47 protein-coding genes, 1 other RNA gene and 1 pseudogene (2 of these 49 running past the window's edge) are annotated in these 57,671 nt (G+C 44.0%); 15 read left to right on the top strand and 34 right to left on the bottom strand.

Translation table 11 applies throughout. From position 1 onward, the window contains the following. A protein-coding gene (locus MZ182_RS06005) for a DUF3087 domain-containing protein (RefSeq protein WP_248065641.1) crosses the window boundary here: on the bottom strand, positions 1 to 359 show its 5' portion. Its footprint begins 163 nt before the window's first position; the window shows 359 of its 522 coding nt (coding positions 1-359); it begins with the start codon at positions 357 to 359; its stop codon lies off the left edge, out of view. Between the two features lie 363 nt (positions 360 to 722). Between MZ182_RS06005 and MZ182_RS06000 the strand changes: the two genes are divergently transcribed. Further along, the gene (locus tag MZ182_RS06000) at positions 723 to 1,484 is read left to right on the top strand and encodes a substrate-binding periplasmic protein (protein ID WP_011918941.1); all 762 of its coding nucleotides are present in this window, start codon (positions 723 to 725) and stop codon (positions 1,482 to 1,484) included. Between the two features lie 13 nt (positions 1,485 to 1,497). Here the strand turns inward: MZ182_RS06000 and MZ182_RS05995 are convergent, their stop codons facing one another. From MZ182_RS05995 to malQ, 9 genes are all read right to left on the bottom strand, one after another. Then, a complete protein-coding gene (locus tag MZ182_RS05995) occupies positions 1,498 to 2,580 on the bottom strand; it encodes a CobW family GTP-binding protein (protein WP_115015728.1) in 1,083 nt (360 codons plus the stop codon). A 114-nt stretch (positions 2,581 to 2,694) separates the two neighbouring features. Further along, positions 2,695 to 4,140, bottom strand: coding sequence for a DEAD/DEAH box helicase (locus MZ182_RS05990; RefSeq protein ID WP_248065640.1), 1,446 nt, complete (start codon positions 4,138 to 4,140; stop codon positions 2,695 to 2,697). Between the two features lie 120 nt (positions 4,141 to 4,260). Continuing rightward, a complete protein-coding gene (locus MZ182_RS05985; protein ID WP_248065639.1) occupies positions 4,261 to 7,317 on the bottom strand; it encodes an EAL domain-containing protein in 3,057 nt (1,018 codons plus the stop codon). Between the two features lie 108 nt (positions 7,318 to 7,425). Beyond that, a complete protein-coding gene (locus MZ182_RS05980; RefSeq protein ID WP_248065704.1) occupies positions 7,426 to 9,033 on the bottom strand; it encodes a glycogen synthase in 1,608 nt (535 codons plus the stop codon). A 70-nt stretch (positions 9,034 to 9,103) separates the two neighbouring features. Next, positions 9,104 to 10,366, bottom strand: a complete 1,263-nt coding sequence (glgC, locus tag MZ182_RS05975) for a glucose-1-phosphate adenylyltransferase (protein ID WP_248065638.1) — start codon at positions 10,364 to 10,366, stop codon at positions 9,104 to 9,106. A 50-nt stretch (positions 10,367 to 10,416) separates the two neighbouring features. After that, positions 10,417 to 12,945, bottom strand: a complete 2,529-nt coding sequence (locus MZ182_RS05970) for a glycogen/starch/alpha-glucan phosphorylase (RefSeq protein WP_248065637.1) — start codon at positions 12,943 to 12,945, stop codon at positions 10,417 to 10,419. A 2-nt stretch (positions 12,946 to 12,947) separates the two neighbouring features. Next, a complete protein-coding gene (gene glgX / locus MZ182_RS05965; protein ID WP_248065636.1) occupies positions 12,948 to 15,155 on the bottom strand; it encodes a glycogen debranching protein GlgX in 2,208 nt (735 codons plus the stop codon). Beyond that, a complete protein-coding gene (gene glgB / locus MZ182_RS05960; protein WP_248065635.1) occupies positions 15,152 to 17,389 on the bottom strand; it encodes a 1,4-alpha-glucan branching protein GlgB in 2,238 nt (745 codons plus the stop codon). Before glgB ends, glgX begins: the two co-directional genes overlap by 4 nt. A gap of 64 nt (positions 17,390 to 17,453) precedes the next feature. Next, a complete protein-coding gene (malQ, locus tag MZ182_RS05955) occupies positions 17,454 to 19,691 on the bottom strand; it encodes a 4-alpha-glucanotransferase (RefSeq protein ID WP_248065634.1) in 2,238 nt (745 codons plus the stop codon). Positions 19,692 to 20,203: 512 nt separating this feature from the next. On the opposite strand from malQ, the gene MZ182_RS05950 reads away from it, so the two are divergent. After that, a complete protein-coding gene (locus MZ182_RS05950; RefSeq protein WP_248065633.1) occupies positions 20,204 to 20,836 on the top strand; it encodes a peptidylprolyl isomerase in 633 nt (210 codons plus the stop codon). 95 nt (positions 20,837 to 20,931) lie between these two features. Here the strand turns inward: MZ182_RS05950 and MZ182_RS05945 are convergent, their stop codons facing one another. Beyond that, a complete protein-coding gene (locus tag MZ182_RS05945; RefSeq protein WP_011790131.1) occupies positions 20,932 to 21,408 on the bottom strand; it encodes a MarR family winged helix-turn-helix transcriptional regulator in 477 nt (158 codons plus the stop codon). A gap of 337 nt (positions 21,409 to 21,745) precedes the next feature. Between MZ182_RS05945 and yiaY the strand changes: the two genes are divergently transcribed. From yiaY to MZ182_RS05925, 4 genes are all read left to right on the top strand, one after another. Further along, positions 21,746 to 22,894 (top strand): L-threonine dehydrogenase, encoded by a 1,149-nt coding sequence (gene yiaY, locus MZ182_RS05940; RefSeq protein ID WP_011790132.1) that lies wholly within the window; start codon positions 21,746 to 21,748, stop codon positions 22,892 to 22,894. 762 nt (positions 22,895 to 23,656) lie between these two features. Then, positions 23,657 to 24,028 (top strand): hypothetical protein, encoded by a 372-nt coding sequence (locus tag MZ182_RS05935; RefSeq protein ID WP_011790133.1) that lies wholly within the window; start codon positions 23,657 to 23,659, stop codon positions 24,026 to 24,028. Between the two features lie 379 nt (positions 24,029 to 24,407). Further along, on the top strand, positions 24,408 to 25,706 hold the full coding sequence (locus MZ182_RS05930; protein ID WP_248065632.1) for an NAD(P)/FAD-dependent oxidoreductase: 1,299 nt from the start codon (positions 24,408 to 24,410) through the stop codon (positions 25,704 to 25,706). Between the two features lie 102 nt (positions 25,707 to 25,808). Continuing rightward, positions 25,809 to 26,018, top strand: a complete 210-nt coding sequence (locus MZ182_RS05925) for a hypothetical protein (RefSeq protein WP_014610151.1) — start codon at positions 25,809 to 25,811, stop codon at positions 26,016 to 26,018. A gap of 67 nt (positions 26,019 to 26,085) precedes the next feature. Here MZ182_RS05925 and MZ182_RS05920 read toward each other — a convergent pair whose 3' ends face one another. From MZ182_RS05920 to aceB, 3 genes are all read right to left on the bottom strand, one after another. Then, complete coding sequence (locus MZ182_RS05920) at positions 26,086 to 26,454, bottom strand: acyl-CoA thioesterase (protein WP_011790136.1); 369 nt, start codon at positions 26,452 to 26,454, stop codon at positions 26,086 to 26,088. Between the two features lie 392 nt (positions 26,455 to 26,846). Beyond that, positions 26,847 to 28,169 (bottom strand): isocitrate lyase, encoded by a 1,323-nt coding sequence (aceA, locus tag MZ182_RS05915; RefSeq protein ID WP_011790137.1) that lies wholly within the window; start codon positions 28,167 to 28,169, stop codon positions 26,847 to 26,849. A 134-nt stretch (positions 28,170 to 28,303) separates the two neighbouring features. After that, on the bottom strand, positions 28,304 to 29,953 hold the full coding sequence (gene aceB, locus MZ182_RS05910; protein WP_041408431.1) for a malate synthase A: 1,650 nt from the start codon (positions 29,951 to 29,953) through the stop codon (positions 28,304 to 28,306). Positions 29,954 to 30,813: 860 nt separating this feature from the next. On the opposite strand from aceB, the gene MZ182_RS05905 reads away from it, so the two are divergent. Further along, entirely contained in the window at positions 30,814 to 33,258 is a 2,445-nt protein-coding gene (locus tag MZ182_RS05905; protein WP_248065631.1) for a TonB-dependent receptor, read from the top strand. Positions 33,259 to 33,330: 72 nt separating this feature from the next. On the opposite strand, the gene MZ182_RS05900 is transcribed toward MZ182_RS05905, so the two are convergent. The 4 genes from MZ182_RS05900 to MZ182_RS05885 form a co-directional block, all read right to left on the bottom strand. After that, positions 33,331 to 35,100, bottom strand: coding sequence for a monovalent cation:proton antiporter-2 (CPA2) family protein (locus tag MZ182_RS05900; protein ID WP_011790140.1), 1,770 nt, complete (start codon positions 35,098 to 35,100; stop codon positions 33,331 to 33,333). 261 nt (positions 35,101 to 35,361) lie between these two features. Continuing rightward, a complete protein-coding gene (locus MZ182_RS05895; protein ID WP_011790141.1) occupies positions 35,362 to 37,095 on the bottom strand; it encodes a GGDEF domain-containing protein in 1,734 nt (577 codons plus the stop codon). Between the two features lie 63 nt (positions 37,096 to 37,158). Beyond that, positions 37,159 to 37,371: a hypothetical protein gene (locus MZ182_RS05890; protein WP_011918928.1), complete on the bottom strand. Its 213-nt coding sequence runs from the start codon at positions 37,369 to 37,371 to the stop codon at positions 37,159 to 37,161. Positions 37,372 to 37,416: 45 nt separating this feature from the next. Continuing rightward, positions 37,417 to 38,208, bottom strand: a complete 792-nt coding sequence (locus tag MZ182_RS05885) for an SAM-dependent methyltransferase (RefSeq protein ID WP_248065630.1) — start codon at positions 38,206 to 38,208, stop codon at positions 37,417 to 37,419. A gap of 619 nt (positions 38,209 to 38,827) precedes the next feature. Between MZ182_RS05885 and MZ182_RS05880 the strand changes: the two genes are divergently transcribed. Further along, positions 38,828 to 39,319, top strand: coding sequence for an outer membrane protein assembly factor BamE (locus tag MZ182_RS05880; RefSeq protein WP_025007415.1), 492 nt, complete (start codon positions 38,828 to 38,830; stop codon positions 39,317 to 39,319). A gap of 84 nt (positions 39,320 to 39,403) precedes the next feature. Here MZ182_RS05880 and MZ182_RS05875 read toward each other — a convergent pair whose 3' ends face one another. Beyond that, the gene (locus tag MZ182_RS05875; protein WP_011790145.1) at positions 39,404 to 39,736 is read right to left on the bottom strand and encodes an RnfH family protein; all 333 of its coding nucleotides are present in this window, start codon (positions 39,734 to 39,736) and stop codon (positions 39,404 to 39,406) included. Continuing rightward, positions 39,726 to 40,163 carry a type II toxin-antitoxin system RatA family toxin gene (locus MZ182_RS05870; protein ID WP_011790146.1) on the bottom strand — a complete coding sequence of 146 codons (438 nt, stop codon included), beginning with the start codon at positions 40,161 to 40,163 and terminating at the stop codon, positions 39,726 to 39,728. The genes MZ182_RS05875 and MZ182_RS05870 overlap by 11 nt, the downstream gene beginning before the upstream one ends. A 274-nt stretch (positions 40,164 to 40,437) precedes the next feature. Here MZ182_RS05870 and smpB point away from each other — a divergent pair, with 274 nt between their 5' ends. Both smpB and ssrA read left to right on the top strand, forming a co-directional pair. Beyond that, positions 40,438 to 40,929 carry an SsrA-binding protein SmpB gene (gene smpB, locus MZ182_RS05865; RefSeq protein ID WP_011790147.1) on the top strand — a complete coding sequence of 164 codons (492 nt, stop codon included), beginning with the start codon at positions 40,438 to 40,440 and terminating at the stop codon, positions 40,927 to 40,929. 71 nt (positions 40,930 to 41,000) lie between these two features. Next, positions 41,001 to 41,356: a transfer-messenger RNA gene (gene ssrA, locus MZ182_RS05860) on the top strand. 372 nt (positions 41,357 to 41,728) lie between these two features. On the opposite strand, the gene MZ182_RS05855 is transcribed toward ssrA, so the two are convergent. From MZ182_RS05855 to MZ182_RS05810, 10 genes are all read right to left on the bottom strand, one after another. Further along, entirely contained in the window at positions 41,729 to 42,583 is an 855-nt protein-coding gene (locus tag MZ182_RS05855) for a universal stress protein (protein WP_248065629.1), read from the bottom strand. Between the two features lie 33 nt (positions 42,584 to 42,616). Then, positions 42,617 to 44,107 (bottom strand): SulP family inorganic anion transporter, encoded by a 1,491-nt coding sequence (locus tag MZ182_RS05850; protein ID WP_061782665.1) that lies wholly within the window; start codon positions 44,105 to 44,107, stop codon positions 42,617 to 42,619. Between the two features lie 419 nt (positions 44,108 to 44,526). After that, on the bottom strand, positions 44,527 to 44,802 hold the full coding sequence (locus MZ182_RS05845; protein WP_011790192.1) for a hypothetical protein: 276 nt from the start codon (positions 44,800 to 44,802) through the stop codon (positions 44,527 to 44,529). A gap of 131 nt (positions 44,803 to 44,933) precedes the next feature. Beyond that, positions 44,934 to 46,172 carry an organoarsenical effux MFS transporter ArsJ gene (arsJ, locus tag MZ182_RS05840; protein ID WP_248065628.1) on the bottom strand — a complete coding sequence of 413 codons (1,239 nt, stop codon included), beginning with the start codon at positions 46,170 to 46,172 and terminating at the stop codon, positions 44,934 to 44,936. A gap of 5 nt (positions 46,173 to 46,177) precedes the next feature. Continuing rightward, a complete protein-coding gene (locus MZ182_RS05835) occupies positions 46,178 to 47,188 on the bottom strand; it encodes an ArsJ-associated glyceraldehyde-3-phosphate dehydrogenase (protein WP_011918923.1) in 1,011 nt (336 codons plus the stop codon). A gap of 138 nt (positions 47,189 to 47,326) precedes the next feature. Further along, positions 47,327 to 47,563, bottom strand: a complete 237-nt coding sequence (locus tag MZ182_RS05830; RefSeq protein ID WP_248065627.1) for a thioredoxin family protein — start codon at positions 47,561 to 47,563, stop codon at positions 47,327 to 47,329. Between the two features lie 12 nt (positions 47,564 to 47,575). Beyond that, positions 47,576 to 48,574 (bottom strand): permease, encoded by a 999-nt coding sequence (locus MZ182_RS05825; protein ID WP_011918922.1) that lies wholly within the window; start codon positions 48,572 to 48,574, stop codon positions 47,576 to 47,578. A 91-nt stretch (positions 48,575 to 48,665) separates the two neighbouring features. Beyond that, a complete protein-coding gene (locus tag MZ182_RS05820) occupies positions 48,666 to 49,013 on the bottom strand; it encodes a metalloregulator ArsR/SmtB family transcription factor (RefSeq protein WP_011790197.1) in 348 nt (115 codons plus the stop codon). Further along, entirely contained in the window at positions 49,006 to 49,422 is a 417-nt protein-coding gene (locus MZ182_RS05815; RefSeq protein WP_011790198.1) for an arsenate reductase ArsC, read from the bottom strand. The genes MZ182_RS05820 and MZ182_RS05815 overlap by 8 nt, the downstream gene beginning before the upstream one ends. A 97-nt stretch (positions 49,423 to 49,519) precedes the next feature. Further along, the gene (locus tag MZ182_RS05810; RefSeq protein WP_041408438.1) at positions 49,520 to 49,807 is read right to left on the bottom strand and encodes an ArsR/SmtB family transcription factor; all 288 of its coding nucleotides are present in this window, start codon (positions 49,805 to 49,807) and stop codon (positions 49,520 to 49,522) included. Between the two features lie 238 nt (positions 49,808 to 50,045). Between MZ182_RS05810 and MZ182_RS05805 the strand changes: the two are divergent. The 4 genes and pseudogenes from MZ182_RS05805 (at position 50,046) to arsC (ending at position 54,680) form a co-directional block, all read left to right on the top strand. Further along, a pseudogene (locus tag MZ182_RS05805) lies at positions 50,046 to 51,054 on the top strand (permease). A gap of 176 nt (positions 51,055 to 51,230) precedes the next feature. After that, a complete protein-coding gene (locus MZ182_RS05800; protein ID WP_011790215.1) occupies positions 51,231 to 52,658 on the top strand; it encodes a glutathione synthase in 1,428 nt (475 codons plus the stop codon). A gap of 202 nt (positions 52,659 to 52,860) precedes the next feature. Next, on the top strand, positions 52,861 to 54,144 hold the full coding sequence (locus MZ182_RS05795) for an arsenic transporter (RefSeq protein ID WP_248065626.1): 1,284 nt from the start codon (positions 52,861 to 52,863) through the stop codon (positions 54,142 to 54,144). A gap of 80 nt (positions 54,145 to 54,224) precedes the next feature. Then, positions 54,225 to 54,680, top strand: a complete 456-nt coding sequence (gene arsC / locus MZ182_RS05790; RefSeq protein ID WP_011790221.1) for a glutaredoxin-dependent arsenate reductase — start codon at positions 54,225 to 54,227, stop codon at positions 54,678 to 54,680. An 83-nt stretch (positions 54,681 to 54,763) separates the two neighbouring features. On the opposite strand, the gene MZ182_RS05785 is transcribed toward arsC, so the two are convergent. The 4 genes from MZ182_RS05785 to MZ182_RS05770 are packed head-to-tail and all read right to left on the bottom strand — an operon-like array spanning position 54,764 to position 56,579. After that, positions 54,764 to 55,468 carry an aromatic aminobenezylarsenical efflux permease ArsG family transporter gene (locus tag MZ182_RS05785; protein ID WP_011790222.1) on the bottom strand — a complete coding sequence of 235 codons (705 nt, stop codon included), beginning with the start codon at positions 55,466 to 55,468 and terminating at the stop codon, positions 54,764 to 54,766. After that, positions 55,461 to 55,949 carry a nitrophenyl compound nitroreductase subunit ArsF family protein gene (locus MZ182_RS05780; RefSeq protein ID WP_248065625.1) on the bottom strand — a complete coding sequence of 163 codons (489 nt, stop codon included), beginning with the start codon at positions 55,947 to 55,949 and terminating at the stop codon, positions 55,461 to 55,463. The genes MZ182_RS05785 and MZ182_RS05780 overlap by 8 nt, the downstream gene beginning before the upstream one ends. Before the next feature lie 18 nt (positions 55,950 to 55,967). Next, a complete protein-coding gene (locus tag MZ182_RS05775) occupies positions 55,968 to 56,210 on the bottom strand; it encodes a thioredoxin family protein (protein ID WP_248065624.1) in 243 nt (80 codons plus the stop codon). Positions 56,211 to 56,270: 60 nt separating this feature from the next. Continuing rightward, entirely contained in the window at positions 56,271 to 56,579 is a 309-nt protein-coding gene (locus tag MZ182_RS05770; RefSeq protein ID WP_011790225.1) for an ArsR/SmtB family transcription factor, read from the bottom strand. 234 nt (positions 56,580 to 56,813) lie between these two features. Here MZ182_RS05770 and MZ182_RS05765 point away from each other — a divergent pair, with 234 nt between their 5' ends. After that, positions 56,814 to 57,671, top strand: the 5' portion of a protein-coding gene (locus MZ182_RS05765; protein WP_011790226.1) for a serine dehydratase subunit alpha family protein. The gene runs 417 nt beyond the window's last position; the window shows 858 of its 1,275 coding nt (coding positions 1-858); the start codon lies at positions 56,814 to 56,816; its stop codon lies off the right edge, out of view.

Here is a 57,671-nt window from a genome sequence, read left to right as displayed (position 1 = left end):
AGCAGCGTAATCAACGCATTCACATCATTCTGCGCCGCAGCAGCTTTAATCTTTATCAATTTGCGATAGATACGATTATGGAGTTGTTTCAATTGCCACACATAATAAATTTCACTGAAAAAAGTTCGGTCTTTTAAGTTGTAAATCACGGCGCTACACAGACCCAGACTGAAAATCACCCCTAAGAGATTCCAATGAAAATTACCTGTTGGCTCACCAGGGACAGGCGTCGCACCAAAGAGTGCAATTAATCCAGAACCAAAAGCCAGCGACAAAACAACTAGGCTTACAACTAGAATAACAATGAATAAATTCATGTTTTTACGATATAAAGTTTTATCTATTTCCTGCAGCTTCATAACATCCCGCTCAAATAGCCCATCCAGCATTGGCGTATAAATTATTTAGCGTCAAAGCATACCTGAAATACAGCGTGAATACTCACAACCAATGATACAAATTGAAACCAATAGGTTTAAGCAAATAGGCTCATGTAAATAGGGTTAATCAATCTAAAGATCATCTACTTATACACCTTCAAGTTAAGGGTAGAAAACAACCCATTCATTTATCTCAAGATATAAAAATACGCTAGTGCGCCAAAAATAGGCGTAAAATTTGCTAACCTTAACTCTAAAGTTAAAGACGAAATTGTCGCCTTATATACCTGATACACAATACAGTGCTCTTACCTTCCGCATTCAAATCACTCAAGGGATGACATGATATTTAGCAAAGTCAACGCACTCGTTGCTCTTTTGGTACTCCATGGCCTTTGCTTAACGGCGCAGGCTAAAGACCTACTTGCTGTTGGTACTAGCTTTAGCCAAATCTTTGAACAAAAATCGAATGGTGAATACACAGGTTTAGGTGTCGATATTTTGAATCGCTTCGCAGAGCAAGCCAATGTGACCATTCACTATCAAATTACGCCTTGGCGCCGCGCGCAATCTATGGTCGAGCGTGGTCAAGCCGATATCCTTATTGGGCCTTACCACACGAAAGAAAGGGAAGCATTTTTAGCCTTTTCTGAAAAAGCATTCTATCGTGATGAAATCGTGTTTTATGCCCGTAAAGATAAGATAAACCGTTGGAATGGTGAATACGATAGCATTAAAAATCAGCGCATAGGTAAAATGCAAGGCTGGAGTTATGGCGCCACATTTACCGAGCAAACTCAAATGCTCGCTATTAATGAATTTGTCGATCTTAAGAGTGGTATTGAACGTTTATCTAGGGGCGATCTCGATTTACTTGCCACCAATCGCCGCAATACGGATGCTGAACAATTAAAAATCACAATCTCACATACGATTGAACCTATAGTTCCCATCATTGATATACAAGATGGCTTTATGGCTTTCCCTAAACAGGGCGAATTTATCCCATTACGACTGCAATTCGATCATTTTTTTAATGACATGATAAAAACAGGGGAACTCCTACAACTGAGTAAAACCTATGGTGTCGCGATTCCTCCTTAGGTTTGTTATATCATCAGGATATCACTAAGCACTCGATTAACTGCTGTTCAATCTGTTCCCAATCCAGATCTTCCATAGCAATCATTTCTAATCTTGAATCTAACGTATCGTCTAAGGCGATGACATTAAACTCCTTATCTACCCAGTTAAATCCAGCGATACCATCGGTAGTGATCATCACTGCTTTTAACCTCAGTAATGTACTCCCAGTCCCTGACAGTGGTGTCTGGCGCTGAATAAAGGCCATTAACTTGTCAAAATCAAACTCTTGGCTCGGCTCAAAAACCCAGCCACAGCTAAAACAGCCTTCCCCTTGGTTTTGCTTTCTCAACATGCCACGCGGATCAAATGCTAATGTTTGCTCACTTGCTCCTTCCGCAAAAAGACTCGCTTGCGCTAGAGGACGTAACAGCCCTGAGGGTTTTGTGACTGGAGTAGGTTTAACCTTAAGGACTTGATGAGTACGATTCAAATATGTTGATAATGCCGCAGGCAATTCCTGTTCGAAACTGTGGCGAATAATGGGAATATCCGTTTTCGATAACATGTACAGATAAGCTTGAAGTTCTGTCATCACATCTGAAATATGTGGAAGTGCGGGCTTTGGATATAAATCGGCTTTAGTGGCAATAACAACATCAGCGACTTGTAACTGCTGAATAAAATTAGCATGTTCACTGTAGCGTGGATCGCTTACCTTTCGGGCATCAACTAAACATAACGTGCTACGCAATGAAATCACATTCTGATAATGGGGTGCGGACAATACTTTGATAATCTCATTAGGATGACCAAGCCCTGTGGGTTCAATCAATAAACGGTCGGGTTTAACACGGGCAATTAATTGATTTATGGCGACTTGAGTCGGCACCCCTGCCGCACAGCACATACAGCCACCAGCCACTTCACGAATTTGGATCCCTGAGTCACTATTATTGAGTAAGCTTGCATCAATCCCCACTTCACCAAACTCGTTCACCAACACAGCCCAAGTCTCTCCCTCGGGTTTAGTTGCTAGTAATTGCTTGATTAAAGAGGTTTTTCCGACACCTAAAAAACCGGTAATGATATTGGTAGGAATGGCTTTTACTATCATAGATAAGCTCACTTGGCGCTAACGAGGGAGAGTTGAAAGCGTGAGTGTATGGGCATTATCCTTTAAGCTCAACAAAAAGCGCACGGATAAAAGTGCGCTTTGTGGCAAGTGAGGCTAGCCGTTTTTCTTACCGCGAGATACGCCAAACCCAGAACGACTCCCTGAGTGAGGTTTTGGTTTAGTCGTATTAAAAGGTTTGCCCGCAGATCCTTTTCCTTCTGCACCATGCGCCTTATCTTTCGCATACTTTCCCTCACGAGTCGGGCTTTCTCGCATCGCATCGCGCCCGATGTTCTGACGAGAACGAGCTTGGCTTTCGCTGGATTTACCGATAGCACGATCCTTTGGCGCTTTATAACTCCATTTAGCGGGTTTGGTCGGCGATGCGGGAATATCACGATAACGAGCGGGCAGCGGTGTACCTTCCTCATAACCGGGCTGCACTGACACTGGCAGTTTCTGCTCAATTAAAGCTTCAATTTCAGCCAGCATCTCATCATCAGAGGGCGAAACAAACGAAATCGCACGCCCCGCTAATCCCGCACGCCCTGTTCGGCCAATGCGGTGGATATAATCTTCGGCAAAAAATGGCAACTCTAAGTTGATAACCAAAGGTAGTGCTTGAATATCTAAGCCGCGGGCGGCAACATCGGTCGCAACCAATACACGCAACTTACCTAGCTTAAAGTCTTCCAATACCCGATTACGGGCGCCTTGGGTTTTATCACCGTGGAATACACCAGCGGCTATGCCATCAAGCTTTAATTCTTGTAATAAATGCTCGGCGCTTTCCTTAGTGCTTGCAAACACGAGGACTTGGCGCCAATTGTTACGGCCAACGAGTTCTGACAACAACTCGGCTTTACGGCGCTTATCAACCCGATACACTTCTTGAACAACGGTAGATGCGGTCGTCGTGTCGGCAACATTCACCCACTGAGGCTCATTTAGCATCTTTTGTGCAAGCTGTTTGACTGCATCACTGTATGTGGCCGAGAACAGCATGGTTTGGTGCACGGGCGCGATTAAGCGTTTCACTTTTTCAATATCGCGTACAAATCCCATATCTAACATGCGATCGGCTTCATCGATCACTAAGGTTGTCACACTCGACAAATCTAACTGGAATTGGCCGATAATGTCGAAGAGTCGACCCGGTGTCGCCACGAGGATATCAACGCCCTGCTCCACCCCTTTACGCTGGGGATTCATATTGGCGCCGCCGTAAACTGCGATTGTTTTCAGTGGCAGGAATTGGCTGTATTTCTGGATATTGTCACAAACTTGAATAGCCAGTTCGCGGGTGGGGGTCATCACCAAGGCGCGTAAAATCGGTTTGTCGTTGCCATCATTAACTAAAATCTCAGCCGCCAACTTTTCAAGTACGGGCAGAGCAAAGGCTGCCGTCTTCCCCGTACCCGTTTGGGCGCAGGCCATAATATCTTTGCCTTCAAAGGCTAGTGGGATCACTTTCTCTTGTACTTGAGTGAGTTGCTGATAGCCACACTCAGTTATCGCATTCAAAATAGGAGAAGATAGACCGAGTGTTTCAAATTTCATAGGAACTCTTTAGATAAGTGGCAGAACAGTAATTCAAGATGAGACTCAATGTGCCCAATGCGGGGCGCGGAGTCTACCAAAATTCTCGGCGGTTTTATAGGCAATTTTCGAGTTAACGCCTTACGCTGGCGCCAACTCAGAAGATAGATTTTTAGGTGTGGCTAAATACTTTTGTGCAAAATCAATCGCGGCAATGGGTTTAGAAAATAAATAGCCTTGGCCATAATCACACCCCGCAGAGACTAGCACTTGGCGCTGAGCCTCGGTTTCAACCCCTTCGGCAATGACTTTCATCCCCAATTTATGGGCCATGACAATAATGGCCTCACACAGTATCTGATCATTGGTGTCTGTATCTATATGCCGAGTAAAGGATTGATCAATCTTAAGGTAATCAATATCAAACTTTTTTAAATAAGCGAGCGATGAGTAACCTGTGCCAAAATCATCTAACGAGACTTGAACCCCTGCATCACGGTAAGCCAGCAGTTTTTCAGTGACCCCCATACTCGCATCCAACAATAAACCTTCAGTAATTTCGACACAGACCCCTGCCCCAGTAATATTTAAATCCTGAAGTAGCTCCAACCAGTTGTGTAATAATGCACCTTCATCGCGAAATTGGATGGGTGATTTATTCACACTGATTTGAATATCAACACCTAATTCATCACGCCATGCTGCACTTTGCCGTGCAGCTTGCTCAAATACCCAGTTACCAATTTCAACGATCAAACCCGTGTCTTCGGCAACGGAAATAAATTCACCGGGCGATACACTACCGCGTTCAGCATGGGTCCAACGGATTAATGCCTCCGCTTTAGCCACCTCTCCCGTTGTGAGCGAAACAATTGGTTGATAATGGAGTTCAAATTCCTTATTGCTCACCGCTTGACGTAAATCCTGAATAAGTCGCATCCGGTATTTAGCATATTCCTGCATCGACGGCGTGAAATAGTTAAATCGATTACGTCCTTGATCCTTCGCGGCATACATGGCTTGGTCCGCATGTTTAAGCAAACCTTCAATACTTGTAGCATCATCTGGATAGAGCGTAATACCGATACTTGCAGTGATATAAGCCGTTTCCTCCCCCAGAAGATAAGGCTCAGCAATGCGTCTGAGAATATGCTCAGCCACTCGTTCAATGCCCTTATGATCCGCCATAGCACTGAGTACAACAGTGAACTCATCCCCCCCAAGACGGGCCACGACATCAGCGTCACGCACACAGGATTTTAAACGGCTAGCAGTTTCAATCAGCAGTAGATCCCCCATTTCATGCCCTAGGGTATCGTTCACTTCTTTAAAGTAATCTAAGTCTAGAAATAATAATGCAAAATGATCTTGATTTCGGTCTGCGTTTTTAATCTCTGCCCCGAGGTATTCCAGTAACATTCGGCGATTAGGTAAGCCCGTTAATGTATCGTAGTTTGCCTGTTTCCATATCAAATGTTCGTTTTGCTTTTTATCGGTAATATCAGAAAATAAGGCGACTCGGCGATAGGGCATGCCCTCTTTATCTTTGATGGTATTGATGGTTAACCAAATAACATATTCTTCGCCATTTTTACGCCGCTGTAGCATCTCACCTTGCCACTGGCCTTTTTGATTAATGGCATTATTCATCTTGTCATAAAAATCGCGGCCATTAATATCGCAATACAAGAGACGAATATGCTGACCACAGACCTCTTTAGCCTTGTAGCCTGTGATGTCACTAAAAGCGGCATTCACTGTGATGATTACGCCCTTTTCATCAAGCACACTCATGGCCTCGGAACTATTGTCATACACCAGAGCTGAGAGCTTTAATGATTCTTCAATCAGTTTAGCCTCAGTGATATCAGTGTAAGTTCCACACATCCTCAGTGCATTGTTGTTGGCATCTCGACTCACAACTTTACCGGTATCAAGGATCCAACGAACCTGACGATTGAGCGTATTTAAGCGGTATTCCATCTTATGCTGTGGCGTTTCTCCGCGGATATGCGCCTCTATGGAATGCAGCACTTTAGGTCTATCTTCGGCAACAATCGCATCCATCCATTGGCGGCTATTAGCATTAAGCATATCAATATCACAGCCCAGAATATCAGCACTACGAGCGTTGCGTTCGATACGGTCATTGCGAATATCCCAATCCCATACCCCAAGATCGCTACTGCTTAACACCAGTTCAAGTTGCTCGCGACTGGCAAGCACTTCTCTATCGGCCAAAGTTTGTGCAGTCACATCCAAGTAGCCCGCAATCACTAAGAGCACCCTATTATTGGCGCGTTTACAAGCGACCGTCATATGGGTATAAACGATTGAGCCATCCTTAGCGATAAAGCGTTTATCCATTTCATAATTATCAATTTTACCCGCTAGCATTAGCTCAAATTTAACGATATCAGCTTCAATATCATCAGGGTGAGTGAGCTGCTTCCATGTCATATTTAGCAGTTCATTCTCAGTGTATTTGAGCATCTGACATAAATGTGGATTCACTTTCATCCATTTTTGATCGATACCCGTTATCGCAATACCAATATTGCCAACGGTAAATTGACTACGAAATAGGAAGTCATCCTGAAGGCGAATTTGTTCATCACGCTCAAGCTCAAAGCGTCTGGACAACAAGCGGCTCAACAGCCAAGTGGCAAGGGGATAAACCGTCAGTACAGGCAAACTGAGTTTCGCAAGTAAGGGCAATGCAACAGGCAGCGGTAGTGTAAAAAACCACAACAACATGACGATATGCACAGTATAGGCAAAGCAAAGCATTTCCTTCGCCGAAATATTAGCAAGATAAGACTTACGATATTGGCGCCATATCACTCCAATTAAACCAGATGACACTATCACGGCAACACCAATCCACATGGCATCACCACCGATACTAAGACGGTAAAATCCAGTCAGCGCAACTGCAATTAATGTCGGTAAACCACCAAAGAAAAGACCTGAAATACACAGGAGAACGGAACGAGTGTCAAAGATAATGCCGGGTTGATACATCCAAGGGGTACTCATAATAGTGATACCAATACCACCTATAAGAAACCCAATAATGACACGCCACAGCAGAAAATATTGCCGCTGATGTTTTTTAGGGATCGCGTCATACAAAAAAACTAATGCCAGTAACAATGCCGCATTTTGTACTAACGGAAAAAAAATGCTGTTATCCATGGATAAAGGCGCAACTCCAAAAGTGAGGGAACTGGTAACAGGTTAAAAAGTTCCCCCACTAGTGTAGCAGAATTGCTTACAAATCATGCCCTAATTACAGGAGTGATATCACAAATTGTTATAGAGTTGATCCCGATAAACTTGAGCAACAGAATGCCAGTCAAAACGCTGCGCAATTGCTGCGGCGCGAATAATAGGCCAATCACCACGTTCAAAACTGGCCATGGCCTCGGTAAACCGTTGTAAGAACGCCTCCCCTTGCGCTGTTAAGCTATTGCCATTAAACACAAAACCATCAATACCATCCCGCACAGTATCCTTTAAGCCACCAACGCCATGCACAAGACAGGGCTGGCCTGCTCGCATAGCAAGCATTTGGCTAATACCACAAGGTTCAAAAGAACTTGGCATCACAAATAAATCACCGAATTGGTAAAGGCATTCGGATAAAGCCTCATGGTATCCCTGCAGAAAGAGGAAATTCGTATATTTAGCCGCTAAGGTTTGAAAAAACTCAGCAATACTCGCATCACCACTGCCGAGTAATATAAATAATGCATTAGGTTGGGTTTGTTGTAATGCTTGTAATAACGTCTCCAATACTGATAATCCAGAGGGCAATAAATGGCGTAAAATCAGCACTTTTTGATCCGTTAATCGACCAACAGAGGTGAGCAACAAATCTGGTACTCTCCCTAAACTCGCTTGACGCCAATGGGCTTGAATACGCACAAAGGCCATCATATCCACGGCACTCACTTGCGTTTTATTTCCTTGCCATAACACTAATGCGGCTTCGATAGTGATAAGAAGTTTTTTAAAGTCATCCTCTTGTATGCGAGCCAAAGACTGAGCTATCGCTTTAGCCTGTTTAATATCAGGGTAAATACAACCGTTTAAGATCCCAAACACTTTTCCCTGTTCGGCTTTTGTCTGTAGATCCTGTTCTAACCCTTCACCGCCAAAAAAGCCCGCTTTAGGATCCGAAGGCAATAAGACCTCTTTAGCATAAGTGGGCGATACAAGATGCACTTTATCACTGAGCACTATGCCAATGCGCATCGGGTTAATGCAATGGGGATAACGAGGATCGACAATTGCTTGCTTTTGCTCGGGTTGAAGTGATGCAAAAAGCTCGGGAAACCATGCTGCTAAGGAGGAGGAATCATGGCTAAGTGGTCGAGTACCTTGCAGGGCAAGATTATGAATAGAGTACACGCAGGCTATCGATTTAAGGGCGCTAAACTCAGGTACAAAAGCACGAAGCATTGCCAAAAAACCCGCATGCCAATCATGTAAATGCAACACAGTCGGCATAGGAATCCTTGAGGTAACCAAGGCTTGTGCCACGCAGACAGATAAAAATGCAAACTTAGTTGCATCGTCCGCAAAGGGCCGCTCAGCACTACCTTGGCTATAGATTTTACCCAGCGTAGACAACCAAAGCCTATCTTCAAGCAAGTAAATATTTGCACCTTCAACTTTAGGATGGGGTATCACAAACAAACAGACTTTTTCAGTTCGCCCCCCAAAAGAGACCTCAAACTCACCTAAGTCTTGCGCATTGCTTGATTGAGAGGCCAAAAAACCATAACTTGGCATAATCACATCAGTGCAAATATCAACCTCGGCTAAGGCTTCGGGTAAATCACGGATAACATCCGCCATTCCCCCCACTTTAGCGCCCTCAAGGGCGCCGTTTTCCGCTGCCACCATTAATATGCGTTTCACTTAAATAGACACTCCCACTCGTTAACAATGCCATCTAATGATTTAAATTGAGTATCTACTCATAACCCACTGGTAATCCCAACATATCGCGGGTCACTAAAGTGACGCCTTTTTCCGAGACCCTAAATCCCTTCGCTCTATCGTGGTCATGGTTGTAACCTATTACCGTTCCCTCGGGGATAATACAACCTCGGTCAATGATGGCGTTTTTGATCTTACAATGGCGCAGCACAACCACATCGGGCAATACGACCGAATCTTCCACTACGGAATAAGAACAGACGCGCACTTCATTAAAAAGCACGCTCCTACGCACTGTTGCCCCTGAAATAATACAGCCGCTAGAAACAATAGAGTCTAGCGCCATGCCACGCCTATCATCGTCATCAAAAACAAATTTGGCTGGGGGCAATTGCTCTTGAAATGTCCAAATGGGCCACTTAGCATCATATAAATTCAAGGCTGGCGTAGGCGATAGTAATTCCATATTGGCTTGCCAAAACGAGTCTAATGTTCCCACATCCCGCCAATAGGCCTGTTCATTCGGGAATGGACTCTTAAAGGGATAAGCGAACACATTATGTTTTTCGATGATCGAAGGAATAATATCTTTACCAAAGTCACGATCAGAGGTTGCGTTTTGAGAGTCTTTTTTGAGCTGCTCAAATAAAAACTCTGTGTTAAATACATAGTTGCCCATGGATGCTAAACACATTTCTGGGTTATCGGGGGATGGTTTAGGCCGCTGCGGTTTTTCTTCAAAACCTAATATCCGCATATTGTCATCGACCTCTATCACCCCAAAGGCGCCTGCAGCTTCGGCGATGGGCACTTCAAGGCAAGAGACCGTCATATCCGCACCAGATTCAGCATGGGCGGCTAAAATCCCTACGTAATCCATGCGATAAACATGATCACCGGACAGTACCATTACATATTTAGGCAACTCATGGCGGATAATATCGATATTTTGAAAGACAGCGTCCGCAGTGCCTTGATACCAGTTTTCAGAAAAACGTTGTGATGCGGGTAAAATCTCCACCGACTCCCCGAGTTCTTTCTTAAAATGGCCCCAGCCACGCATCACATGGCGGATTAAGGAATGGGACTTATATTGGGTAACGACCCCCACACGACGAACCCCCGAATTGATGCAATTTGATAGGGGAAAATCAATAATGCGAAACTTACCACCAAAATAGAGCGCGGGCTTAGCGCGCCAATCGGTCAATTCATGCAAACGCGAGCCCCGCCCGCCAGCCAGAATCAATGCATAGGTTTCACGAGTTAAATTACTGATATAACGTACATTAGACATAGGCTTTACTCCCCATATGGCACATTACTGCCGATAAATTCATTTGATGCTTACAACTTCCAAATCTCATCGCGATAACCGGCAATCGTGACATCACTTGAAAAACGGCCACTGGCGGCACTATTACGAATACTCATTTGCGTCCACAGCTTGGGATCTTTATAAACGCGAGCAACCGCTTCTTGGGCTGTGCGATAACTATCAAAATCCGCCGCCGTCATCCAAGGATCATCTTCACTCTCGATGGACGCGATAATAGGATCGAAAATCCCAGGTTCGAGTAAATTGAAATGGCCGCTTTTCAGCAGCGCCATGACGTCGGATAATGCCGGAGAATTAGCGATAATTTGCTTAGGTTGGTAATGACTGCGCATCTGTACGACTTGCTCGGCATTGAGTCCAAAGAGGAAAAAATTGTCCTCACCGACTTCTTCAAGCATCTCGATATTCGCACCGTCTAAAGTGCCTATAGTCAGGGCGCCATTCATCATAAATTTCATATTGCCCGTACCGGAAGCCTCTTTACCCGCCGTCGAAATTTGCTCAGACAGATCAGTCCCTGGACAGATTTTTTCCATGGCACTGACGTTATAATTGGGTAAAAATGCAAAACGTAAATAGGGGGCAACCACAGGATCAGAATTGACCATATGCGCCACATTACTGGCGAGTTTGATGACAAGTTTTGCCATAAAGTAACCGGGAGCCGCCTTACCACCGATCAAGACGCAGCGTGGTACCATATTGTCGATGCGACCTTGTTGGATCTGATGATAAAGATGGATCACATGTAAGATATTGAGCAGTTGACGTTTATACTCATGGATACGTTTTACCTGCACATCGAACAACATGCTCGGATCAAACTCGACCGCACATTCCTTCAATATCATATTCGCAAGCTGCACCTTATTAGCTTGCTTAACATCGCGCCATTTTTGAATAAAGCTCGCATCTTGGGTTAAGGCATTCAATGCCGTCAATTGACTTAAATCCGTCACCCATTGATGCCCTAAATGGGCCGTCAATAGCTTTGCAAGTGCAGGGTTACAATGGGCTAACCACCGTCTAGGGGTAACACCATTGGTACGATTATTAAACTTATGGGGCCACAGGGTATAAAAGTCATTAAAGAGACCTGACTTCAACAGTTGCGTATGCAATCCCGCCACACCATTGACAGAAAAACTCGCCACAATCGCGAGATAAGCCATGCGAACGTGAGGATCTGGACCGTCCTGAATTATTGACATACTCGCCAATTTTTCACTGTCCCCTGGCCAATGGTGGGCAACAATATCTAAATAACGAGCATTGATTTCATAAATAATTTCCAAAATGCGCGGCAACATTAATGCCATCATTCGCACAGGCCATCGCTCTAATGCTTCGGGTAACAAAGTGTGGTTTGTATACGCCATAGTGTGTGTCGTAATAGACCAAGCAGCCTCCCACTCCAATCCATAGTCATCCACCAGCAAACGCATTAACTCTGGGACGGCAATGCTTGGATGGGTATCGTTCAACTGGATCACGTTTTTGGCCGCAAAATCACTAAAGTCATTACCATGATGATGAACCCAGCGCTTAAGCAAATCCTGCAAACTGGCGGAGGATAAAAAGTATTGCTGACGTAATCGCAGTTCTTTGCCGTTTTCGCTTGCGTCATTGGGATAGAGCACCATAGTGATCTGTTCTGCCAAGTTTTTACGGGCCACGGCCTCGGTATAATCACCTTGATTAAATTCAGCTAAATCAAAGTCATCGGTCGCTTCGGCCTTCCATAACCTCAGGGTATTAACGCGACCATTACGGTAACCCGGCACGGGCATATCATAGGCAACGGCAAGTACATCTTGGGTGTCGACCCAAATCATATGCCTGCGTCCTTGCTTATCAACATAGGATTCGGTGTGACCAAAAAAAGGCACGATAACATTGTGGTTGGGCACTCGCACCTCCCACGGGTTACCCTCACGTAGCCAGCGATCTGGGCGCTCAACCTGATACCCATCAACAATTTTTTGGGCAAACATGCCATATTCATAACGAATGCCGTAACCCGTTACGGACAAGTCCATGCTGGCACAACTATCAAGAAAACATGCGGCAAGTCGACCTAAGCCACCATTACCTAAACCTGCGTCATGCTCGGCTTCTTCCAACTCCTCAAGTGTGACAGCATACTTGCTAAGCGCATCTCTGCTTTCATCTTGTAAATCAAGGCTTAATAACGCATTCCCTAACGCCCTACCCATTAAAAACTCCAGTGATAGATAAACCACTTGCTTACGCTCAAAACGACTGTCATTCAATCTGGTTTGGCGCCAGTTATCGAGCATTTGCTCCTTAACACTAATCGCTAGTGCTTGAAACAACTCACAACTCACGCCTTGACCACGGCTTAAGCCATAACGGACGTGGCGTTCAAAGGAGGCCGGCAGTGCATCGCAGGGCTCACAGGGCACTGCAGTGGATTTAGTTTTTCCTCCCGATACCTTAGTCGTCATCGCCTTTGTGGCACGCTTTGGCGCTTTGGCTTCGCTGATGTTTTGGCTCAATTCACTGTTATTACTCATAGTTAATTCCTTATAAAATCAGCATAAAACAGCATAAGACTGCGATCTTCTAGCAGGTATCGCATCGATGAGTTCTGAGCATCCAGCGGCTCAGCTTGAAGCGGGGATGGCACCTCTAATTGGGTATGGATAAGACATTGCCACGGACTTAAATGGGCGAGTGTGGGCGGTGTAAAGACCAAGGGATTATCATCGGCATTGACCATTAATAGCAGTGCTTGCTGGATCTCAACGCCATCACGACAGCCCTGTAAATCACCGGACAAGACAACACAGAGGCTACGGCACATGGATTCACTCCACAGACTCTTAGTCATTTGTTCACCTTGACGGCTAAACCAATCTAAACGGGCACCGGATGCTTCCAAAGGTTTAGCGAGTAACTGCTCATGGATAAAGCGTTTAGCACACAAGAGGGGGAAGCGTTTACGCAGGGCAATTAGCTTTTGAGTAAAACTTAACAGTGCTTTATCCATCCCGGCCACCGACCAATCGAACCAATTGAGCGTGTTGTCTTGGCAGTAGGCGTTATTGTTTCCTAACTGGGTGCGGCCAATTTCGTCACCACTAAGCAACATAGGTACACCTTGGGATAAAAATAAGGTCGTCAAAAGATTGCGTTGCTGACGGCTGCGAAGCGCTAAGATGTGCGGATCTGAGGTAGGCCCCTCAACGCCATAGTGATAACTGAAGTTTTCTTGGTGACCATCCCGATTATCTTCCCCATTAGCAAGGTTGTGTCTCTGGGTATAACTCACTAAATCTTTTAGGGTAAATCCATCATGGCTGGTTAAAAAGTTAATGCTGGCAGCAGGCGGACGCCCACTGTGTTCAAAGAAATCCCCCGAGCCATGAAAACGCCGCGCAAATTCAGGCAACATACCGTGATCGCCGCGCCAAAAGCGTCGCATAGTATCCCGATATCTGTCATTCCATTCACTAAAAGCCACGGGGAAATTGCCTAACTGATAACCGCCAGGACCAATATCCCAAGGTTCAGCAATCAGCTTCACATGGCACAAGATAGGATCCTGCAGCAGTGCATCGAAAAAGCCTGAACCGGGGTCAAAGCCATAGGCTTCTCGCCCAAGGCAGGCGGCTAAATCGAATCTAAAACCATCTACTCCCATAACTTCGACCCAGTAACGCAGAGAGTCGAGCACTAACTGCAACATACGTGGATGATTGATATTTAACGTGTTGCCACATCCAGTATCATTGATATAAAAGCGTTTATCATTTGGGTGCAAACGGTAATAGCTAAGGTTATCGATACCACGAAAACTAAAAGTGGGACCGAGTCGACTGCCTTCTGCACTGTGGTTATAGACCACATCCAGGATGACTTCTATGCCTGCGCCATGCAGTGCATCCACCATAACGCGAAACTCGCCTATATCATCGGAAGATAAGTAACTGGTCTCAGGTGCAAAAAAGCCAATGCTGTTATAGCCCCAATAGTTAGTTAACTGTTTTTCAAGCAAAAAGGGTTCGGTAAAAAAGGATTGCACAGGAAGCAGTTCAACGCAGGTCACTCCAAGTTCAACTAAGTAATCAATAGCTGGCTGGGAGGCCAAACCGGCAAAAGTACCCCGCTGCTTTTCATCTATTGTTGGATGCGATGCCGTAAATCCCTTAAGGTGCATCTCATAGATAATGCTTTGCTCTAACGGTTTAGGCTTAAAGTCGCGCGCAAGCGGCTGGATTTCAGCCGTTGCCATCAAGGACCGAATATCCACCACTTTACATTTAGGCACATAGGCTGCGTTGTCTAAGGTGCTGAATGATAAATCTTCATTGATATTATTTAACTCATAACCATAGTTAGCATCATGGTGTTGATATAGGCCAACTAATTGGCGAGCATAGGGATCTTGCAGCAGTTTATAGGGATTAAATCTGTGCCCAAGCTGCGGCTCATAAAGACCATAAACACGATAACCATAGAGTTGCCCCGCCTTTAAACCATGTACATAGCAATGCCATATCTGCTGGGTTTGCTCACTAAAGGCAATACGATAAATTTCACTGTCACCTTTATCGTCAAATAAGCACAGTTCAACCCCTGTTGCATTAGCGGAAAATAAGGCGAAATTAACGCCATGATCATCGACGGTCGCCCCTAATGGAAAAGGTTTTCCTGCCGCAAGTTCAAATGGCAAATGAATACTCGTCGCAGGCAAAGGTGTGACTATTTGCCTTGCCGTCATCTTCTTTTAGCCTCAACCTGATTGGCAGCAGGGCCAAGGACTAAACAGCTAAGGGGTGGTACCGTAATAAGTGCACTCGACTCCATCCCCTGCCATGGTTGGTTTTGGGCAACCACAAGACCTGCATTACCTTGGTTGCTACCACAATAAAGATAGCTATCGCTATTGAGGTACTCACAAAAATCCCCCGCTTGGGGTAAACCGATACGAAATCCATGATGAACACTGGGTGTCATATTGATGACAAAGACGAGGGGTGCATCCCCCGCAAGGCCATAGCGCACAAAGGTAAAAATACTGGCACTGCCATTATCGCAGTCAAGCCAACGAAAGCCTGCGGGTTGATAGTCAAGCACTGATAACGCAGACATGCCTTGGTATAACTGATTCAGATCCTTAAGCCAGCGTTGCACCCCTTGGTGTGGTTCAAACGCTAATAAATGCCAATCCAAGCTGTGGTTATGATCCCACTCATCCCGCTGAGCAAATTCACTGCCCATGAACAGCAACTTCTTACCGGGATGCCCCCACATAAAACCGTAATAAGCGCGCAAAGTAGCAAATTTTTGCCAATCGTCACCGGGAATTTTATGCAATAGTGAGCCCTTGCCATGGACCACCTCATCATGGCTCACCGACAACATAAATTGCTCGGTATAGGCATACATTAAACTGAAGGTCAGTTGATGATGATGGTATTGACGATAAATGGGATCACGGCTTAAGTAACTTAAGCTGTCATTCATCCACCCCATATTCCATTTAAAACCAAAGCCCAAACCATGATGAACTGTCGGTTTTGTGACGCCCGCAAAGGCGGTGGACTCTTCGGCTATCATGCAAATACCGGGAAAGGCTTGATACAAGCGTTGATTCAGCATTTGCAGAAAACTGATGGCTTCGAGGTTTTCTCGACCACCATAGGCATTCGGTAGCCATTGACCCGGCTCACGGCTGTAATCAAGGTACAACATCGACGATACCGCATCGAGCCTCAAGCCATCAAAATGAAACTCACGTAGCCAATAGCATGCATTGCTCAGTAAAAAGCTACGCACTTCGCCACGCCCATAGTTGTAAATTAACGTGTCCCAGTCAGGATGCGTGCCCTTGCGCGGATCTTCATGTTCATACAAACAAGTACCATCAAAACGCACTAGGCCGTGGGGATCCTTAGGGAAATGTGCCGCAACCCAATCGAGAACCACACCGATATCCGCCTGATGGCAGGCATCCACAAATGCCTTAAGGCCGTTAGCATCACCAAATCTATGGGTCGGGGCATATAGACCTACTGGCTGATATCCCCATGAGCCATCAAAGGGATATTCACTGATGGGCATTAATTCAATATGGGTGAAACCTTGGGCTTTGGCATAGGGAATAAGTTGTTCAATTAGATCTTGATAATCAAGATATTGCTCACCATTATCGCCCTTACGTCGCCATGAACCTAAGTGGACTTCATAAATCGCCATGGGGGCTTTATGCCACGCCGTTACTGCTCGCTTGTTCAACCATAATGTATCTTTCCAACTGTGTTTGGATTTTTTAGGAACAATAGACGCATTATGCGGCGCACACTCCATTTGAGTCGCCATTGGATCCGATTTTGCGTGGCGTTCTCCATTTGGGTGGACCAAATCAAATTTGTAGTGCGCACCTTCCGCCACGTTGGGCAGAAAAATCTCCCACAAACCATTGGCCATATGTTGGCGCATCACATGCCGAGTATCATCCCAGTGGTTAAAATCACCGACCACAGAAACCCGTTTAGCATTAGGCGCCCATACACAAAAATGTACTCCTTCAATACCTTCAACATCGCGCCAGTTCGCTCCTAAAAATTCGTATGCTCGCTCTGCACTCCCTTCACCAAACAGATATAAATCATCGGCATTGAGTAAAGGACCAAACTGATAGGGATCGACAATTTCTATTTGGCTAAGCGGATATTGTATTCGCAACAAGTACAGAAATGGCTTAACTCGCCGTCCCATAGTACCTGCAAACAAGCCCGCATCATTGACCTTCTCAAGACCCGCTACCCTACGACCATCTTTAATGCTAATCACATCAACCTTGAGCGCATTGCGTAAAAAACACCTAACAATTAACGATTTTCCATCTTCAGAAGTGTGCATGCCTAAGAGTGAAAATACGTCCGTATATTGACCGTTGAGCAGCGCCACATCGGCACCGTTATAGAAGTAAGCATTGGCTTGAGTCATCATTTTGCTTCCGTTTATCAATCAATGGTTCAATCAGGCAGTCTGTCGGTTTTGCTGCATTACATTGTTAGTGAGGCAACTGCCTAGCAGCGGCGATATGTTGTAGCCGCTGCAGAAGCTCTGGCATCTTTGCCGCCTGCTCAATCCCTTGGGGTAAATGCCTTTGCCAATTAGGGTATTCGAGCCAAGTCCCCGGAATATTGACCGCATAGCTATCGGCTAACAAATCGCACCATTGCACACTGTAAAGCGCACTGTTACCCGAGGCCCCTAAGGTCATCCATGCTGTTAATAAGCTTGGTATGTCTATTTCCTGAATACTTGTTTCACCTAATAGGCCTTGGTGCACTAAAAGAGAAAGTAATTGCTGTTTTTCATGCGCTCGTTCAGCTAAGGCACTGGCTAATTGATCGTCGGTTTCAAACAGAGATAATTGCCGCCTCAGGTGCAAATCACTGCCACTCCACCAAGCGACTAAAGTGGGCACATCATGATTGGCAAGCATCATTAAACTTTGGGGTTTGTACTGACTGGGAGCTTTAAAACCCTGATGGTCGCGGCAAAAATAAAACAACTCATTCCCGTTAATACCTGCGTTATAAAGTCGATGAATAATATCAGGAGGCACTAGCCCTAAATCTTCCCCAATCACGACACAACGGGCTCGTTGGCTTTCAAGGCAAACAATGGCAAGCAAGGTTTCAACGGGGTAATAAACATAGGCACCCTTACCTAAATTTTTATCCAGCGGCCACCACCATAAACGCAGCAATCCCATCACATGATCAATTCGCAGTGCGCCGCAATGTTCCATGTTGGCGCGCATAAGCGCGATAAAATGCCGAAAATTATCTTGTTTGAGTTTGATAGGATCTAATGGCGTTAGTCCCCAATTTTGCCCTTGTGGTGCAAAGGGATCAGGCGGTGCACCTATGCTCACATTCAAACAAAACTGCGCCACATTGGCTTGAACTTCTACGCCATGAAGTGCGGCGCCAACGGCAAGATCGCGAATGAGGCCAATCCCCATTCCCGCTTCTTTCGCTTTTAATTGGCAAAGTGCTAACTGACTTTGTGCGACAAATTGTAAGTACAGATAAAATCCTGCGTCCTGCACAATTGCCCTTGGACTTCTAAGACATTCCGCTTCGGCAAATTCCAGCAGTGCAGCGCCCTGCTCAGCCACAAAGTCATGGAAATGTTTTGCTCTGGGGGTTTGTAGTGCTAAATGCTTTTCACAGAATAGGCAATATAAACGAGCAAAAGCTCGGTATTTCAGATCGGTTATTTTAGGGTAATTAAGCCAATTATCTTGATGTAGTGCATGAATCGCCTCTTGCCAGCTCGATGAAGCAAACTCTGTGGCGAGTAACTCGTACTCGGGTACGCTTTGCATATGAATATAGAGAGGATTGAGTCTACGGCGATCGCAAGGACTGTATGGGCTTGAGTGTTCAGGTGCGGCAATATCAAGGGCATGCAATGGGTTAAGTTGAATAAAATCAGCGCCCTGTGTTGCAACTAAAGTGATAAGCGCTTCAAGATCACCAAAGTCACCTATTCCCCATTGGGTTTCACTACGTAAACTGTAAAGTTGAATACTCACGCCCCATGGTTTATGGCGTTTTCCTTGGATAGCAGTACTTAGCACGCCTTGATATGCCGTACGTGGCGCCACCATTAGCGTGCCATGGAATACCTGAGCCTCTAAAAGATCATGACTGACAAGCGCCGTTGGCGGTAATACAAAAGTAATTGTATGGTAACCTAAACCCAATACTGGGAAATGATTGAGTCCTTCATCGGCCATGTTTGTTTGAGTGTAAAGTGTGTTGTTTTTGACACCATACTCAATGAGATCAAGTCGATATTGTATATACTGACGTTCTCCTTGAGCCTCTGGGATCCGATAATCTCCAATCACTTTCAGTGTAGAAAATGGCACATTTAATAGGATCGACTCGCCATCCTCACAATGGATAGTGATATTGATATCAGTTTTGTAACTATATGGAAGATAAAGGCTTATCCAAGGTTCATCGACAAAACACCATTGAAACTCAGGCAACACTTGGGTCCAAGGAAGCGCATCAAGCTCATAAATTTGTTGTGCGATTGACTCATCACTCAATAACGCCTGCGCAGCAGATGCGAACTGGGGATCACCATCAGTAGAGGCATTATCCAGCAACATGCACGTTAGAATGCCTTGTCTATCGGTTTCAGAAATGCGGATATACTGGCCAAAGCAATCCGTAAACTCTGCTCCAACCCCTCGCAAATACAGCAACTTCTCCAGCCCCATATTTGTCGCCTCCGCGACTGCTCATCCATAGCTTTAGATACGCAGTAACCATGCCAGCATAAAGTAACAACATGACGACAGATTTATTTCAGCCATATGACAGGAAAGATAATTGATAAATCAGTCAGTTGGTCATTTATTCTGCTTAAAAACACAAAATCCACTGACGTTGAAGTAGATGTTAAATACTTTAAGTGCACTAAATTGAAGCGCTAAATGATTAAAAAAGGTGCAATGCGCCGAAAATGCGCGTGGATATAAATGAGGGGAAAAAACCTAGATATTGCGAGAGCGCATCCTAATCCACCTTCGATAGCAAAACCGAATCATCAACCGATAAAAAGCTGCAACACTTTGTATCAAAAGTACTTTCCAACTTGAACTCCGATCATATTCTCTGTCACCATTCGATGTCGATATCAAGAAGAAACATCAAGCCATTCTAGTTCGATCAACGATCTTAGGCTCTAAATCTACCTGTAACGAAAATAACTCAAGATAAGGATATTAGGATGAAAATGTTAACAGGATTCGTTTTAGCTGGCAGTTTGACCATAGCATTAATAGGATGCGGTGGAAGCGATGATGAAACAACGACGACACCCCCTACACCAAATCCAATTCCTCCCTCGTTATCTGCAGATATTTGTTATCTTATGCACACTTCTAAAGGTGAGTTCACTTTGGCCATCGATCTCACAAATATGCCCATCACTGGGAAAAACTTTAAACACTATGTTGATAAGTCTTTCTATAATGGAACTTTATTCCATAGGACCGTCAATAACTTCGTCATTCAAGGCGGCGGATTTACCACTGGATTAAACGCTAAATCTACAGACGCACCGATTAAAAATGAGGCCTCTATTGGGATAAGCAATAAACGCGGCACTGTCGCTATGGCTCGGACCAAGGCATCAAACTCTGCGACCTCTCAGTTTTTTATTAATATTTTGGATAATCCACAACTGGATGCGTCGACTAACAGCTACGGCTATGCGGTATTTGGTAAAGTAGTAAAAGGTATGGATGTGGTCGATCAGATAAGCATAGTGCCAACAAAAACGGTTGACGGTTTTATTGACACCCCTGTACAAGAGATTTTTATTAACACTGTGTCCGAAACCCACTGTCCAACAGATTAAGTGCTATAGGAGTTGTACCTGCTTTTAAGTCAATACAGCACGAAAGTGAAATAGCTTAAAAATGCTTAACTTAACCAATATTGGCGGTATGACTCTCACTCATCCCCTTGGATTTTTCCCACTAAAAGCATAGGTGCGGCATCAATTTTATCGGCATCCATCATCACCGCTATACGCTCAACCGCCGAAAGCAATTGGCTTTGCTCCCATTCTTCAAGATTTTGATAACGCTTGATAAAGTGATCTTGTAACGGTTTCGGTGAATCTTGTAATAAGCTCCGCCCAGCATCACTTAAAGATAAATGCACTTTACGTTTATCTGTATCACTCCGTTTGCGTATCACTAAACCACGCCCCTCGAGACGATCAATAATGGTGGTCACTGTCGCAGGACTTAGCGTAATTTCTTCAGCAACTTGTTTTGCAAGGGGAGCATCTAGTTGAGCAATTTTTTGCATCACCATCAATTGTGGCCCAGTTAAACCTGAATGTTTGTTCAATTGGCGAGAATGAATATCGATAGCGCGGATCACCCGGCGCAGTGAAATCAATAGTTGTTCGTACTTTTCCATATAATCCTACCCTAGTTATCTTCAACACCTTACCAGAAAGTGAGATTGAACTCATCCCAGCACTTTATTTCAGTAAAATGAGGCATGTTAAAGATAAAATGTGGCTTTTTGCCTATTAAACTCAAGCTGTATAAATCTCTTCAAAATCATATCGTATATCTAGCCTAATTCTCGTCATAAAAGACCACAATTTAGTTACCGAGCTCCAACTTTAGTGGGAAATCACTTACAAATAAGCCTTCAATTCGATCTGCGTCACAAATTACCCCCAGTCAAGTTGGTAGTTTAGTAACAAGAAAAGAAAACAACTTTATATCACAAGTAAATAGGTGACTTTATGGCTGCTAAATTTTTTATTCCTTCTGTCAATGTATTAGGCCAAGGCGCAGTAGACGATGCTATCGGAGATATTAAAACCTTAGGGTTTAAACGTGCCTTGATTGTCACTGATAAACCCCTTGTTAAAATAGGTTTAGTGGGTGAAATTGCAGAAAAACTTGGTAAAAATGGCATAACTGCAACCATATTTGATGGTGTTCAACCAAACCCAACTGTCACGAATGTTGAGGCGGGTTTAGCATTGCTGAAAACAAATAACTGCGATTTTGTGATTTCATTAGGTGGTGGCTCACCCCACGATTGCGCAAAGGGTATTGCCCTTGTCGCTACCAATGGTGGCAGTATTAAAGACTATGAAGGTCTAGATAAATCCGCTAAACCACAGTTGCCATTAGTCGCTATTAATACAACCGCAGGCACTGCCAGTGAGATGACCCGCTTCTGTATCATTACCGATGAAGCACGCCATATAAAAATGGCAATTGTCGATAAGCACACCACCCCCTTACTATCCGTTAACGATCCTGAGTTAATGCTGAAAAAGCCCGCCAGTCTAACGGCAGCAACAGGAATGGATGCATTGACTCACGCGGTCGAAGCGTATGTATCTACGGCAGCCAACCCAATTACCGATGCCTGCGCGATCAAGGCCATTGAATTAATTCAGGCAAACTTAATCAACGCAGTTGAAAACGGTCAAGACATCAACGCCCGCGAACAAATGGCCTATGCTCAGTTTCTTGCAGGAATGGCCTTTAACAACGCCAGTTTAGGTTATGTACATGCCATGGCACACCAATTAGGTGGTTTTTATGATTTGCCCCACGGTGTCTGTAATGCGCTACTGCTGCCCCATGTGCAAGAGTATAATGCGCAGGTTGTACCCGCCCGTTTAAAAGATATTGCTAAAGCGATGGGGGTTGATGTCTCTGCGATGACAGATGAACAAGGTGCCAATGCTGCGATTAGCGCAATTAAAAAGCTATCCGTTTCAGTTAAGATCCCAGAAAATCTGACCTTATTAGGTGTAAAAGCAGAAGATATTCCAACACTTGCAGATAACGCGTTGAAAGACGCCTGTGGCTTTACTAACCCAAAACAAGCGACACACGCAGAGATCTGCCAGATCTTCACTAACGCGCTGTAATTTGCGTGAGAAACGATTCGCTGTCATGCGCATAAGTCAATGCGACATCATTCTTCAATGAATTCGTTTTAGGCCTCAATAGTGCACGGATGATCGGCGCGCTATTGAGGCCTTTCTATCACAATTTCTATAAGACAATTAGATATTAAAAATTGGGCAACAAAAAATAACATAAAAGTCAGTATCTATGCGCTTTTACACTGACAAAACACTCACAAATCAGCATATTTAAGAAGAAAGGATCTGAGACTCAAATATTCATAGCGAAATGATATAAAAAACGTGATCTCGGTAGGTTACAGACTGTAACAGATCCGATAGACTTGCCCCAGTTCGCTTTTTCCCTGCAAAAGATGAAGCCAGCTGAGGGGCCCATTCTAAGGAATGGGCCCCTGTCCATTATTAAGTGCCATTTCTTAGCTATCTTATCCAATTTTCTCTAACCTCCATCAAGCTAATCATGTGTTGCCTATCAATATGCAACGGCAGCTACCATCACAACATTCCAATATTGTTGCTTTATTCATCAGTAATTCAGTAAATGCGAAACTTACCTTAAAACTGAGATCTAGCACAAAGTTATTGGTAAAAAACTCATGCTAAATAGCACCATAACCAATCTAAGTAACAGGTTAATTTCCATACAAAAACAAACCTTACCACTGTAAAAAAGCCAACAAAAAATAGCCATAATTAATGATTGACCGAATTCAAAAACGATGCCTATGATGGCAACAATATCCTCGAACAGGTAGGTACGCTATGACAGCAATCACTCACGTATATAACTACACCGTTAGATGTCCACATTACAAAGATCCTGAACATCCCGTTACTTGGTTAAATCATATTGAAATGAACCAATCCTGTGAAATTGCATTAAATCGTATTACCAAATGGCATGAACTATCGGGCAATAAATCCTTCGAAACCAGCAAATTTGTGGTTCGTAAAGCTGAAAATGAAGACGCCTACTTTTCAATGCAGAGTGACAGACTTAAAAATGATGGTCATGCCCTTGTCACTTTTAAAATATTTTTAGATGAATGCTGTGATGACGCCGCGCCAGAAGAAATTATGCAGCACCTTATTGAAGATTATCAGCAACGATTAGCTAAGTTAGAACAAGCCTAGCGAACTCTCTGCCTGCCGTTATACCAACGCCAGCCCTAAATCGCTGGCGTTTTGCTAAGTTGATTTCAATAAAACAGCCTTGTCGCCAAAATCCAACAAAACAACAAGGTGAGCTAGTGCACATTTACAAACCTACCACCAAGCGCCAGATCACATTTCCTTATCAAGCCAATCGTTAGCAATCATAACTATTGCAAACCTATAAATATAAAAACCTTTAAAATCATAAATAAATAATACAAAAATTCAGATTTCACACTATTAACCCCAAATTTCAGCTCAATTGCCGAACCTGATGACCACTGTTACTATTTTGTGACGCAAAATTCTTTAGATCACTCACCCGATAACTTTACCCCACATAAATAGGAGCTTTACCATGACCATCACAAACATAGTCATTGTCGGGGGCGGTGCTGGTGGGATGGAGATTGCGACGAAATTAGGCCATAAACTAGGTCGTAAAGAAAAAGCCAGAATCACTTTAATTGATTGTGCTGAAAGTCATATTTGGAAACCCCTATTACATGAAGTCGCAACAGGCGCACTTGATGTCGGCATTGATGCACTAAGTTATCGTAGCCATGCCGCTGCACATGGCTACCATTTCCAGCAAGGGGCAATGACTGACATTGATAGGCAAAACAAACAAGTTATCCTCTCCGCCATTTGTGACGATAACGGCGAGATCTTATTACCCGCTCGCCGCATTGACTATGATTACTTAGTGATTGCGATTGGGAGTATCGCGAATGATTTCAATATCCCTGGCGTACGAGAGCATTGTCAATTCCTCGATAATACCGAACAAGCGATGGCTATCCGTAAAATTTTACTCAATAAGTTTCTTCGCTATGCCAGCCACAGCCTACTCGCCGACAAGATTAAAATTGCAGTGGTTGGCGCGGGAGCGACTGGGGTAGAAATGTCCGCAGAAATGCATCATGCGGTGGTTCAATTACGAGGATTTGGTTACAACATAGATGCACATCTACTCGAAGTGACGTTAATCGAAGCGGATAAACGTATTCTGCCTAAAGTTGAAAAAGTAGAAATATCAGATTCTGTTGCGAAGGAACTCTCAACGCTTGGTGTAAAAGTGATGACCAATACACGGATCAATCAAGTCACCGCAGATGGACTCACAACAACGGATGATGTTTTTATCCCTGCTGATATGGTGATTTGGTCTACGGGTGTAAAAGCCCCGGATTTTTTAAAAGAAATTGTAGGATTAGAAACCAACCACATCAACCAGATTTTGGTAAAACAAAATATGCAAACCAGCCGAGATCCCCATATTTTTGCCATTGGCGATTGTGCGGCATGCCCTCAGCCCAATGGCACTTGGGTACCTCCCCGCGGACAATCGGCAAGACAAATGGCACTGATGACGGCGGACAATATTGTGCTTATGCTTGAGGGTAAACAAGCAATACATCAATATATTTACAAAGACTTAGGCTCACTGGTCAATCTTTCTAAATTCCACACTGTTGGAAACTTGATGTCTTTTATCGGAGGTGGTGTGATGGTCGAGGGCAAAATTGCACGTTTTGTTTATACCTCTCTGTATCGTAGACACTTAATTGAGCTACACGGCATCGTTAAGGGAACCCTACTCATGTTTGCTAAAGGCATAAGCCGTATTATTCATCCGCACCTAAAATTACACTAAAAGCGACACAAGCATCCTGATCAGGACGTTAAACAAATTGAAACTATCTGTTATATTGGCTTCAGTTAACGTTAGGGACTCACTTTAAGGATGGATATCAAGATGAATAAAGCGACTCTCATTATAATCCCGCTATTGCTTGCCACAACGGCCTGTGCGGATTTAAAAGACGCGGGACGTGCCATCGGCACAACGACTAAAGAGGTCACCACAGAGATAGGCCACGCTACTCGTGACACCACTAGGGCGATTGGACACGCATCAAGAGATGCGGTGAAATCGGTAAAAGAAGATTTAACAAAAGAAGACTAATCACAGTGACGCCTTGGCGTCACTGTGTATTTCAAAACTGTAGATGTTCAAATATACCCAAGGCTGATTAAGCTGCATTAGCACGAATACCGTGTGGCACAGGTAAACCTTGAGCATTGACATTTACAAACACCATCTTATCGATGCTCACCACTGGAGCCTGTGTCATCTTATTACGTACCTGACAGCTCACTGTGATAGAACTGTGTCCAAGACTGACTAACTCTAAACCAAATTCAAGTACATCCCCTTGGCGCGCTGGTGTCATAAAATTGATTTCAGAGATCAACTTAGTGACATGGCTAGTCGTCTTCATCTGGCAAGCCGCAAAGATGGCTGCCTCTTCATCAATCCAACTTAGTAACTGACCACCAAACAACGTATTTGCAGGATTTAAATGCTCGGGTTTAACTAAACGGCGGCTGTAATATTTCATAGCGGTGACCTCAATGTGAATGCCAACAAATCGCTTTGTCGCGCAATAAACTTCAGTATTCACACCAGCATTATTTAGGCCAGAATTGATAGCCTTTTAATAACAACACGATAGCAATAAGTCACTGTAAAATAGTCTAAATACTGCACTAAGTTAGATCAGAATTGCACCATAATAATCACAGTAATGAAGATGAAAAAAAATAGCGACTCATAGAGTCGCCAAGCTCAGGCAAGCAAAAACTTACTGGGTAGGAAGTTAAGTCACAAGTGTTGACTTAAAAACCCGTGCAGCTCATGTAGGCGAACTACACGGGGGTACAACAGCTGCAATGCAGCTAAACAGGGTTTACATTGACAACATCTTACGGGTAAATCGACCTTAGCAATCGCTTAAAACTGCTCTTCTTCGGTAGAGCCAGTCAGCGCGGTAACCGATGAATGACCACCTTGAATAACCGTCGTCACTTGGTCGAAATAACCAGTACCGACCTCCTGCTGGTGGGCAACGAAGGTATAACCCTTCTTGGCCGCAGCAAACTCAACTTCTTGAACTTTCTCAACATAGTGCTTCATGCCTTCGCCACGAGCATAGTCGTAAGCTAAATCAAACATGTTGTACCACATGTTATGAATACCAGCTAACGTGATGAACTGGTACTTATACCCCATGTCTGACAACGCCTGTTGGAAGCGCGCGATAGTGGCATCATCTAAGTTTTTCTTCCAATTGAAAGACGGTGAACAGTTATAGGCGAGCAGTTGATCTGGGTACTTAGCATGAATCGCTTCGGCGAAAATTCGCGCCTCTTCTAAATCTGGCTTGGCGGTTTCACACCAAATCAAATCGGCGTACGGCGCATAGGCTAATCCGCGAGAAATCGCTTGGTCAAGGCCGGCTCTAACCCGATAGAAACCTTCAGTAGTACGCTCTCCAGTGACGAAATCACGATCGTATGGGTCACAATCTGAAGTCAGCAAATCGGCTGCGTTCGCATCCGTACGGGCAATAACCAAGGTTTCTACACCGCTCACATCTGCCGCTAAACGGGCGGCGACTAACTTCTGTACCGCTTCTTGGGTTGGTACTAATACTTTGCCGCCCATGTGACCACATTTCTTCACTGACGCTAACTGATCTTCAAAATGAACACCGGCAGCGCCTGCATCGATCATCGATTTCATCAGTTCAAATGCATTTAATACACCACCAAAGCCGGCTTCGGCATCGGCAATGATCGGCAGGAAATAATCTACAAATGCTTCATCTTCTGGATTGACGCCATTACCCCATTGGATTTGATCTGCACGGCGGAAAGAATTATTAATCCGTGATACCACAGCCGGAACTGAGTTAGCTGGGTATAAAGATTGATCTGGATACATAGTACCGGCTAAGTTAGCATCCGCTGCCACTTGCCAACCTGAAAGGTAAATCGCTTCGATACCCGCCTTGGCTTGTTGCACCGCTTGACCACCGGTTAATGCACCAAGTGAATTCACATAGCCTTTTTTTGCCCCGCCATTGACTAATTCCCATAACTTAGCCGCACCACGCTTTGCGATAGTATTTTCTGGCACAATAGAACCGCGCAGTTTCACTACTTCTTCCGCCGTATAAGGACGACGCACATTTTTCCAACGTGGGTTTTCTGCCCAGTCTTTTTTGATTGCATCAATCTGCTCTTGACGTGAATTCTGCGTTGCCTTAGTCATTGTCTCACTCCTTTATCTTTCAGGTTGTAGCTATCATGAAACTGCCCCACAGTTTCACTCTGCTCATAGGTTTAGATGGCTTTTATCCCACCACTGCACATTTCGTATTACATAAACAGTACAAAATTTTTATCTTAAGCCGTTAGCATCTCGTAACCGGGTAAAGTTAAGAAATCGACCAACTCATCAGAGGTAGTAATATCTTCCAGTAACACCGCCGCTTGGGTGAATTTGCCACTGGTAAATCTGTCACTTCCCACTTCTTCCTTCACATTCGCGAGTTCTTCCACCAACATGTCCTTGAAGAGTTGCTTAGTCACAAGCTTGCCATTAGAGAGTGACTTACCATGTTGGATCCATTGCCAAATTGAGGCTCTAGAAATTTCGGCGGTAGCCGCGTCCTCCATCAAACCATAAATAGGTACACAGCCATTGCCACTAATCCACGCCTCTAAATACTGCAACGCAATACGAATATTAAGACGCATACCTTGCTCAGTACGCTCACCATCGCAGGTTTTAAGTAACTCAGCCGCTAGAATGGGAGCATCTACATCACGGGTAATATGTAATTGATTACAATGATCTTGACCTATATATTCGTTAAAAATCCCCATCGCGGTATCAGCAAGACCGGGATGGGCGACCCAAGTACCATCGTGGCCATTACGCGCCTCAAGCTCTTTGTCCCGACGAACCCGCTGCAATACTGCTTCGTTCTGAGCGGGATCTTTTGCTGGAATAAAGGCTGCCATACCACCCATCGCTAAAGCACCGCGTTTGTGGCAGGTCTTAATCAGGAGTCTTGAATAAGCACTTAAGAAGGGTGTATCCATAGTGACAGCTTGACGATCGGGTAACACTCGGTCGCTATGGCGTTTTAATGTTTTGATATAGCTGAAAATGTAATCCCAACGGCCACAATTAAGCGCCACAATATTAGACCGCAATTCATAGAGAATTTCGTCCATCTCGAATACGGCAGGCAAAGTCTCAATTAGGCAAGTACATTTGATTGTGCCTGCTTGAAGACAAAATCTTTCCTCAACAAAAGCAAACACCTTTGCCCACCAGCGAGCTTCAATATGGCTTTCTAACTTAGGAATATAGAAGTATGGACCACTGCCCTTTGCTAAGAGTTGGCGATAGTTGTGATAGAAATACAGTGCGAAATCGAACAGTGAACCAGGAATAGACTCACCGTTAAATTGCACATGCTTTTCTTTCAAATGTAAGCCGCGAACACGGCAAATAAGTACTGCCGGATGAGGGCCAAGTTTGTAATGTTTACCTGTTTCTGGCGCGGTATATTCGATATCACCACGAACAGCATCACGCAGGTTAATCTGGCCTTCTACCACTTTTTGCCAACTTGGCGCTAAAGAGTCCTCGAAATCGGCCATAAATACTTTTGCGTTAGCATTAAGCGCATTGATCACCATTTTACGTTCAACGGGGCCAGTAATTTCGACTCTACGGTCGAGAAGATCTGTTGGGATCCCGCGGATTTGCCACGCACCATCCCGAATAGCACGGGTTTCAGGTAAGAAGTCTGGTAATCCCCCTTTATCGATGCGAGCTTGCTTTTCTTTACGTTTAGCAAGTAGCACAGGAACCTCGCCAGCAAACTCGCGGCAAAGAGATTCGAGTAAGGCTACAGCCCCGTCGGTAAAAATCACCTCTTGTCCAGGAATATCAGGCCCCACAATATCAAGTGTCGCGTTTGGTGCGGCTTTACCCAGTGTCGAATTCAATTGCTGCTCACTCAAAGTGTGTTCCGTCATCTTGATGCCCTCCCAAGAGGCTCCACTATTCACAGGCTTAACGCTGACTTCTAAAGCAGTAGCATCCCCAATCACCACGGCTTATAAACTCACCAAAAAACCATCAAATGTTTGTTTAAGACTAAAACCTACCGACAAATGATTGTATTTGCAACAGTCAAAGATTAGCAAAAATGCGCATTAACCTAAGTAAACCTTATGCTAAAATTGGTCAGACCAAACAGAAAAAACAAACATAAGCCAATGATATAATTTAAATTAAACATTTTAACAACTGAGGTTAATTTCAGTTAAATGAAAGTTGTCAGACAACTTTACCAACCGACACTCAAAGTAATTATTTACGTAATTAAAAAACATTACGTAAATTTATAATTACACACATATCACCCTATTAGACCTAAGTAGAAAATACTCAATGTTTTGAACTAACCTAGAGGGAAGTGAGCTAAATCCATATAAATCATACTGATAACCACCATTGCCATCACCACAAATTTAAACGACCGTTTAATTTTTACGTTTACGTAAACGAGATGCATATCCTATATGATTCAAGCTAAGTACCTGGTTGCGTTTCCCGATCAACAAGGTGGGATGTGATGGTTAACTCAAAAAATAAATCACTTTTTTATAAAAAAAATGAAACAAATTCGCCATAACAACGGGAGGGAGCTTAGACGCAATTTTTTATAAGGCTTTTCTTCTGCGAGACCCCATCTTTTACTTCCTCAAATATACGCCTTTCGTAACACTTATTCGCAGCACTGCATATTTCAACCACGACATCTGAAACATATGTTGCCAACTTAAATACAAATCATTACTATTCGCGACCTATTTATTTGGGGGAACCATTAATGAAATCATTCCGTTTGTCACTAACTGCACTCGCCTGCCTTTCCGCTTTATCGCAAACGTCATACGCTGAAGCTAACTCGGTATCAGCCAATTCTGAAGCCAACATTGAGCGCATCACAGTTTATGGCAGACAGAACTCAGTGGTGAAAAATTCGGGGTTAGCGACTAAATCCGACATGTCTCTCATGGAAACCCCTGCTGCGGTTGTGATTGTTGACCAAGATCTGATCGAAACCCAAGGTACAGATAATCTGCAGGATTTGATCCGTAATATTAGTGGCGTAACTCAAGCGGGTAATAACTACGGTATTGGTGACAACATAGTCATCCGTGGCTTAGGGGCCAATTACACCTATGATGGTATGTATGGTGGCGCAGGCCTTGGAAATACTTTTAATCCAACACGTTCATTAACAAATGTCGAATCTGTTGAGGTACTAAAAGGACCTGCTACAGGGCTTTATGGTATGGGCAGTGCTGGCGGCGTTATCAATCTTATTGAAAAGAAACCGCAATTCGAGTCAAAAAACAAATTTATCGCCGAAGTTGGTCAATGGGATACCTACTCACTCGCACTCGATAGCACTGGGGGATTAACAAATGATGTCGCTTACCGTTTAGTCGCTAAAACCGCTCGCAGTGACGGTTACCGTGATATAGGCACAGATAGAGATGAAATGTATGGCGCCTTGAAGTGGGTATTAACTGATAGCCAAGATCTCATGCTTTCAGGTGCTTACATTAAAGACGCTATTGCAGTTGATTCTATTGGCCATCCAATTCGAATTTATAATGCTGACTCGGTTGGTGGAAAAACGGCGGGAGAAGTCACTTGGCAAGACTTAATTAACGATCCTAGCGGTAAAGGTTTACAACTCACCGATGAACAACGCCAACAACTGGCCGCCTCTCTCTCGAGTGGTGATGGTCTAACGCCTTATTCTTTTGGTGATGCAGGACTGATTTCACCAATGGCAAAAGATAATGAAGGTGAAGAATTAAGATTTAAGCTCACCCATAACATCTACTTCAACGACAATCTCTTTTTGAATCAGCAAGTGCAGTATCGTGATTATACTTCAGGCTTTGCTCGCCAAACGGGTGCTTATAACTATGTTTATTGGAAGCAAGGAAAAAACCCAATAAACACTGAGCCCCGCGCACCTTTGGTTGAGAATGGCGTACTTTACCCCTTTGCCGCCAGACGACAGGAATACCGCAAAGTTGATGCCGATGAAACTTCGTGGCAGTACTTTGCCGACCTACGTTATGACTTCCAAATTGGCCATATAGACAACGAACTATTGATCAATGCCAACTATGAAGATCGCAATATTCGCTTTAAGCAATATTCAATCTACGATGCAGATCAAGTCTTTAAAGACAAAGATGGAAAAATCACTTATCAAGGCTCTCTGCCTTATATTTATGACATCCGTCATCCGAATTGGGGCACTGGTAAATTTGAGGACTATGACCCACTAAAAACCGCTAACTATAATAAGACTGTCAGTGCTTGGGGTCTAGGTGTACAACACGTGGGATATTTGGGCTACGGTTTTACAACCCGGATTGGCATTGCCTTTAATGAGATAAAACAAAGTTATGAACACTTAGGCCTTGACCCTCGCTATAGCATTAGCCAATCCCAAGCGACTCCAGAGGCCGATACCACAGATAACGGCATGACCTATAACTTAGGCTTGACCTACATGCCGATAGAGGATCTATCATTCTTTATCAATCACTCAAAGGGACGCACTGCCTACAGTGTGCTCGATGCAGTAAAAGATAATGCTACCAACCGAGATGATTCTGAATCAATTAGCAATGATTTAGGTATGCGCTTTAAGGCATTTGAGGATCAATTACTGGGCTCACTAGTATTGTTTAAAAGCTCGCGCACTAATGTCGCCTATAACAATCCTGATTATACCAATGGCATATTAACCCCTAATATTCCCGTGTATTTTTACGACGGAAGTGAAGATACTCAAGGAGTCGAACTCGATCTCAATGCCCACCTGAATGATCAATGGCGCGTTAACCTGAATGGAATGTACCAAGATGCAAGGGATAAGCAAAACCCGAATGACATCGCAAATTACGACAGCCGTCAAAAAGGTGTTCCCTATGTCACCGCCAGTGCATGGGTAACTTATGGCGCAAACTGGTTTGCATTATCAAGCCCGATTGAACTGAGTTTAGGTGCTAAATATGTGGATGATAGAAGTACACACTCAAGTTCATTCGGAATTCCTGATGGTTATGTCCCTAGCTATACCGTGATGGATTCAGCAATAAGTTACACTGCTGACTCATGGAAAATCCAATTTAATATCAATAATCTATTCAATAAAGACTATTACAATAAAGCGATGTTCTTAGGAGGAATGCCGGGTGAAGAGCGCAATGTGAAACTGCAATATAGCTATAGTTTCTAATCTTTTCATTTAAGCCCATAAGCGACAAGAGAGCCGTGAAGCTCTCTTGTCGCTTTTTATTGCTATAAACACTTAGCTCACGTTTTCCCTATCGCCACGCATTAATGATTCCAACTCAGCCTTGCCTTTGTTCGATAGATCAATCAAGGTGGCCAGATCATTTTGGTGAGCGGCACTGGCAATCACCAGCTTTTTATCGTGCTCAGCAAAAATTTTAACTCGTTCATTAGCTTGCACCTGTGATAAACCAAGACCTTGAAGAATCTTTTCACTGGCTGATAAAGCCGAGCCAAAGGTTTCGCGAAACACATCTGTTACCCCAAGACTCATCAAACGATAAGCATGGTTACGATCCCGAGCTCGCGCAACAATATTAACGTGAGGAAAGTGAGTTTTGACTTGTTGAGCTATTTCAATGGAATCCTCAACATTATCAACAGCAAGCAATAATAACCTTGAGCGAGCAATTCCTGCCGACATCAACATATCTAAACGCCTAGCGTCACCAAAATAGACTTCACCGCCATATTTACGAATAACATCAACATGGCTTGCATCTTTATCCAAGGCAACAAAAGGTATCCCAGATGATGCCAATATACGCCCCGTGATTTGCCCGACACGGCCAAACCCCGCAATCACGACCTCAGATTCGGTGACATTAATAGTATCAGGTAATCTTGTATCCACCACTTTGGCTTTAGTCGCACGAAATAGCGTAAAAATCATCGGCGTAACGGCCATAGACAAACCAATAGCAAGCACTAAAATCTGTGCGATCTTATCCCCTACAACGCCAGAAATCTGAGCCTGAGATAACAACACAAAAGCAAACTCACCACCTTCAGCCAAAATCAAACCGAGGGCAATACTCGGACGCCACTTATGGTGGCGTAAGCGACCAAGCAACATAAGAACAATCGTTTTAATAAGTAACATGCTTATTAAAATAAATAAAATAAGTAGTGGTTCAGTTAACAGTAACGAGAGATCCATGCTCATACCGACAGCCATAAAAAAGAGCCCCAGCAGCAATCCTTTAAAGGGTTCGATATCGGTTTCAAGTTGGTGTCGATAACTCGAGTTAGCAAGCATAATACCCGCCATAAAGGCCCCCATACCTGCGGATAATCCGAGCCATTCCATTAACTCTGCACTACCCATGACGAGCAATAATGCAAAAGCGGTAAGCACTTCGCGTACACCACTACTTGCGACCAACTTAAGTATACGTGGGAGTAAATATTTGCCGACTAATACAAAACTCACTAAGGCCAAACACGTCCAATACCAAGGTACTGCATGATGTTCAATTGGTGCAGAATTAGGTGCTAAGTAGGTCGTTAATAACAGCATAGGAATAACGGCAAGATCTTGCATCAACAAGACACCAAAGGCATCACGTCCTAGCGGAGTTGTTAATAATCGATGTTCACTCATTAATTGCACGGCAAAAGCGGTTGACGATAAAGATAAAGCAGCGCCAACGACTAAAGCAGCCTCTATAGATAAACCAAAGGTCCAAGCCAATCCACCAATAGCAGCCCATGAGAGTAACAACTGACCCGTGCCCAAGCCAAAAATCGCACTTCTCAGTTCCCACAATTTACTGGGATTAAGCTCAAGGCCGAGCACAAAAAGCATCAGCACCACACCAAGCTCAGCAAAATGCAATACCGCAGCAGGATCAGATACTAACGCCATACCACCCGGGCCTAAAATGACTCCCGCTGCGAGATAAGACAGGATGGGGCCGGCACCAAAGCGTTTACCCAAAGGCACAAAAATAACCGCGGCTAATAAAAATAACAGCACAGAAGTGAGTAAACTCGACGGTTCCATCAAAGCTCCAACAAAAATATAGGTATCGAATAACGGCGCACGCCTTAAGCTAGGCATGAGTGTGGCAATTATCCCTAATCATACCTTATTAATTTGTTAACAAGCTCAAGGCAATTAAGGCTAAGAAAAATAAATGGGATAAAAAAGGGGATTACTGAAAAATGGTAAAAAGGAAGATAAGGTGTCTGTATAAAAAATCTTATCTAAGTGTAGTAGTCAATCGTCCGGACTTAATCCGTCCACACTCTTACGACATGCTGGTTACGACATGCTGGCAAAATGATTTCCCAAACTGGTCGCCTGCTTATCTGACTTTAATATGTCAGAGTAACAATAAACAGTATTTCGCCCATTAGATTTCGCCGCATAAAGGGCCATATCCGCACGGTGCAACAAGGGATCGAGGCTCAAATCATCTGCCATCAATCCACTCACACCAAAACTCGCAGTAATGTTAAAATGGTGCCCAGAGTGCTGGGTGTCAATCGCTTCTATTCGCGCCCGACATTGCTCAGCCACTTCCATTCCTTTTTCTTCATTAGCATAGGGTAATAAAATCGCAAATTCCTCGCCACCAATACGAGCAAATACATCACCGTTACGGATTTGGGATTTAAGTGACTCAACGACCTTCTTCAGCGCCCAATCACCTGTCCCATGACCATAGGAGTCATTAATTCGTTTGAAAAAGTCTAAGTCGAATAAGATTACACAAAAATCACCACCACGCGCGGTAGCCTGCACAAATAAGTTTTCACCTAATTCTTGTCCGGCGCCACGATTGAGTACCCCCGTCAAGGCATCCATTCTTGCCATCCGCATAAACTTGCGTTTTTGTAAACTTCCCACGACTAATAAAATGCCGAGAAAAAATAGCCCCCCTACCAATATAGTCAAAAACATCAACATATTAGTGTATTCACGCTCTTTAACCATTTGCTGAGCAATATAAAGTTCCCGCTCTTTATTGAGTAAATTGATTTCACGCGACTGCTCGTCGGCGTTAAATTGGGCAGCTTGATAAGCGAGAGTCTTCATCTTGGACTCATCAAAAATCAACTGATTATAATGTTGCTCTTTTCTTGAGTATTCATAGGCTTGCTCGAAATTTTTATCTGCTGCCATCAGTTCAGCAAACACCTGATACGCAATATGTTTATGCTCTATATAGCTATTTTCATCAGGAAAAGAGAGGACTTTAACGGCGTGAGTTTTCGCTTGAACTCTATCACCCGTTGCAAAATAATTTTCAGCGAGCAATGCATGCACATGACTGATTTCTAGCTGAAACTTAAATGCTTCATAACCTTTAAGTGCATTTAATAATAATGGCCTTGCCGCTTGATAATCACCTTGTTCCTGAAGGACTAAGCCCTTACCTTTAAGAGAAATTGTTGCTAGCAGAGGGAATTGATTTAGTTCGCAGTATTGGCGACTATCTTCGAAAGCATCAAATCCTTCTGTGTACTTTTTTACCCCTAAAAAATAAATTGCATACAGAACCTTTGCATGACAAATATCCCTAACATCGCCTACCTTTGCTAGCTGTAATACTTTATAGGCATAGATACCCATATCATTAAGAGCATTCATTTGATAATAAAGATTTGCAATACGCAGATAAGCATGACGTTTAATACTGATATCATCAATACTCGTTATTAAAGCAAGCGCCTTGGAAATAGAGGATAGGGCCTTGTCATAATCTCTCATACCGATATAAGCAGTTGATTTATAACTATAGACTGATGACAATAGTTCAGAAGTGCTCACTAAAGATTCAGCCTGATTCAAATCTTCTAAAGCTTTGGCGTAATCACCTGTAAAAATATAACTGATAGAACGCCCAATTCTTAACCTTCCCAATTGGAGAGCCGTTAATTTACCAACATTCTTCTCATACTCTGCTAATTTATTCTGTGCTGCCGCAAGATCTGATTGTAACAATACATCAAGCTCATTAAGTGCTTGATCATAATCCACTGTAGTAGCCATCGAAGGTGTAGAAAGCAACGCTAGGATGGCTAACGCGGTGCAAAATAGTGACTTCAAGATGAGTTAATTATTACCGTGATTGACCAGTAAGAATGCCTTATAGTCTCCATCACCACTCAGACTTTTTAGTTTTTCCAAATCGCCCGACATCACTGTGTCAATTTCTTCATCACTCAAACCATGAGCGCGCATCACTGTTTCTGGATTTTGTAGGTATTCTTCCATTAACAATGCATCTTGACCTAACAATATAAAAAAATCCGATAATGCAGACATACTTTTTCCTTATTGGTTATTAATGACTCAATATCACACTACAATTTAGCCCAAATCTTCGGGGCCGATCCCTAACTTAGTCAAAATAGCATAGTTGTATTCCAACTTTTTTGCTGGCGGAATTAACAAAGTGCTAATTGGCGTTAAGTGCGCTTGGGGTAAACTCGCAAGCGGTATACGTTCGATACGGGGGAGTTGTATCGGCAAATTTGCCGCCTCATAAATAATCACTTCATGGTCAAGGGGATACCATTGGTTAAGCTGCTCCACGAGGATCTGTAATCTGTCGCTCGAGGTATGGAACTGCGTTAAAGTATGTTCGCCCGCAATGGCAATTTGCCAAAGTAATAAATGGGTGGTGGGATCGGGTACATGATTAAAAAACATAAACTGACTGGCTTCAAAACTTTGATGCCCAGAGTTACCAGGGTCGATACCCACATCAGCCCAAAGACAAGCCTCAGCAGAAATGCCCGGCTCCATCTTGGCTGAAAAACCTTCAGCACGCACCCGAGAGATTGCTAAGTGAGAAACGCAAGCAAATACTCCAGGATGACCATAGAGTGCACAAACGGTTTTCTTACCCGACCTAACCGCCTCTAAAATGGCATTAACCATTTGTTCATAGGTGTCTCTGCGATTTTTTATCTCACCATCTTGCGCATAAAACTGCTGCAAATTAATGACATTCGGATTGATTTTTGTCAGCCAGCGCTGTGAAAAACCATCAGGAAGAAGCGAAAACACGATATCAGCATGCTCGATATAACTGCGACTAATGACACTAATGTGCCCTGCAAGCTGCAAACCTGTTCCGACACAGACAAGAGTTCCCAAGTCACAATGCTCCCAACTTCATATTATTTATAATCAAACGACAAGTTAATGAAATGCCAAACACTACATAGTTAAAGGGATACTAAAACGCGCACCAACCCGCAAAAAACGAAATCACAACAGAAACAAATAACAATCGCAACTTTAACCCCTTTAGCACAACAAAACCACAACTCACTTACACTAAAGTCCAGATAACATGAATAAATTACGTATATTTCACTGGCTTTTACGCAAAGCAAAGTCCGTGCTATGTAGTTATTTTATATAAAGGGACGATAACGCAGCAGAAACACCAGCCAAGTGCAACCCGAAGGATTCGTCTAGCAAAGTTCTTACTTTCTTTTTATACGAGCCACTCGTCATTTGTAGAATAACGACACGCCACTCCTCGTTTCGCAATATTGAGCTTACCAGAGCGTAACAACAGTTCATCTCGAAACGTCAACACGCCCTAGCCTTTGAAATAAATATCTCAATATTATGAGAACTAACACTCACAACCTAGGTCGAAATCAGACACAATTCGTCTATAACGGCAGCAAAAACCAATTGCCCTTGTCATAAGGGGGAATGCTTGGGTATTATGGCCGCCAGATTTTCAGAAGTAGCGCATACAATGATCAATAAAAAGCAAAGTCTTACCCTGCTGAGCGCTGTGGCGCTCTCGGTTTCGCTCAGTGCCTGTAGCGTATTTGATTGGTTGATTTATAAACCTGACATTCCGCAAGGTAACTATATGGAACCGCAGCAAGTTGAAAAGTTACGTATAGACATGACTAAAGAGCAGGTCGAGTATATTCTTGGTCGCCCTGTATTGCGCGATAGCTTTGCCGATGATACTTGGTACTACGTATACCACTACAAAAGTGGTCGTGATGCTAGCATCACTCACAAGGAATTGATCCTGCATTTTACTGCAAGTAAGTTAACGGCGGTAACAGGTGATTATGAACTGAGCAAAGAATTTGATACACCATTGGAACAAAGTAAATTACCAATGGCAACCGTGGCAGAAACAGATCCACTTATCCCAGTTCAACGTCCAGATGAAAAACCTTTGGTAAAAGAAAATCAGCCAGAAGCACAGGTACAGAAACCAATAAAGTAATATTTATGCCTCTTTACCAGCTAAAAAGCGCCTATTGGCGCTTTTTAGCATTAAAACGGCAAGTATCTATATCTACTCATAAACCTAAGCCCGCCCACCTGTCACTTTATTTGCCCGTCCTTCATCTTTGGCCTTATCTGCTCGGCGACGGCGAACATCCTTAGGATCTGCAATCAAAGGGCGGTAAATTTCAACTCTTTGCCCCGGTAAAATAACTTGGTCATGTTTTACTAGGTTGCTGAACACCCCTAATTTCACCGTATCCAAATCAATCTCAGGAAAAAAGCTCACTATATGGCTTTGGCGCACTACCTCGATTGCAGAAGTGCCAGGATAAATACTCACTGGAATAACTTTTTGTTGCGTAGGCAGCGCATAAATTACATCAACCACAAACTTATCTGCTTCATTTACCACTGTAAATTACCTTAGCGCGGCTCGTAAATGCCGTCACCATTGACATCATAAGATCATTAAACACTTTACCAAAGGCCATATCAACCAACGAACTTGAGAACTCAAAGCTTAAATCAAACTCAACCTTACAAGCATCCTCGGTTAACTCCGTAAAACGCCACTGTCCTAGTAAATGTTTAAAAGGGCCATTTTCTAGTTTTAAATCAATACTTTTTCCCGGTACAACTTGATTACGAGTCGTAAATGTTTTGCGAATACCAGCCTTACTCACATCAACCGAAGCTAACATGGTTTTACCATCAAACTCTAACACTTTACCACCAACACAACCTGGCAAAAACTCTTTATATGACTCAACATCATTAACTAAATCATACATTTGCATGGCACTAAAACGGACTAATACACTTCGAGAAATTTGCGGCATAGGGCATAGCACTCTTCATAAAACGAATTCATACGAACTGATCAAAACTAAGAGCAATAATCAAAATTTGAGCGGGATTTTATCACGATACACAAAAAACGCACCCATTGCCCAAGGTCCGCAGCCATCATTAATAATATTGATATAAAATGTCCCCCAAAAAGCACCAGATACGTTCAAAAAAACAGCAATAAAATAATGAAGAGTTGAAATAAGTCAAATAAACCCTTATATCAATTCCAAATTGATTCACCGTGCGTATAATGGCGCCACTATGGTAAAGAAAAAATCAAGCAAAGCCGCGCCTGCGACTATCGCACGTAATAAGCGCGCAACCTTCGAATACCGATTCGAAGAGAAAATGGAAGCTGGTCTATCCCTTATGGGATGGGAAGTGAAGTCTATCCGTATGGGTAAGGTCAACTTGTCCGACTGTTACGTATTTCTGAAAAATGGCGAAGCCTTTATGCATGGCTGTACCATTATTCCCTTGAATACTGCATCGACACACGTTGTCTGCGATCCCCTGCGTTTGAAAAAGCTGCTACTCAGCCGTAAAGAGCTAGATAAACTGGCTGGCTTAGTTGAGCGCCAAGGCTACTCTATTATTCCTATCTCAATGTACTGGCGTAAAGGTGCATGGGTGAAAGTGGAAATTGGCCTAGGTAAAGGTAAGAAAGATCACGATAAGCGCGAAGATACTAAAGCGCGTGAATGGGAAGTTGAAAAAGCCCGCGTGATGAAAAAAGAAAAAACGCACGGATAATGAACAAACGATTGAACTTGAAGTAAATGATGCTAGGTAATCATTAAGCTACGAGTTACAATCAAATTCTTGGGGGCGATTCTGGATTCGACAGGATTCACGAAACCCTGGGAGCATGCCGAGGGGCGGTTGGCCTCGTAAAAAGCCGCACAGTTATAGTTGCAAACGACGATAACTACGCTCTAGCAGCTTAGGCTAGCTAGCCATCTGACACAGGTCTCTCAAATGGGCAGTGTATACAGATGGTCATCTTACATTTGATAGCGAGGGAACTCCGTCCGGGGGTGAACCGCGAAATAGTACCGGACTCGCCCGATGAAATCCTGTCTTTCGGAGTTTATTCGGGTTAATTAAAAGAGAGACTAAGCATGTAGTGCCTTGGATGTAGGTGTTCTGGACGCGGGTTCAAGTCCCGCCGCCTCCACCAAATAAAACAAGGGCTTAGCGGAAACGCTAAGCCCTTTTTCTTTTCAGTGACGACAAAATGGCGGCAGCGAAAACCGAGACTTGGTGTTGTTTGCACCGTGCGGTTTCCAATCCCATTTGCTGCCCTTGCAGTGCATCCATACGCGAAAGACGCCCTGTCGTGATTGGTCGAGTTCAACCACTTGAGTATCATTGGGTTGTGCTGCTATCTGCATCGACAGGTTTTGATACATTTGCTGTAACTGTAAATGCAGTTGCTGTTTTAGCTGTTCGTTTATCCCACCTCCAAAACTTAAGTGTCAGACTCTCCCCATATGATTTGTACATATGAGTGTCTATGACTGACACTCATAGGTACAAATATCAACACCTGTTAGCGCAACAATAACAAGGGGATATGGCTTTTACTGATCATTCGTGTGGTATTACTGCCCACGAAAAACTCCCGAATACGCGAATGTCCGTAAGCGCCCATCACCATAAGATCGATTTGGTGTGTAACTTGATAAACCTCTAATGCTGCTTGTACTTCTCCCTGGCAAACGGCGGTAACCACATTGAAATTCGCCGCCATCAGAGACTCGGCCACCAACGCTAGTTCAGCGGTCGCCTGTGATTGATCATCAGACACCATCACCAAATGACATTCGAGCCCTTTAAGTAGTGGACTGCTTACGACTCGATCGAGGGCTTTTTTTGCGGTCACACTGCCATCATAGGCGATCATAAATCGAGTCGGTGCAGTAAACTCGTCCATCACCACTAAAATAGGTTGCTTAAGCGTACGAACAACATTTTCTAAGTGGCTGCCAATGGCCTGCGTCTGATCTTGATGCTGCTCCCCTTGGCGCCCCATCACCACCAGTCTTGCTTGGGATTCTTGCTCTAACAGGGTTTCGACTAAATCGCCGTGACGCTGCAAGGTTTCAACCACGACAGCGGGTTGTGTCTCCACGATGCGCGTTTGCGCATCCTGCAACATATACTTACCCTGCTCGAGTGCCAGCTTGCCCCGGCGCGCTTCAAGCTCAACCATTTCATTGAGCAAGTGCTCCCGTGTACCTAGGCCAATATTTCCCGACAGATCTAACTCTATCGGATAGGCTGACTTATCCAATACATGTAATAGGATTACAGGGGAATCCAGTTGCAAGGCGGCCCAGCCACTGGCATCACATACGGCCAGTGTGGCTCTTGAACCGTCAATACAGGCAATCACATTTGTCATCGTTATTTTCCTTATTTCTGTGTTGCTAGAGGATTAGTGACCAGACATCATTTTTTCGACTTCTTCTGGCTTATCGTGAACCCCAAATTTGTCGACTATGGTTGCACTGGCTTCGTTAATGCCAATCAACTCCACTTCAGTCCCCTCACGGCGGAATTTAATCACTACCTTGTCGAGGGCCGATACCGCGGTAATATCCCAAAAATGCGCTTGAGATAAGTCGATCGTCACCTTATCAACCACTTCCCTAAAATCAAATGAATTACTGAACTTATCAGCCGAAGCAAAAAAGACTTGGCCAATAACCTGATAATAACGACCAGTATCTGCAGTAGCCATTGCACTCTTGACCACCATAAAGCGTCCCACTTTATTAGCAAAGAATAAGGCTGCGAGTAACACCCCAACAAATACCCCCTTAGCTAAGTTATGGGTAGCGACTACCACCACAACTGTGGCAACCATTACAAGGTTGGTTGACATAGGATGATGTTTAAGATTACGAATTGAATCCCAAGAGAAAGTACCGATAGACACCATAATCATCACGGCTACCAATGCCGCCATAGGGATAAGCTTTAACCATTCTCCAAGAAAAACGATCAAAATAAGTAAAAATACCCCCGCTGAAAAGGTCGATAGTCGTCCGCGACCACCCGATTTAACGTTGATGATCGACTGACCAATCATAGCGCAACCTGCCATACCACCCATTAAACCCGCGCCAATATTGGCGATACCTTGGCCCTTACATTCACGATTTTTATCGCTAGCAGTATCTGTTAGGTCATCAACAATAGTGGCTGTCATCATAGATTCCAATAAACCCACCACAGCAAGACCTGCCGAGTAAGGGAAGATGATCATTAGCGTTTCAAAAGTCAATGGCACTTCAGGCCAAAGGAAAATAGGCAAAGTATCAGGCAGTTGTCCCATATCGCCAACAGTGCGGATATCGACCCCCATATACACTGCAAATGCAGTTAATGTCACAATACAAACTAAGGGGGAAGGTAAAGATTTACCAATCACAGGAATAAGTGGAAATAAGTAAATGATGCCTAGACCTGCCGCAGTCATTGCATACACATGCCAAGTCACATCGGTAAGTTCAGGCAATTGGGCCATAAAGATGAGGATGGCGAGCGCATTCACAAAACCTGTCACTACAGAGCGGGACACAAAACGCATCAAGCTACCGAGCTTTAAGTAACCCGCGACAATTTGCAACACGCCGGTTAATAGGGTCGCCGCGAGTAAATATTCAAGACCATGCTCCTTCACTAAGGTCACCATCAACAGTGCCATCGCGCCTGTTGCGGCAGAGATCATGCCAGGACGGCCACCAGTAAAGGCGATAACCACAGCGATACAGAATGAAGCATACAGGCCGACCTTTGGATCAACCCCTGCAATAATAGAAAAGGCAATTGCCTCAGGAATTAATGCCAGCGCAACAACAAGGCCAGCTAACAGATCTCCACGTATGTTGGAGAACCATTCTTTTTTCATGGTTTGTATCATTTCTCTCACTCTGTTTAAATTTAATCATTTATTCCAATAGGATAGACTAACGCCAGCCATACACCTGAGCGTGCAAGGTCAGTTTTTATCGTCAATCGGACGAATCAATATTGGATTTATGGAGGTACAACAAAAACTACCCAGAAGGTAGGTACGACAGACGGACCTTAGTGATCCAAAAAGGAGGGTTAAACTAATGCGGCTTAATGCTTATCACTTAAAGATAACCTTGTTAATGTAAGTAAACTCAGATTTGAATAATGCGCAAATACAGTGCCATGTAACATAGATAAAACACCTTTTACACAGCCCTACATAAAACCGACCGAAGTATAAAGCGATTTATGATCAAAATCAAAGTGCCCCAAAGAAAAGAGGGGATGGCACAAAGGAAGCCTCCCCTTTTTCGCGTCATACCATTAATTAGCTTTTACTTTAGCTAAATATTCATCCAAGGTTTCTTTGTCGGCTGACTTAACCGTCATTCCCTTAGGACCAGCGCCGATCACTGTAAATTGCTTTGCTGGTTCACCATGCTGTTTAAACTCAGTTAACTCAGCCGAATTCTCTTTAAACACCCATAAGCGGCCGTCTTCAACTTCAGTAACAAAACCGGGCAAATCGAATTCACTCGCATGGGCAACACAAGCAAATAATCCTAAACCTAGTAGTGACATTAACGCTGTTTTTTTCATAGTGATATCCTCATTTGGCGACATAGGTGTCATTTAACTGTCTTTATGTAACACCGCCAGAATACATATGAAATATTACATATATGTTAATTCAGATGTAATTTATGACATTTCTTCGCGTTTAATGCCTTTTATATCGCTCTATGTCTTGGAAGCTTAATTGAGATAAGCGCCGCTAACGCAATAAATGCCGCCGAGATCCACAGACAAGCCGCCATGCCGTACACTTGATACACCCAGCCAGACAATACCGTGCCTATCAAGCGTCCCATCGCATTCGCCATGTAGTAAAAACCCACATCTAAAGACACGCCGTCTTCATCGGCATAACTGACGATAAGATAGCTGTGTAATGAAGAGTTGATAGCGAATAAGGCGCCAAACAGCATCAATCCCCAAATCAGTATATTCGTGGCATGAAAGTCATAACTTATTGCCAGCGCAATGCCTGCTGGCACTATGCTCAATATCGCCGCCCAACCTAAGGCGCTACGTCCATCGGGAACCTTGTTTTGGCTCGCCGACTTTGTCCCCGTCAAGCGAGGTGCAAAGCCTTGCACTATGCCATAGCCTATCACCCAGAGTGCGAGAAAACCGCCGACATACCAATGATCCCAACCAAAGGCTGAGGCCAAATAAACGGGTAAAGCCACCACAAACCACACATCCCGCGCACCAAATAAAAACATCCGTGCGGCTGAAAGTGTGTTAACCGATGAACTCTTGGAAAAAATTTCCGTGAACTTAGGTTTGTTTTTGGCTTTACCTAAATCGCGCTGCAAACTTAACAGACTAAAAATCCACACCAGCAATAGGCCAATCGCCATGCCTAACACGGCCAGCTGGAATCCAAACAGGGTCAGTAAGGCGCCGCCCAAAAAGAACCCCGCGCCCTTTAGCGCATTTTTGGAGCCAGTGAGCATGGCAACCCACTTATACAGCTCACCCTGAGCATCATTGGGCACCAACAACTTGATACTGCTTTTAGCACTCATTTTATTGAGATCTTTAGCGATACCCGACAAGGCCTGCGCCGCCATTACCCAAGCAACCGTCAGCATACCGCTAGGCACAAGCAGCATGCTAAGGGCGACAATCTGCATAAATAGGCCCACATTCATGGTCTTATTTAAGCCTAAACGCGCCCCGAGCCAGCCGCCGACTAAGTTAGTGACCACCCCAAAGATTTCATAGAAGAGGAATAGCATGGCAATTTGCAGCGGGCTATAACCTAAGCCATGGAAATGGAGCACCACTAACATACGTAATGCGCCATCGGTAAGCGTGAATGCCCAATAGTTGCCTGTGACCACCAAATACTGGCGGATCTCGGGTGATATGTTAGACAAGAACCCTGTCAGCTTACCCATAAAGCCTATGCCTTATCCATCAGACCGACCATGCGGGCCAGTTCGACGGTGCGATTGGCATAACCCCACTCGTTATCATACCAAGCGTAGAGTTTGACCTGAGTGCCATTGATAATCATGGTCGATAGCGCATCGATAATGCTCGAACGCGGATCGGTTTTATAATCGACCGAGACTAATGGGCGTTCCTCATAACCTAAAATGCCTTTTAGCGGCCCGTCCGCGGCTTCTTTTAACAGGCGATTGACCTCAGCCTCCGTTGTTGGGCGACTCACCTCGAACACGCAATCGGTTAATGAGGCGTTCGCTAATGGCACCCGCACGGCATGGCCGTTGAGCTTACCTTTGAGTTCAGGGAAAATATGGGTAATGGCTGTCGCCGAGCCTGTTGTCGTAGGGATTAGGCTTAAACCACAGGCCCGCGCACGACGAAGATCTTTATGCGGTGCATCTAAAATAGTTTGAGTGTTGGTAATATCGTGAATAGTCGTCATGGAACCATGTACTATGCCGAGGTTTTCGTGGATCACTTTAACGATTGGCGCCAAACAGTTAGTGGTACAGGAGGCCGCGGTTACAATCGGGTGAATGGCTTTGTCATAGAGTTGATGATTCACTCCCATGACAACATTTAACACGCCCTCTTCTTTAACGGGCGCAGTAACCACAACGCGTTTAACACCTTGATCTAAATAGGCTTGTAGTACTGCTTTGGTTTTCATCTTACCCGAGGCTTCAATCACCACATCACAGCCAGACCAATTGGTTTCCCCAATGGTTTTATTCCGAGTACAGTGAATACGCTTGCCATCGATAATAATGTCATCGCCCTCGGCATTGGCTTCGTACTGCCAGCGACCATGCACAGAATCGAATGTCAGCAAATGGGCTAAGGTCGCCGCATCCCCTGCGGGATCATTAATCTGCACAAACTCAACCGCTTCCCAGCCCCAAGCAGCGCGCAATGCTAAACGTCCCATACGGCCAAAGCCATTTATCCCGATTTTGATTGTCATACCTGCATCCTTCACACTCAGTTTTATATTAGGTGTTTTATATTATTCTTTTAAGATTAAAGCGTTATCTGTTCGATATAGCCGCGCTAATGCACATTGGTTAAGGGCAAAATATCAAATGGATGTGACAGTTAAGTGTTATTCCACCAACCAGGATTCAATCATGTCTCTATGGGGAATTGAGCCCCAATGTACTAACTTCTCATCAATCACCACCGCAGGTGTGCTCATCACCTTATAATCCATGATGACTTCAGGATTGGTTTCCTTTACCAGAGAAATACTGATGCCCTTCTCGTTTGCAATGGCCGTAATGATCTCTGCGGTTTTAGTGCATTTAGCACATCCAGTACCTAATACTTTGATGTTTAACATTTTTTATAATTCTCACAAAATGGGGCTGATCCCGTTAAATATCCAACCTATTAAGGTGAATGAAATCAATAAAATAGCAAAAACGATGGCCAGTAAACGCCATTGCATCACCTGCTTGAGCAAAATGAACTCGGGAAAACTGGCGGCAACCGTAGACATACAAAATGCCAATGTTGTTCCTACGGGTAAGCCATTAATGATAAGGCTCTCCATGATAGGGATAACCCCTGTGGCATTGGAATACAGGGGAATGCCAATCAATACGGCCGCAGGAACCGACCACCATTGGCCATCGCCTAGGTGGGCTTCAATCCAACCATCGGGAACGAATCCGTGGAGGGCGGCGCCAAGCCCGACCCCAATAATGACCCATTTCCACACTCGACCAAAAATCTCTAGGGTCTCGCCTTTCGCAAACTCATGTCGCTCGATTAACGTCATGGATGTTGATGTCATACCCTCGCCATTATCGTGGTTCGCTTGCGCCTTACCTTTTTCGAACGCTTTGGCGGCAAAGGACTGTAGCCAACGCTCGGCGCGAATCGTGTCTAAAAAAGCGCCCGCCAGCATACCCACTGACATACCAACCAGCACGTATATCACAGTAAACTTCCAGCCCAGCAGACTCACAAGCAACAGAATGGCCACTTCATTAATTAACGGCGACGTGATCAAAAACGCCATAGTGATCCCGACGGGGATCCCCGCGGAGGTGAAACCTAAAAAAACTGGAATGCTCGAACATGAGCAGAATGGGGTAACGGCACCAAAGCCCGATCCCATAAAATAACCGACAAAACGATTTTTACCCGCTAAGTAATCCCGAACGCGCTCAACATTGAGTGACGCCCGCACTAAAGCAATGGCGTAAATCATCAGTAACAGCAGTGCAAAAATCTTAGTGGTATCTTCAATAAAAAAATGGATGGCGTCGGCCAGCTTAGTATTGGGATCGAGGCCCATCACCCCAAAGGTTAACCAACTCGCTAAATCTGAAAATATTTGCAGCATTATTGCGCCACCTTAATATTAAGCAAAACTTTAGACACACAAACATATGAAAAAACGTATATTTGAGGTTAAATTTTTTGCTGCTAGTCTGCTAGCAGCAAGCTTTAGCCCGCTCTGGACGCCCGCCCATCTTACACAGGTTACGCATATTTTCTTCAAGGAAGACAGTGTTTTGACTGGTGACTTCGCTCAACACCAACTTACTCCACTCGGGTAAGTCATTGCTAATACTATAGAAAATCCATTGCCCCTGACGACGGTCTATTAATAAACCACATTTACGTAATTGCGCTAGGTGTCGTGAAATCTTAGGTTGGATCTCTTGCAACGCTTCTGTTAGCTCGCAAACACATAACTCCCCCTCTTGTTGAATTAGCATTAAACAACGTAAGCGGGTTTCATCGGCTAAACATTTAAAAAACTGGGTCGGATTAATCATTGGTGTCCTTCGACTGTACTAGTACAAACATTTTAATCCTTTCGTTCAACTCTCTAAAGGTGTGTTCAAACCCACGAGTGCCCGATTCGATCCTAGGATCGGGATAATCCCATGCAATGAGTTTATCCGCTAAGGGAAAACTCTGACACTCTTGAGTCGATTTCTCACAGAGGCTGATCACAAAATCAAAGGATTGGCCACTAAACTCACTGACGGATTTTGAACGTAATCCATTTGTTTGCAAATTATTTTTTTGCAAAATATAAAGCGTTCGCTCGTCTATAGGTTCAGGCTGCGTACCCGCACTGAACACCTCAAACTGCCCATGAGCTTGATGCCTTAGTAATACCTCAGCGAGTTGCGAACGAGCAGAATTACCAACACAGAGAAAAAGTACACGTTTTTTCATGGGAATGGGTCCTGATAAAAGATATCAACACTATATATGATTTATCATATATGTAAATATCCATATAAAAGGATGTATGAGTATTTAATACAATGCTTCACTGGCCACTACAACATTGATCCTGTAAAAAATGCACTAACCCTTGCAATAACTCATAATCAGGCACGCAGTACAACACCCTTCCTTCACGCCGCTGGGAGATAATTCCCGCCGACATCAGGGCGCTAATATGGTGTGAGAGTGTCGAGCCCGGGATCTGTAATGCTTCCTGTAGTTGACCGACAGCAACACCAGTATAGCCACCCTTGACCAATAACCGGAACAGGGCGAGGCGTGTCGGATGACCCAACTCTTTTAATACCTTAGCTGCATTCTCTACATTCATATCGGCTATATTCATATTGGCCTCATCTTATTAAGTAATTCGATAATACCAGAAATATCTATACCCACGCGACATCAACATAAATAGCATGCAAACAATCTAGGGCTAGGAGTTGTATTTACACATCAACACTGCATACCCAAATATTTCCATAATTCCAGAAATTAAGTATTGAAAACATCTCACTTGGACACTATTATTCTGGAATATTCGAAATATAAATACCAGAGAGGTAAAAATGAATCCTGAAACCCTAGCCATGCTGAAAGAAACGGCAAACATGTTCGTTTTTCTTGCCGTTGAACTTACGCTACTATTTCTAGCCATAAGCTATCTAGTAGGCATTCTACAAGCCTTTATCACCCCTCACAAAATACAAGCGCTACTAAGCTCGCGCAATGGCAAAGGTTATGTGGTGGCTGCGCTACTTGGGTCTATTACCCCATTTTGTTCTTGCTCCACTATTCCGTTCTTAAAAGGTCTACTTAGGGCACGTGCAGGTTTCGGCCCTATTCGGCCCTATGATGGTATTTCTATTTGCTAGCCCATTACTCAATCCGATTATTATCGGGTTATTTGTCGTCACCTTTGGATTTAAAGTGGCATTATTTTATTTTGTCATCGCAATGGGTGTGTCTGTAATAGCTGGTTTTGCACTTGAAAAACTAGGATTTGAAAAGTATGTTCGTGAGGAAGCCTATGTACAAATCGATGTGCTCGTACCCTGCTGTAACACTGGCCCTGCGCCCGTTATCTCTTCTTGCTGCTACACAAAACCAGCCCCCGTCACCTCCTCATGCTGCAATACCCCGATAAATTCACTACCACAATCAAAAAGTCGTTGGTTACGGCTCTGGCAATCAACTTGGAATGATTTCAAAAAAGTACTGCCCTATCTTTTTGTGGGTGTTTTACTCGGTTCATTAATCTATGGCTTTATCCCTACAGATTTTATTGTTCACTATGCAGGTGAAGCAAAATGGTATGCAATTCCTGCTGCTGCGTTAATTGGGATCCCACTCTATATTCGAGCGGAAGCGGTTATCCCTCTCAGTGCGGCGTTAATCCAAAAAGGCATGGCGATGGGCTCTGTGATGGCATTAATTATCGGCAGTGCGGGGGCCAGCCTGACCGAAGTGATCCTACTGAAAGCGATTTTTAAAAATCAGATGATTGCCGCTTTCCTCGCAGTCATTTTAGGCATGGCCATCGGCTCTGGGTTTCTTTATAGCTATGTATTTAGCTAACAAACAAAATCATGATCTAGCTCGAAGTGTGACTTATTGTATGCCAGTAGAGTAGCGGCCCAGAGGCGTCTATCCCCTAAATTACATAATTTAAAACTAAAGCAACTAAATCTAAGCCGTCTAACAAACAACTTACTGTTATTCGCAAGAAACTCGGCTCGCTTAAGAGATGCATAATGAACTCACAAACTAGTCTAAAAGCCAAAGATGACGCTATAGAATGGGCGCTAACCCATGGTATGGCGTTTAAACAATCCCCCTATTCTGCCCGCCATGCCCCCTTTACTTTAACACCGAGTTTAATCAGCCGAACCCATTATCAATACTTAAAAAACTCGGTGCATCTGCTCGGCAAACTTATTCACTATCTATCTGAAGAACATGCTTTTTTAATTGATGCAATTCAACCTATCACAGTAAGTGAGCCTTTTTTTGCCGCCTTGCTCAATATGCATCAACAACTCCATGATACTCAGTCCTCAGTACAGAGAATGCCGTTGCTGATTATGCGTAGCGACTTTATGGACGATAAGGACTTAGGACCAAAACTAGTAGAATTTAATGGTATAGCCGCAGGCATGGGTCCCTTTGGTCAAAGAGTCCACCAATTGCACCATTACTTGCAGCAATGGCATCAACTGCCTATGGGAGAGCTGGTTGATAATCATGCTATTGAGCAATTATCCGCAGGCATAGCTAAAGCAACCTTTAAAATAAAACAGGAATTTCAGGACGCGGGGCCAGCAAGATTTTTGATGATAGTGCAAGAAAATGAAGACAATGTATTTGACCAACATTTACTCGAGCTTGCGTTGCAACAACGAGGGATACAAACTATTCGCAGAACTTTTAGTGAACTACAAGAACAAGTTACCACAGGAGAACAACATAGACTGATACTCGAAGGCATTGGCACCATTGATACAGTTTATCTGCGAGCAGGCTATCAATATGCAGATTATGAATTCTCTGATATCGACGGCAACAAAGATTGCCACGCCTTGATGGGGATCCGTGTATTGATAGAACAACATCGCGTTGCCCTAAATGCCACCATAGGCCAACAACTGGCGACCAGTAAACGAATGCAAATGTTGCTCTCATCGATGGATGACATGTCGTTGACTCAGTTTGGCTTAACATTGCAAGAAGCCCAAATCGTCAAATCTCTTCTCGGTGAGATGCGCCCTGTCACCGCAGAAAGCATCAAGTTAGTTGCCGATTCCCCAATCGATACCTGGGTGCTAAAAAATCAAGGAGAAGGGGGTGGTCATTGCCTGTTTGGTACTGATATTTCACGTAAATTAACCGAGCTTCAGCCTACGCAATATCAAGCATGGTCGCTGATGCGCCGTTTAAAACCAAGACCCAGAACAACCCAAACCTTGGTAGTGCGTAACGGGGAGATACAAGCCATAGATGACATGATCCCTGAAATCGGCATGTTCACCGTCCACATTGATGGCGAGCCCGCGATGGAGAATAGATCCGATCATAGCCCCAGCTATTCGGGCTATTTAATTCGCAGTAAATCTGCCATGGTGACTGAAGGTGGTGTCCACAGTGGCCAAGGGGTATTAGATTCTTTGATGTTTAGTGATTAAGGCACTGTCAGTCACGTTTATTCTCTATTTGGTCGACAAACTTCTAGTTGTTGTTTGACTCTGAATTTTCCCAAGATAATATATACGAATATTCATATATAGATAATTCATTCAAGCCCACGGGTATAACAGCACCAATGTATCCTTATGGGCATTATTTTATGGTTATGGGTAGACAGTTGCTGCCCTTTAAGGAGTTTGTATGTGGTTAGCAGGGGCAATTTTTGTTCTCACCATCGTGTTAGTAATTTGGCAGCCTAAAGGATTAGGCATAGGTTGGAGTGCCACCTTTGGCGCCGTATTGGCCCTACTACTGGGTGTGGTGCACTTAGGGGATATTCCTGTGGTATGGAATATTGTCTGGAATGCGACCGCCACCTTTATTGCCGTGATCATCATCAGTTTATTATTAGATGAGTCGGGATTTTTCGAATGGGCCGCGCTGCATGTGGCCCGTTGGGGCAAAGGTCGTGGCCGTTTACTCTTTACTTACATAGTGTTACTCGGCGCGACGGTTGCCGCATTGTTCGCCAATGATGGCGCGGCGCTGATCCTCACCCCCATAGTAATTGCGATGTTACTGGCTCTGGGCTTTAGCGCCGGAGCAACCTTAGCCTTTGTGATGGCGGCGGGTTTTATTGCCGATACCGCAAGTTTGCCGTTAATTGTCTCTAACCTAGTCAATATTGTTTCGGCGGACTTCTTCAACATAGGTTTTAACGAATACGCCTCTGTGATGGTACCCGTCGATATTGCAGCTATTAGTGCCACCTTAGTCATGCTGCATCTGTTTTTTCGCAAAGATATTCCCGCGACCTACGACTTGCAAAAACTACGCGAACCTAAGGCTGCCATTCGCGACCTCAACACCTTTAAAACAGGTTGGGGCGTATTAGTCTTACTCTTGGTGGGCTTTTTTGGCTTAGAACCGCTCGGTGTGCCCGTGAGTTTAGTCGCTGCCGTGGGTGCCCTGATCCTGTTTGTTGTCGCGAAAAAAGGCCATGCCATAGATACCACTAAGGTACTTCGCGGCGCGCCATGGCAGATAGTGATCTTTTCATTAGGCATGTATTTGGTTGTTTATGGTCTTCGCAACGCAGGCTTAACCGATTACCTATCAAGCGTATTAAATAGCTTGGCAGAACAAGGGCTTTGGGCTGCCACTATGGGCACGGGCTTCTTGGTCGCGTTTTTATCGTCCCTCATGAACAACATGCCAACGGTGTTAATTGGCGCCCTCTCGATAGACGGTAGCAATGCAACTGGTGTGATTAAAGAAGCCATGATTTACGCTAACGTGATTGGTAGCGATTTAGGCCCTAAAATCACCCCCATCGGCAGTTTAGCAACCCTGCTATGGCTGCATGTACTGGCGCAGAAAAATATTAATATTACCTGGGGTTATTATTTCCGCGTCGGCATTGTGATGACGCTACCTGTGCTATTTGTCACCCTAGCGGCACTGGCGCTGCGCCTCTCCCTCTAATCTATGCCTATAGGCACTCAAATCATCCATTTAGTGCCTATGGATCAATTTATAAGCGATTATTTATCAGAGACTTGTTTATGGCTACTGACAACCATCTTGAAAAACACAACAGCATTAAGATTTATCACAATCCCGCCTGTGGCACATCACGCAACACCTTAGGTCTTATCCGCAACACTGGGATTGAGCCGATCATAATCCTCTACCTTGAGACCCCGCCGAACCGTCAAACATTGCTACAACTGATTGCCGATATGGGCATTTCGGTGCGCAGTTTACTTAGGCAAAATGTCGAGCCTTATACAGCCTTAGGTTTAAGTGAAGATAAGTTTAGCGACAGTGAATTAATCGATTTTATGCTCGAGTACCCGATCCTAATTAATCGCCCCATCGTCGTTACACCATTAGGCACGCGCCTGTGCCGTCCATCAGAACAGGTATTGGATATTTTACCCAAGCCCCAACTGGGCGCTTTTACCAAGGAAGACGGTGAAGTGGTGATTGATGCTAATGGGCAGAGAGTTAAAAAATAGTTAGATATCCAAGACAAACTCAGGCCTCGAGTCATCCCATACCTCGAGGCCTAATATACAAAGACGCAATACTGTTATCGCCCTTAATTTCCGCCAATAAATGGACTGAAAATATTCACCCACGCGTAATAAGTGCCAATCAAGATAAACACCACACCAGTGATTTTTCTGGCCCAATGCTCGAACGCCAATATATGGTTATAGGCTTTCGCGACGCGATGGGCGCTAACACCTAATAGGATCGCAAAGACTAAAACTGGTAGCCCAGTGGCTAAGCCATAAATCGCTGGCAGTACAATACTCGATTGCGCTTCTAGTGCGAGCGGCAGTAACGATCCGAAAAAGAGTGCCGCCGACGTGGGACAAAATGACAACGCAAATAACACGCCCAGTAGCAAAGCCCCTAAATATCCCTGCGGGTTGATTTTGGCCTTTAATTTTTCGATTAAGGCGCCATCACCGGGTAAGCGTAATGTCAGTAACTCCAGCAAAAACATCCCTACCAATATCAAAATAGGGCCTAATAATAGGTTCATATATTTCTGAAGTGTGACGGATAAGGTGACGGTCGAGAGCAAACTACCAACTAATATGACGCCGAGCACCAAGTAACTGAGCATGCGCCCAATCGTGTAGGCAAGCCCTGTACCCACGACCCTATAGGGCGATTGTATCCCTTTACTGATATAGGAAATCGCCGCCACATTGGTCGCTAATGGGCACGGACTGATAGAGGTTAGAATGCCAAACCAAAAGGCAGACAGCAGCATAACTGCCCACTCATCCATGGGTTTGACCCAATATAGCCTCAATCTCTTCGGTCAAATATTGTTGGAAAGCCACCTCGTTATTAGCCAACTCCCAAATTTTATCTAAACGACGCCACTCAGTTTCAACACCATTCTTTGAGGTTGAAATGACAACCGATCTAAAAATCAGTTCATAATCCTCGATATAATGTTGGTTCTCAGCTAAGTCGACGTTGACCAGATTGAGTTGCATCTCACCATCGCGCACTTCTTTAAAAAAATTCTCCATCAAGGTTTTTTGAGTAAACTTTTCCATCCGCACGCAGGTTGTACAGCGTTGATTACCATAAAAATAATAAACATTTAGTCCATCTTTCAACTTAGGAGACACAGTGGTAGTGACATCAATACTCTCTGACGCATTAAATACTGAAGCGCCAAATTGCTGATATCCCACCAACGCAAATCCTAAACAAACAATACTGAGCAGCAGGGTTCTGACGATTTTTTTAGTATTCATGCCGACTCCTAAATGCTATTACCCTGCATGGGCTTTAAGTAACGTCATAATCTCATCAACACTGGCGAGGCGGCCCGTGAGTTTGACTTGCTCATCAACCACTAATGCGGGTGTAGACATCACGTTATAATCCATAATTTTTTCAATATCAGTGACTTTAGTTAACTGATAATCAAGATTAAGTGCATCTGCCGCTGCTGTTGTTGCTTCTGCCAACTTTTGACACTTAGCACAGCCCGTACCTAGAATTTTGATATTCATTATCGCTCCTTAGAATATTGATTTGTCATTTTGCCATTTGACCAAATGATAGGTGCGAAATTAGTCTATTAATGCGATCTGCTTCTGAATTTGGTGATCCAATAGCGTATCAATGCAACTTAACGAATTAAGTAGGCAAGGGAGAGTTAAACGATAAAAAATCTGCTTTCCGCGTTTATCCATATCGACAATTCCTGCATTACGGAGTACTGACAGATGCTTAGAAATAGTCGAAAAATCAACATCTATTACCTCTACAAACTCACAAACACACTTTTCACCCTCCGCGAGTTGCTCAACAATCCACAAGCGGGTCGGATGACCCAGCGCCTTGAAAATATTCGCTTTTACTTTGATTCTCTCTTTCATATTTCCCAACTTAGTGTAAGAAACTCCACCAATAAACCATCAACCGAGTCTATCCTTGACCGAATGAAAAATCCAAGCCCGCCATCCCAAACTATCAATATGCCCAACATAGGTTAGCCTTGTCCTCAGACGAAGGATTAATTAAAAAATAATTGCAAAAAAAGATAAAATGCAAATAATGTTGCATATTATGCCGCATATGGCATTCAAAGATTCAAATAAGGTTATAAGCGCATGAACCCCCTATGGCAGCAGTATATTCAAATCCTCAACCAAGTTGTAAAGCCAGCATTAGGCTGTACAGAGCCCATTGCTGCCGCCTATGCATCTGCTGTTGCTCGCACTTTATTAGGCATAGTTCCTGAAGCTATCTCAGTACAAGTCTCTGATAATTTATATAAAAACTCTATGGGCGTATATGTTCCTGGCACAGGTAAAATCGGCCTTGCTATCGCCGCTGCCGCAGGTGCTATTGCCGGTAATGCAGAGGCAGGTTTAGAAGTGCTTGCCGCTATTACCCCAGAACAAGTCGCACAAGCACAAGATCTTATTGATGCTGGTAAGGTAAAAGTTGAACGAACTGAAACAGAAGAATTTATCTATTGCTGCGTCACCTTAAAAGCGGGTGAGCAAGAAGCCTTAGTTAAAATTTGTGGCGGTCACACCTTAATTGCCGAAAAACGCCTTAATGGTGAGCCCGTTTTTACCGCGGATAACGCCCAGAGTGCCGCCACAGGCTCTATCTGTGATGGCATCGATATCAGTATTAAATCAATTTATCAGTTCGCTCAAGAAGTCCCCTTCGATCAGATCAAGTTCATCCTTAAAGCTTCCGAATTAAATGGCAAGTTATCCGATGAAGGCATGGCAAAGCCCTATGGACTCGAGGTGGGCCGCACCATGAAAAGTGGTATTGCGGCAGGAATAATAGGCGAAGATTTACTCAATAAAATTGTGATGTTAACTGCTGCTGCATCCGATGCGCGTATGGGCGGCGCCAATCTCCCCGCTATGAGCAATTTAGGCAGTGGTAATCAGGGAATTGCGGCGACGATTCCTGTGGTATTAACTGCGCAATGCTATAACGTCACC

Origin of the sequence: Shewanella sp. JNE2, assembly GCF_023159115.1 — a bacterium.
Taxonomy (GTDB): domain Bacteria; phylum Pseudomonadota; class Gammaproteobacteria; order Enterobacterales; family Shewanellaceae; genus Shewanella; species Shewanella putrefaciens.
The sequence above is the reverse complement of the archived record's forward strand: the minus strand, read 5'-3'. Positions and strand labels throughout refer to the sequence as shown.

What these genes read in the sequence shown, in the direction of transcription:
- MZ182_RS05945 (WP_011790131.1), bottom strand. Translation starts at nt 21,408, where the DNA reads ATGGAAAAGTACGAACAACTATTGATTTCACTGCGCCGGGTGATCCGC.
- yiaY (WP_011790132.1), top strand. Translation starts at nt 21,746, where the DNA reads ATGGCTGCTAAATTTTTTATTCCTTCTGTCAATGTATTAGGCCAAGGC.
- MZ182_RS05770 (WP_011790225.1), bottom strand. Translation starts at nt 56,579, where the DNA reads ATGAAAGAGAGAATCAAAGTAAAAGCGAATATTTTCAAGGCGCTGGGT.
- MZ182_RS06000 (WP_011918941.1), top strand. Translation starts at nt 723, where the DNA reads ATGATATTTAGCAAAGTCAACGCACTCGTTGCTCTTTTGGTACTCCAT.
- MZ182_RS05870 (WP_011790146.1), bottom strand. Translation starts at nt 40,163, where the DNA reads ATGCCGCAAATTTCTCGAAGTGTATTAGTCCGTTTTAGTGCCATGCAA.
- MZ182_RS05855 (WP_248065629.1), bottom strand. Translation starts at nt 42,583, where the DNA reads ATGACAAATGTGATTGCCTGTATTGACGGTTCAAGAGCCACACTGGCC.
- MZ182_RS05795 (WP_248065626.1), top strand. Translation starts at nt 52,861, where the DNA reads ATGTGGTTAGCAGGGGCAATTTTTGTTCTCACCATCGTGTTAGTAATT.
- glgB (WP_248065635.1), bottom strand. Translation starts at nt 17,389, where the DNA reads ATGATGACTCAAGCCAATGCTTACTTCTATAACGGTGCCGATGTGGCG.
- MZ182_RS05895 (WP_011790141.1), bottom strand. Translation starts at nt 37,095, where the DNA reads ATGGCTACTACAGTGGATTATGATCAAGCACTTAATGAGCTTGATGTA.
- aceB (WP_041408431.1), bottom strand. Translation starts at nt 29,953, where the DNA reads ATGACGGAACACACTTTGAGTGAGCAGCAATTGAATTCGACACTGGGT.
- MZ182_RS05925 (WP_014610151.1), top strand. Translation starts at nt 25,809, where the DNA reads ATGAATAAAGCGACTCTCATTATAATCCCGCTATTGCTTGCCACAACG.
- MZ182_RS05990 (WP_248065640.1), bottom strand. Translation starts at nt 4,140, where the DNA reads ATGAAATTTGAAACACTCGGTCTATCTTCTCCTATTTTGAATGCGATA.
- MZ182_RS05785 (WP_011790222.1), bottom strand. Translation starts at nt 55,468, where the DNA reads ATGGATGAGTGGGCAGTTATGCTGCTGTCTGCCTTTTGGTTTGGCATT.
- MZ182_RS05850 (WP_061782665.1), bottom strand. Translation starts at nt 44,107, where the DNA reads ATGATACAAACCATGAAAAAAGAATGGTTCTCCAACATACGTGGAGAT.
- MZ182_RS05985 (WP_248065639.1), bottom strand. Translation starts at nt 7,317, where the DNA reads ATGGATAACAGCATTTTTTTTCCGTTAGTACAAAATGCGGCATTGTTA.
- MZ182_RS05950 (WP_248065633.1), top strand. Translation starts at nt 20,204, where the DNA reads ATGAAAATGTTAACAGGATTCGTTTTAGCTGGCAGTTTGACCATAGCA.
- MZ182_RS05825 (WP_011918922.1), bottom strand. Translation starts at nt 48,574, where the DNA reads ATGCTGCAAATATTTTCAGATTTAGCGAGTTGGTTAACCTTTGGGGTG.
- MZ182_RS05935 (WP_011790133.1), top strand. Translation starts at nt 23,657, where the DNA reads ATGACAGCAATCACTCACGTATATAACTACACCGTTAGATGTCCACAT.
- MZ182_RS05820 (WP_011790197.1), bottom strand. Translation starts at nt 49,013, where the DNA reads ATGATTAATCCGACCCAGTTTTTTAAATGTTTAGCCGATGAAACCCGC.
- arsJ (WP_248065628.1), bottom strand. Translation starts at nt 46,172, where the DNA reads ATGGGTAAGCTGACAGGGTTCTTGTCTAACATATCACCCGAGATCCGC.
- MZ182_RS05830 (WP_248065627.1), bottom strand. Translation starts at nt 47,563, where the DNA reads ATGTTAAACATCAAAGTATTAGGTACTGGATGTGCTAAATGCACTAAA.
- MZ182_RS05800 (WP_011790215.1), top strand. Translation starts at nt 51,231, where the DNA reads ATGAACTCACAAACTAGTCTAAAAGCCAAAGATGACGCTATAGAATGG.
- MZ182_RS05980 (WP_248065704.1), bottom strand. Translation starts at nt 9,033, where the DNA reads ATGGTGGCAGCGGAAAACGGCGCCCTTGAGGGCGCTAAAGTGGGGGGA.
- MZ182_RS05900 (WP_011790140.1), bottom strand. Translation starts at nt 35,100, where the DNA reads ATGGAACCGTCGAGTTTACTCACTTCTGTGCTGTTATTTTTATTAGCC.
- aceA (WP_011790137.1), bottom strand. Translation starts at nt 28,169, where the DNA reads ATGACTAAGGCAACGCAGAATTCACGTCAAGAGCAGATTGATGCAATC.
- MZ182_RS05905 (WP_248065631.1), top strand. Translation starts at nt 30,814, where the DNA reads ATGAAATCATTCCGTTTGTCACTAACTGCACTCGCCTGCCTTTCCGCT.
- glgC (WP_248065638.1), bottom strand. Translation starts at nt 10,366, where the DNA reads ATGTCTAATGTACGTTATATCAGTAATTTAACTCGTGAAACCTATGCA.
- MZ182_RS05775 (WP_248065624.1), bottom strand. Translation starts at nt 56,210, where the DNA reads ATGAATATCAAAATTCTAGGTACGGGCTGTGCTAAGTGTCAAAAGTTG.
- MZ182_RS05890 (WP_011918928.1), bottom strand. Translation starts at nt 37,371, where the DNA reads ATGTCTGCATTATCGGATTTTTTTATATTGTTAGGTCAAGATGCATTG.
- MZ182_RS05835 (WP_011918923.1), bottom strand. Translation starts at nt 47,188, where the DNA reads ATGACAATCAAAATCGGGATAAATGGCTTTGGCCGTATGGGACGTTTA.
- MZ182_RS05810 (WP_041408438.1), bottom strand. Translation starts at nt 49,807, where the DNA reads ATGAATGTAGAGAATGCAGCTAAGGTATTAAAAGAGTTGGGTCATCCG.
- arsC (WP_011790221.1), top strand. Translation starts at nt 54,225, where the DNA reads ATGGCTACTGACAACCATCTTGAAAAACACAACAGCATTAAGATTTAT.
- MZ182_RS05930 (WP_248065632.1), top strand. Translation starts at nt 24,408, where the DNA reads ATGACCATCACAAACATAGTCATTGTCGGGGGCGGTGCTGGTGGGATG.
- MZ182_RS05815 (WP_011790198.1), bottom strand. Translation starts at nt 49,422, where the DNA reads ATGAAAAAACGTGTACTTTTTCTCTGTGTTGGTAATTCTGCTCGTTCG.
- smpB (WP_011790147.1), top strand. Translation starts at nt 40,438, where the DNA reads ATGGTAAAGAAAAAATCAAGCAAAGCCGCGCCTGCGACTATCGCACGT.
- MZ182_RS05995 (WP_115015728.1), bottom strand. Translation starts at nt 2,580, where the DNA reads ATGATAGTAAAAGCCATTCCTACCAATATCATTACCGGTTTTTTAGGT.
- glgX (WP_248065636.1), bottom strand. Translation starts at nt 15,155, where the DNA reads ATGACGGCAAGGCAAATAGTCACACCTTTGCCTGCGACGAGTATTCAT.
- MZ182_RS05845 (WP_011790192.1), bottom strand. Translation starts at nt 44,802, where the DNA reads ATGAAAAAAACAGCGTTAATGTCACTACTAGGTTTAGGATTATTTGCT.
- MZ182_RS05920 (WP_011790136.1), bottom strand. Translation starts at nt 26,454, where the DNA reads ATGAAATATTACAGCCGCCGTTTAGTTAAACCCGAGCATTTAAATCCT.
- MZ182_RS05970 (WP_248065637.1), bottom strand. Translation starts at nt 12,945, where the DNA reads ATGAGTAATAACAGTGAATTGAGCCAAAACATCAGCGAAGCCAAAGCG.
- malQ (WP_248065634.1), bottom strand. Translation starts at nt 19,691, where the DNA reads ATGGGGCTGGAGAAGTTGCTGTATTTGCGAGGGGTTGGAGCAGAGTTT.
- MZ182_RS05880 (WP_025007415.1), top strand. Translation starts at nt 38,828, where the DNA reads ATGATCAATAAAAAGCAAAGTCTTACCCTGCTGAGCGCTGTGGCGCTC.
- MZ182_RS05780 (WP_248065625.1), bottom strand. Translation starts at nt 55,949, where the DNA reads ATGAATACTAAAAAAATCGTCAGAACCCTGCTGCTCAGTATTGTTTGT.